Source organism: Halomonas alkalisoli (assembly GCF_021412585.1).
GTDB lineage: Bacteria > Pseudomonadota > Gammaproteobacteria > Pseudomonadales > Halomonadaceae > Halomonas > Halomonas alkalisoli.
Genome location: NZ_JAKCMI010000009.1, coordinates 1 through 57,671, shown reverse-complemented (window position 1 = coordinate 57,671; position 57,671 = coordinate 1). Strand labels below are relative to the sequence as shown.

The 57,671-nt window shown below is 61.7% G+C and carries 50 protein-coding genes and 1 riboswitch (1 of these 51 running past the window's edge); of the genes, 17 read left to right on the top strand and 33 right to left on the bottom strand.

Annotated elements, in window-relative coordinates; genetic code table 11:
- From aptA to LY622_RS01425, 3 genes are all read right to left on the bottom strand, one after another.
- Nucleotides 1-830, bottom strand: partial view of an omega-aminotransferase AptA gene (aptA, locus tag LY622_RS01435; RefSeq protein WP_305038555.1) — the 5' portion only. It extends 541 nt beyond the left edge of the window; only the first 830 of its 1,371 coding nucleotides appear in the window; it begins with the start codon at nucleotides 828-830; the stop codon falls past the left edge of the window.
- Nucleotides 831-974: 144 nt separating this feature from the next.
- Nucleotides 975-1,868 carry a 4-hydroxybenzoate octaprenyltransferase gene (ubiA, locus tag LY622_RS01430; protein WP_234289256.1) on the bottom strand — a complete coding sequence of 298 codons (894 nt, stop codon included), beginning with the start codon at nucleotides 1,866-1,868 and terminating at the stop codon, nucleotides 975-977.
- 29 nt (nucleotides 1,869-1,897) lie between these two features.
- Nucleotides 1,898-2,464: a chorismate--pyruvate lyase family protein gene (locus LY622_RS01425; protein ID WP_234289255.1), complete on the bottom strand. Its 567-nt coding sequence runs from the start codon at nucleotides 2,462-2,464 to the stop codon at nucleotides 1,898-1,900.
- A 114-nt stretch (nucleotides 2,465-2,578) separates the two neighbouring features.
- Here LY622_RS01425 and LY622_RS01420 point away from each other — a divergent pair, with 114 nt between their 5' ends.
- The 3 genes from LY622_RS01420 (at nucleotide 2,579) to LY622_RS01410 (ending at nucleotide 4,670) form a co-directional block, all read left to right on the top strand.
- Nucleotides 2,579-3,739, top strand: coding sequence for an FAD-dependent oxidoreductase (locus LY622_RS01420; protein ID WP_234289254.1), 1,161 nt, complete (start codon nucleotides 2,579-2,581; stop codon nucleotides 3,737-3,739).
- Between the two features lie 211 nt (nucleotides 3,740-3,950).
- On the top strand, nucleotides 3,951-4,229 hold the full coding sequence (locus LY622_RS01415; protein WP_010625919.1) for an HU family DNA-binding protein: 279 nt from the start codon (nucleotides 3,951-3,953) through the stop codon (nucleotides 4,227-4,229).
- An 84-nt stretch (nucleotides 4,230-4,313) separates the two neighbouring features.
- Nucleotides 4,314-4,670: a hypothetical protein gene (locus tag LY622_RS01410; protein WP_234289253.1), complete on the top strand. Its 357-nt coding sequence runs from the start codon at nucleotides 4,314-4,316 to the stop codon at nucleotides 4,668-4,670.
- Nucleotides 4,671-4,938: 268 nt separating this feature from the next.
- Here LY622_RS01410 and recG read toward each other — a convergent pair whose 3' ends face one another.
- Complete coding sequence (gene recG, locus LY622_RS01405) at nucleotides 4,939-7,020, bottom strand: ATP-dependent DNA helicase RecG (RefSeq protein ID WP_234289252.1); 2,082 nt, start codon at nucleotides 7,018-7,020, stop codon at nucleotides 4,939-4,941.
- An 8-nt stretch (nucleotides 7,021-7,028) separates the two neighbouring features.
- Complete coding sequence (locus LY622_RS01400; protein WP_234289251.1) at nucleotides 7,029-7,949, bottom strand: hydrogen peroxide-inducible genes activator; 921 nt, start codon at nucleotides 7,947-7,949, stop codon at nucleotides 7,029-7,031.
- A gap of 81 nt (nucleotides 7,950-8,030) precedes the next feature.
- Between LY622_RS01400 and LY622_RS01395 the strand changes: the two genes are divergently transcribed.
- A complete protein-coding gene (locus LY622_RS01395; protein ID WP_234289250.1) occupies nucleotides 8,031-8,903 on the top strand; it encodes an NAD-dependent epimerase/dehydratase family protein in 873 nt (290 codons plus the stop codon).
- A 25-nt stretch (nucleotides 8,904-8,928) separates the two neighbouring features.
- On the opposite strand, the gene LY622_RS01390 is transcribed toward LY622_RS01395, so the two are convergent.
- The 28 genes from LY622_RS01390 to tnpA all read right to left on the bottom strand — a co-directional run bounded on the left by LY622_RS01390 (nucleotide 8,929) and on the right by tnpA (nucleotide 40,846).
- The gene (locus LY622_RS01390; RefSeq protein WP_234279827.1) at nucleotides 8,929-9,435 is read right to left on the bottom strand and encodes an acyloxyacyl hydrolase; all 507 of its coding nucleotides are present in this window, start codon (nucleotides 9,433-9,435) and stop codon (nucleotides 8,929-8,931) included.
- A 68-nt stretch (nucleotides 9,436-9,503) separates the two neighbouring features.
- Nucleotides 9,504-10,016, bottom strand: coding sequence for an RNA 2',3'-cyclic phosphodiesterase (thpR, locus tag LY622_RS01385; RefSeq protein ID WP_234289249.1), 513 nt, complete (start codon nucleotides 10,014-10,016; stop codon nucleotides 9,504-9,506).
- Between the two features lie 152 nt (nucleotides 10,017-10,168).
- Nucleotides 10,169-10,558 (bottom strand): RidA family protein, encoded by a 390-nt coding sequence (locus LY622_RS01380; protein WP_234289248.1) that lies wholly within the window; start codon nucleotides 10,556-10,558, stop codon nucleotides 10,169-10,171.
- Nucleotides 10,559-10,653: 95 nt separating this feature from the next.
- On the bottom strand, nucleotides 10,654-12,789 hold the full coding sequence (locus tag LY622_RS01375) for a RelA/SpoT family protein (RefSeq protein WP_234289247.1): 2,136 nt from the start codon (nucleotides 12,787-12,789) through the stop codon (nucleotides 10,654-10,656).
- 22 nt (nucleotides 12,790-12,811) lie between these two features.
- A complete protein-coding gene (gene rpoZ, locus LY622_RS01370; RefSeq protein WP_043517557.1) occupies nucleotides 12,812-13,072 on the bottom strand; it encodes a DNA-directed RNA polymerase subunit omega in 261 nt (86 codons plus the stop codon).
- A 166-nt stretch (nucleotides 13,073-13,238) separates the two neighbouring features.
- A complete protein-coding gene (gmk, locus tag LY622_RS01365) occupies nucleotides 13,239-13,853 on the bottom strand; it encodes a guanylate kinase (protein WP_234279823.1) in 615 nt (204 codons plus the stop codon).
- Nucleotides 13,854-13,992: 139 nt separating this feature from the next.
- Nucleotides 13,993-14,907, bottom strand: coding sequence for a glutaminase B (gene glsB, locus LY622_RS01360; RefSeq protein ID WP_234289246.1), 915 nt, complete (start codon nucleotides 14,905-14,907; stop codon nucleotides 13,993-13,995).
- Between the two features lie 89 nt (nucleotides 14,908-14,996).
- Nucleotides 14,997-16,472 carry an alanine/glycine:cation symporter family protein gene (locus LY622_RS01355; RefSeq protein WP_234289338.1) on the bottom strand — a complete coding sequence of 492 codons (1,476 nt, stop codon included), beginning with the start codon at nucleotides 16,470-16,472 and terminating at the stop codon, nucleotides 14,997-14,999.
- Nucleotides 16,473-16,804: 332 nt separating this feature from the next.
- Nucleotides 16,805-18,223, bottom strand: coding sequence for a sigma-54-dependent transcriptional regulator (locus LY622_RS01350; RefSeq protein ID WP_234289245.1), 1,419 nt, complete (start codon nucleotides 18,221-18,223; stop codon nucleotides 16,805-16,807).
- Nucleotides 18,220-20,022, bottom strand: a complete 1,803-nt coding sequence (locus tag LY622_RS01345; protein WP_234289244.1) for a transporter substrate-binding domain-containing protein — start codon at nucleotides 20,020-20,022, stop codon at nucleotides 18,220-18,222. The genes LY622_RS01350 and LY622_RS01345 overlap by 4 nt, the downstream gene beginning before the upstream one ends.
- Nucleotides 20,023-20,178: 156 nt before the next feature.
- Nucleotides 20,179-21,801, bottom strand: a complete 1,623-nt coding sequence (locus tag LY622_RS01340) for an SLC13 family permease (RefSeq protein ID WP_234289243.1) — start codon at nucleotides 21,799-21,801, stop codon at nucleotides 20,179-20,181.
- A 45-nt stretch (nucleotides 21,802-21,846) separates the two neighbouring features.
- On the bottom strand, nucleotides 21,847-23,958 hold the full coding sequence (gene lpdA / locus LY622_RS01335) for a dihydrolipoyl dehydrogenase (RefSeq protein WP_369413704.1): 2,112 nt from the start codon (nucleotides 23,956-23,958) through the stop codon (nucleotides 21,847-21,849).
- Nucleotides 23,959-23,970: 12 nt separating this feature from the next.
- On the bottom strand, nucleotides 23,971-25,251 hold the full coding sequence (gene aceF / locus LY622_RS01325; protein ID WP_234289242.1) for a dihydrolipoyllysine-residue acetyltransferase: 1,281 nt from the start codon (nucleotides 25,249-25,251) through the stop codon (nucleotides 23,971-23,973).
- A 17-nt stretch (nucleotides 25,252-25,268) separates the two neighbouring features.
- A complete protein-coding gene (aceE, locus tag LY622_RS01320; protein ID WP_234289241.1) occupies nucleotides 25,269-27,932 on the bottom strand; it encodes a pyruvate dehydrogenase (acetyl-transferring), homodimeric type in 2,664 nt (887 codons plus the stop codon).
- A 36-nt stretch (nucleotides 27,933-27,968) separates the two neighbouring features.
- Nucleotides 27,969-30,239 carry an NADP-dependent malic enzyme gene (locus LY622_RS22605; protein WP_234289240.1) on the bottom strand — a complete coding sequence of 757 codons (2,271 nt, stop codon included), beginning with the start codon at nucleotides 30,237-30,239 and terminating at the stop codon, nucleotides 27,969-27,971.
- 391 nt (nucleotides 30,240-30,630) lie between these two features.
- The gene (locus LY622_RS01310) at nucleotides 30,631-31,110 is read right to left on the bottom strand and encodes a Csu type fimbrial protein (protein WP_234289239.1); all 480 of its coding nucleotides are present in this window, start codon (nucleotides 31,108-31,110) and stop codon (nucleotides 30,631-30,633) included.
- Nucleotides 31,107-33,362, bottom strand: coding sequence for a fimbria/pilus outer membrane usher protein (locus tag LY622_RS01305; protein ID WP_234289238.1), 2,256 nt, complete (start codon nucleotides 33,360-33,362; stop codon nucleotides 31,107-31,109). The genes LY622_RS01310 and LY622_RS01305 overlap by 4 nt, the downstream gene beginning before the upstream one ends.
- Before the next feature lie 185 nt (nucleotides 33,363-33,547).
- Nucleotides 33,548-34,294 carry a fimbrial biogenesis chaperone gene (locus tag LY622_RS01300; RefSeq protein ID WP_234289237.1) on the bottom strand — a complete coding sequence of 249 codons (747 nt, stop codon included), beginning with the start codon at nucleotides 34,292-34,294 and terminating at the stop codon, nucleotides 33,548-33,550.
- A complete protein-coding gene (locus LY622_RS01295) occupies nucleotides 34,294-34,815 on the bottom strand; it encodes a Csu type fimbrial protein (RefSeq protein ID WP_234289236.1) in 522 nt (173 codons plus the stop codon). Before LY622_RS01295 ends, LY622_RS01300 begins: the two co-directional genes overlap by 1 nt.
- Before the next feature lie 179 nt (nucleotides 34,816-34,994).
- Nucleotides 34,995-35,083: riboswitch (cyclic di-GMP riboswitch) on the bottom strand.
- An 833-nt stretch (nucleotides 35,084-35,916) separates the two neighbouring features.
- The gene (locus LY622_RS01290) at nucleotides 35,917-36,246 is read right to left on the bottom strand and encodes a YqaJ viral recombinase family protein (protein WP_234289235.1); all 330 of its coding nucleotides are present in this window, start codon (nucleotides 36,244-36,246) and stop codon (nucleotides 35,917-35,919) included.
- A gap of 57 nt (nucleotides 36,247-36,303) precedes the next feature.
- Complete coding sequence (locus LY622_RS01285; RefSeq protein ID WP_234289234.1) at nucleotides 36,304-37,059, bottom strand: ERF family protein; 756 nt, start codon at nucleotides 37,057-37,059, stop codon at nucleotides 36,304-36,306.
- A gap of 10 nt (nucleotides 37,060-37,069) precedes the next feature.
- Entirely contained in the window at nucleotides 37,070-37,255 is a 186-nt protein-coding gene (locus tag LY622_RS01280) for a hypothetical protein (protein WP_234289233.1), read from the bottom strand.
- A 112-nt stretch (nucleotides 37,256-37,367) separates the two neighbouring features.
- Complete coding sequence (locus LY622_RS01275) at nucleotides 37,368-38,207, bottom strand: DUF932 domain-containing protein (protein ID WP_234289232.1); 840 nt, start codon at nucleotides 38,205-38,207, stop codon at nucleotides 37,368-37,370.
- 197 nt (nucleotides 38,208-38,404) lie between these two features.
- Nucleotides 38,405-38,716: a hypothetical protein gene (locus LY622_RS01270; protein ID WP_234289231.1), complete on the bottom strand. Its 312-nt coding sequence runs from the start codon at nucleotides 38,714-38,716 to the stop codon at nucleotides 38,405-38,407.
- Between the two features lie 720 nt (nucleotides 38,717-39,436).
- Nucleotides 39,437-39,637 carry an IS66 family transposase gene (locus tag LY622_RS01265; RefSeq protein WP_234289336.1) on the bottom strand — a complete coding sequence of 67 codons (201 nt, stop codon included), beginning with the start codon at nucleotides 39,635-39,637 and terminating at the stop codon, nucleotides 39,437-39,439.
- Nucleotides 39,559-39,909, bottom strand: a complete 351-nt coding sequence (locus tag LY622_RS01260; protein ID WP_234289335.1) for an IS66 family transposase — start codon at nucleotides 39,907-39,909, stop codon at nucleotides 39,559-39,561. The genes LY622_RS01265 and LY622_RS01260 overlap by 79 nt, the downstream gene beginning before the upstream one ends.
- Before the next feature lie 383 nt (nucleotides 39,910-40,292).
- On the bottom strand, nucleotides 40,293-40,412 hold the full coding sequence (gene tnpB / locus LY622_RS22600) for an IS66 family insertion sequence element accessory protein TnpB (RefSeq protein WP_369413708.1): 120 nt from the start codon (nucleotides 40,410-40,412) through the stop codon (nucleotides 40,293-40,295).
- A gap of 113 nt (nucleotides 40,413-40,525) precedes the next feature.
- The gene (gene tnpA, locus LY622_RS01255; protein WP_234289230.1) at nucleotides 40,526-40,846 is read right to left on the bottom strand and encodes an IS66-like element accessory protein TnpA; all 321 of its coding nucleotides are present in this window, start codon (nucleotides 40,844-40,846) and stop codon (nucleotides 40,526-40,528) included.
- A gap of 397 nt (nucleotides 40,847-41,243) precedes the next feature.
- Between tnpA and LY622_RS01250 the strand changes: the two genes are divergently transcribed.
- The 13 genes from LY622_RS01250 to LY622_RS01190 form a co-directional block, all read left to right on the top strand.
- A complete protein-coding gene (locus LY622_RS01250; protein WP_234289229.1) occupies nucleotides 41,244-42,368 on the top strand; it encodes an acyl-CoA dehydrogenase family protein in 1,125 nt (374 codons plus the stop codon).
- Between the two features lie 9 nt (nucleotides 42,369-42,377).
- Entirely contained in the window at nucleotides 42,378-43,511 is a 1,134-nt protein-coding gene (gene gbd / locus LY622_RS01245) for a 4-hydroxybutyrate dehydrogenase (protein WP_234289228.1), read from the top strand.
- 30 nt (nucleotides 43,512-43,541) lie between these two features.
- Nucleotides 43,542-44,687, top strand: a complete 1,146-nt coding sequence (locus LY622_RS01240; RefSeq protein ID WP_234289227.1) for a CaiB/BaiF CoA transferase family protein — start codon at nucleotides 43,542-43,544, stop codon at nucleotides 44,685-44,687.
- 78 nt (nucleotides 44,688-44,765) lie between these two features.
- Nucleotides 44,766-46,361 carry an aldehyde dehydrogenase (NADP(+)) gene (locus LY622_RS01235; protein WP_234289226.1) on the top strand — a complete coding sequence of 532 codons (1,596 nt, stop codon included), beginning with the start codon at nucleotides 44,766-44,768 and terminating at the stop codon, nucleotides 46,359-46,361.
- Nucleotides 46,362-46,565: 204 nt separating this feature from the next.
- Nucleotides 46,566-47,639 carry a type 2 periplasmic-binding domain-containing protein gene (locus LY622_RS01230; RefSeq protein WP_234289225.1) on the top strand — a complete coding sequence of 358 codons (1,074 nt, stop codon included), beginning with the start codon at nucleotides 46,566-46,568 and terminating at the stop codon, nucleotides 47,637-47,639.
- A gap of 136 nt (nucleotides 47,640-47,775) precedes the next feature.
- The gene (locus tag LY622_RS01225) at nucleotides 47,776-48,288 is read left to right on the top strand and encodes a TRAP transporter small permease subunit (protein WP_234289224.1); all 513 of its coding nucleotides are present in this window, start codon (nucleotides 47,776-47,778) and stop codon (nucleotides 48,286-48,288) included.
- Nucleotides 48,285-49,616 (top strand): TRAP transporter large permease, encoded by a 1,332-nt coding sequence (locus LY622_RS01220; protein ID WP_234289223.1) that lies wholly within the window; start codon nucleotides 48,285-48,287, stop codon nucleotides 49,614-49,616. The genes LY622_RS01225 and LY622_RS01220 overlap by 4 nt, the downstream gene beginning before the upstream one ends.
- A gap of 628 nt (nucleotides 49,617-50,244) precedes the next feature.
- Nucleotides 50,245-50,871 (top strand): TetR/AcrR family transcriptional regulator, encoded by a 627-nt coding sequence (locus tag LY622_RS01215; RefSeq protein WP_234289222.1) that lies wholly within the window; start codon nucleotides 50,245-50,247, stop codon nucleotides 50,869-50,871.
- 314 nt (nucleotides 50,872-51,185) lie between these two features.
- Nucleotides 51,186-51,407 carry a hypothetical protein gene (locus LY622_RS01210; RefSeq protein ID WP_234289221.1) on the top strand — a complete coding sequence of 74 codons (222 nt, stop codon included), beginning with the start codon at nucleotides 51,186-51,188 and terminating at the stop codon, nucleotides 51,405-51,407.
- A 426-nt stretch (nucleotides 51,408-51,833) separates the two neighbouring features.
- The gene (locus LY622_RS01205; protein WP_234289220.1) at nucleotides 51,834-53,510 is read left to right on the top strand and encodes an AMP-binding protein; all 1,677 of its coding nucleotides are present in this window, start codon (nucleotides 51,834-51,836) and stop codon (nucleotides 53,508-53,510) included.
- Between the two features lie 1,223 nt (nucleotides 53,511-54,733).
- The gene (locus tag LY622_RS01200; protein WP_234289219.1) at nucleotides 54,734-55,909 is read left to right on the top strand and encodes a CaiB/BaiF CoA transferase family protein; all 1,176 of its coding nucleotides are present in this window, start codon (nucleotides 54,734-54,736) and stop codon (nucleotides 55,907-55,909) included.
- Nucleotides 55,910-55,978: 69 nt separating this feature from the next.
- Complete coding sequence (locus LY622_RS01195) at nucleotides 55,979-57,148, top strand: glycoside hydrolase family 88 protein (RefSeq protein ID WP_234289218.1); 1,170 nt, start codon at nucleotides 55,979-55,981, stop codon at nucleotides 57,146-57,148.
- Nucleotides 57,149-57,288: 140 nt separating this feature from the next.
- The coding region (locus tag LY622_RS01190) for an electron transfer flavoprotein subunit beta/FixA family protein (RefSeq protein ID WP_234289217.1) at nucleotides 57,289-57,671 on the top strand (383 nt) is incomplete at its 3' end.

Below are 57,671 nucleotides of genomic sequence, written 5' to 3'. Positions count from 1 at the left end.
CCGCTGCGGCCGAAGGCGGTAATCACCTCGTCGAAGATCAGCAGGATGTCATGGGCGCTGCAGATCTCGCGGAGTCGTTCAAGATAGCCCTTCGGCGGCACGATGACGCCGCCGGAGCCCGACATGGGCTCGACGAGGACCGCCGCGATATTGGAGGCGTCGTGCAGGGCGATCTGGTCGAGCAGGGCATCGGCGAGCTCGGCGCCGCTCTCGGCCTGGCCGCGGGTGAAGGCGAGGTGGGGCTGCAGGGTGTGGGGCAGGTGGGTCACGTCGAGCAGTTGCCCGTAGTGTTTGCGGTTGCCGCCGATCCCGCCAAGGCTGGTGCCGCCGACGTTGACGCCGTGGTAGCCCTTGGCACGGCCGATCAACCGGGTCTTCTCCGGGCGCCCCTTGAGCCGCCAGTAGGCCCTGGCCATCTTCACCGCGGTGTCGGCGGCATCGGAGCCGGAGTTGGTGAAGAAGACGTGGTCGAGGCCGGCAGGGGTCAGGCTGGCCACCTTCTCGGCGAGTTCGAAGGCCAGCGGGTGGGCGACCTGGAAGCCCGGCGCGAAGTCCAGGCTGCCCAGCTGGCGGCTCACCGCCTGCTGGATCTCCACCCGGTTGTGTCCCGCACCGCTGGTCCAGAGACCCGACAGCGAGTCGAACAGTCGCCGACCACGGTCATCGATGTAGTAGCGGCCTTCGGCACCGGTGATCATGCGCGGATTGGCGTGGAAGTCACGATTGGAGCTGAACGGCATCCACAGGTGCCGGTTGAGCCCCGGATGCCCCGCTGCCGCTTCGCGGCCGGCGGATGAGGTTGTGGCTTGTTGGGTATCGACCTTGTACATGGTCCTGTCCTCTGCTGCCTGTCGGGCGTTGTTCACCCGCGTTGTACCTACAGCATGGACCGGAGAAAAGGTTTATAAAATCAAACTATACTGTCGTTAACGTCAGCCGGGTAATACGTGATTGACGATAGCACCTTGCCTGATTCAGCCGTTCAGGGTGGGCCAGAGGCTGAGGGCGATGCCGGCGAAGACCAGCAGGCCCGACCAGTGGTTGTTCAGGAACGCCTGGAAGCAGCGATCCCGATCCCGGGTACGAATCAGGGTCTGCTGATGCACGAAGGTGGCCGCCATGGCCGCAAGACCCAGCCAGAAGAACAGACCCAGCCCCAGGCGCAGGCCGACCCAGGCCAGCAGGGCCAGGGTGGCCCCCTGCAGCAGGCCGATCATCAGCCGGTCGGCGCGGCCGAACAGCACGGCGGTGGACTTGATGCCGATGCGCAGGTCGTCGTCGCGGTCGACCATGGCGTACTCGGTATCGTAGGCCACGGTCCAGGCCACATTGGCGCAGAACAGCAGCCAGGCCTCCACCGGCACGTGGCCCAGCACGGCGCCGAAGGCCATGGGAATCGCCCAGGAGAAGGCGGCACCGAGGAAGACCTGGGGCAGGTGGGTGTAGCGCTTCATGAACGGATAGATGAAGGCCAGCACCACCCCGACCAGCGACAGCATCACCGTGAACAGGTTGGTGAACAGCACCAGTATGAAGGCGGCCATCACCAGCATCGCGAACAGCACCTGGGCCTCGCGCTCACGGATGCGACCGGTGGCCAGGGGGCGGTTCTTCGTGCGCTTGACGTGCCCATCGAAGTGACGGTCGGCGTAGTCGTTGACCACACAGCCGGCCGCCCGCATCAGGTAGACGCCGGCGATGAAGATCAGCAGCACGTTGCGCCCGGGGATGCCCTCGGCGGCCACCCACAGCGCCCAGAGGGTGGGCCACATCAGCAGCCAGGTGCCGATGGGGCGGTCCAGGCGCATCAGGTGCAGGAAGTCGGGCACGCGGGCCAGGCCGGTGGGATGCAGCAGGGATCGGTCCATCGGAGCCTCCTCAATCGATGGCGCTCATCCTAACGTGAAGGCAGCGCCAGTTCATCCGCCATGGCGTCGAGGAAGAACTCCTGCACCAGAACGGCAAAGCGATCGTGGCGAAATACCGAGCGACGGCCCCAGGGGCCGCTCTGGCAATGGAACGGGGGCGGGGAGGCCGTCACTTCGATGGGGCTGCGCTCCAGGCCCGGCTGTCGAAACAGCCAGCTCCCCAGCGAGCGTTCCCCGAGCCGGTCGAGGCGTTGCCCACGCAGCTGCGCCAGCGGCGCCACCGAGCGCGCCACCACCCAGGGGCGTTCGTCCAGGCAGAGTGCCACTTCGCGCAGCCAGGCGAGGCGACCGACGGGCAGGCCCAGGGCCCTGGCCTCGTCGGGGCGTGGCCGCCCCGGGCGCTGGTCGAGCAGGCGCACACGGAAGGCCTTCTCGCCACCGGCCTCGATCAACCGGGCGGTGAGGGAGTCCCGCGAGGCGACCCAGGCCCACCAGGCCGGGCTCATGGCCGGCTGGCCAGCCGCCAGCGGCCGCCAGCTTACGGCTTTCGGGGTCAAGCGGGTGGGGTCGTGGCGCACCGCATGTCTCCGGGTCACCTTGCTCTCCAGGTCGATCGGGGGGCGCATAGTGTAACATGCGGATCTGACTCGATTCCCTGTAGTGGGCGGCATCGAAGGCATGCCAGCCCCCGCGATACGGCAAGGAGTTTCATGACCGCTCCCCTGATCATTGTCGGCTCCGGCATGGCGGGCCTTGGCCTGGCCCGGCAGGTGCGTGCCCGGGATACGGCGCGCCCCATCACCCTGATCACCGCCGATAGTGGCGATGACTACGCCAAGCCACTGCTCTCCACCGGCTTCGCCAAGGGCCTGCCGCCCGCTCGGTTGGCCACCCGCTCGGCGCTGGAAGCGGCCGACCAGCTGGGGGTGGTGATGCGCACCCATACCCGGGTGGAGGGCATCGACATTGAGGCGCGTGCGCTGCTCATCGGTGAGGAGCGCCTGCCCTGGAGCGAACTGGTACTGGCCACCGGGGCGGCACCGGCGGTGCCCTTCAAGATTCCCGACACAGTGGCCGGGCGCGTCTTCACCATCAACGACCTCGACGACTACCGTCGATTCCATGCTGCGCTGGAAGCGTTGGGCCGCCGGGCCCGGGTGGCCATCATCGGTGCGGGCCTGGTCGGCTGCGAATTCGCCAATGACCTGATCGCCGGCGGACACGAAATCAGCCTGGTGGCGCCGGAGAGTGCACCGCTGCCGCGACTGCTGCCGGAGCCGCTGGGGCGTGCGCTGGGAGAGGCCTTCGTCGAAGCCGGCATGACGCTGGCGCTGGGACGCAGCCTGGAAGCGCTGGAAAGCGTCGGCAGCGCCATCGGAATCACGCTGAGCGACGGCAGCCGGCTTGAGGCCGACCTGGTGCTGGTGGCCACCGGGCTGCGGCCGCGAACGGAACTGGCCGCGTCGGCAGCCATCAAGGTCGGCGCGGCGGGCATCCTGGTGGATCGCCGGCTGGCGACGTCGGCACCCGCGGTATACGCCCTGGGGGACGTGGCCTGCGTCGACGGGGTCAACGCCATGTACGTACAGCCGCTTCAGGCCAGCGCCAAGGCGCTGGCGCGAACATTGACCGGCGAGCCTTCCCAGGTGGCCTTCGGGGCATGGCCGATACTGGTCAAGACCCCGCTGCTGCCTGTCGTGGCACTGCCGCCGACCCGGGCACCGGCGCGCTGGCGAATCGAAGGGGAAGGCCGTGATCTGGCGGCCTTTGCCGAGACACAAGACGAACGTTTGATCGGTTTTGCGTTGACAGGGAGCTGCGTGCGTCGGAAAGTTGAGCTGGCGCGAGCCACACCGCCGTTGCTAGGCTAGTGACGTCGGTGACACTGCGGCCAGCTGGCCCGTAGGGAACGACAGTATCACCTCGCATGGACGTTTTCCGGGGAGCAAGGGTTTCATACTTGGTACATCAGGGGCTTCATACCCGGAAGCGACAGGCGGTTCATGCTTCATGAACCGATCGCGCGGATAACAACACACCGACGCCCAGCGTCGGGATATCGCCAAAACCAGGAGGGGCTTTATGCGCAAACCAGAACTTGCTGCGGCAATTGCCGAGCGTGCGGAACTTTCGAAGGACAAGGCGAGCCAGGTGCTCAACGTCATTCTCGACGAGATCACCGGTAGCGTGGCTCAGGGGCAGGACGTCTCACTGATCGGTTTCGGGACTTTCACCGTGCGCGAGCGAGCCGCCCGCACCGGCAAGAACCCGCAGACCGGCCAACCCCTGGCCATCCCGGCCAGCAAGACCGTGGCCTTCAAGCCCGGTAAAGGGCTCAAGGATGCTGTCGGCAAGGGCTGACGCCACGCTGAATGCTTCCGTGGCGCGGCCTGCCTTCGTTGCAGGCCGCGGTTTCTTCCTGTTCCTGTTCGAAGTGGATTCGCCATGAAGCTGCGACTCATGCTGTGGCTGCTGGGCTTGTTGCTCAAGCGCGCCCTGCGCCGCAAGCCGCGCTTTCGCGAAACCCTGACCGAGATGCGTAGCCTCGACTGGGGTATCGCCACCGAGAATCTCTCCATCGCACGGCATTACCGCATGTCGCCCCGGGGCATCCACGCGGGGGCGGGCCTTCCCGTGGATCTCGACCTGGAGCTGCGTTTCGAGGACGAGGCCACCGCCATCAAGGTGCTTCGCAAGCCGACCCAGCAGGCCTTCCTCGACGGCATGATGGCCGGTAACGTGCGTCTGGTCGGTGACTCCAGCGACCTCAACAAGCTGCAGAAGCTGTTGAAGCACTTGTAGGCCGCCGCTCACCATCCTGACAATGGCACGGACATCGCGGCATTAGGCTTTGTACGAAAACTGCCTGCGCTTGGCCATGCGGCGTTAAAAAGCGGCTCATAATTCTCATTTACACCCCGTAAACTCCGCTTTTTCGCCGATTTTTGCCTTGCCTGACCTTCGCTCGCCGACTTTTCGTACATAGCCTAGCGGTGCCGCTCGTATCAGCCATTCCCCATCAGCCTTCATCACCAACATTCATCGACCAACATCCTGCGACAGACGGGCATCACACCTGCCCGTAGCGCCCCGCCTGCTCGCCCAGCCAGCGGCGAATCAACGGCTGGCTGGCCTCGGGGTGGCTGGCGAGCAGCGCATCGGCCAGCGGCGAGACTCGCTCCAGCAGGTCGGCGTCGCGCTCCAGGTCGGCGATCTTCATCTGGGCGAGCCCCGTCTGGCGGGTGCCCAGCACCTCACCGGGGCCACGCAGCTCCAGATCCTTCTCGGCGATGCGGAAGCCATCGGTGGTTTCGCGCATGACGCCCAGCCGCTCCCGGGAATGGGCCGAGAGCGGGCCGTGGTAGAGCAGGACGCAGAAGCTCTCGGTGGAGCCCCGCCCGACTCGGCCGCGCAGCTGATGAAGCTGCGATAGTCCCAGCCGCTCCGGGTTCTCGATGATCATCAGGCTGGCGTTGGGCACATCGACCCCGACCTCGATCACCGTGGTGGCCACCAGCAGGTCGAGCTCGCCGGCCTTGAAGGCGTCCATCACCGTGGCCTTCTCCGTCGCCTTCATGCGCCCGTGGACCAGGCCGATGGCTAGTTCGGGCAGCGCCTCGCCGAGCTCTGCGTGGGTCGCCTCGGCGGCCTGGCACTGCAGGGCTTCGGACTCCTCGATCAGGGTGCAGACCCAGTAGGCCTGGCGGCCTTCGGCGCAGGCGTGGCGGATGCGCGCCACCACGTCGGGCCGGCGCTCGTCGGGAACCACCACCGTCTTGACCGGGGTGCGCCCGGGGGGCAGCTCGTCGATCACGGAGACGTCCAGGTCGGCATAGGCGCTCATCGCCAGGGTGCGGGGGATCGGCGTGGCGGTCATGACCAGCTGGTGGGGGGTCAGGCCGCCGGCCTCGCCCTTCTCGCGCAGCGCCAGGCGCTGGTGCACGCCGAAGCGGTGCTGTTCGTCGACGATGGCGAGGCCCAGGCGCTGGAAGTGTACGTCGCCCTGGAACAGGGCGTGGGTACCCACCACCATGCGGGCCCGGCCATCGAGGATGGCGGCCTTGGTATCCAGCCGTGCCTTGCCCTTGAGCTTGCCGGCCAGCCAGGCCACTTCGATGCCGAGCGGCTCGAACCAGGCGCGGAAGGTCCGGTAATGCTGTTCGGCCAGGATCTCGGTGGGTGCCATCATCGCCGCCTGGCAGTCGCCGGCGATGGCCGACAGCGCGGCCATGGCCGCCACCACCGTCTTGCCCGAGCCCACGTCCCCCTGGACCAGGCGCAGCATGGGTACCTCGCGGGCCAGGTCGGTGCCGATTTCGTCGAGGACTCGACGCTGGGCGCCGGTCAGCGAGAAGGGCAGCTGGGTGAGGAAGCGCGTCTGCAGGCTGCGCCCGCTGGGCAGTGCCGGCGCGCCGTCCTGCTGGATGCGTAGGCGGACCTCGCGCAGGCTGAGGCGGTGGGCGAGCAGTTCTTCAAGGGCCAGCCGTCGGCTGGCGGGGTGCAGGCCGCTGGCCAGCTGGTCGGGGTCCGCATCCGGCGGTGGTTGATGCAGCACCTTCAGGCAGTGGTGCAGCTCGGGCAGGCCGAAGCGCTGTCGAAGCGAGTCGGGTAGCCAGTCGGGCAGCGCCTCGGGGGCGGCGTCGAGCTGTGCCAGCGCCTGCTCGATCAGCGCCCGCAGTCGCGTCTGATGCAGCCCTTCGGTGGTGGGATAGATCGGTGTCAGGTGATCCTCCACCGGCGGGGCGTCGTCGCTCAGCAGCCGATACTCGGGATGATAGATCTCGAGCCCGGTGGCACCGGCCCGGGCCTCGCCGAAGCCGCGTATTCTCGCTCCCGGGCGGAACTGCTGCTGCTGGGCCGGCGAGAAATGGAAGAAGCGCAGGCTGAGGATGCCCGAGCCGTCTCGAAGCCGCACCAGCAGGCTGCGACGCCGACCGCGCACCACCTCGCTGGCCATGACCTCCCCCTCCACCACGGCCTCGTGTCCGGCACGCAGGGTGCCGATGGGCGTGATGCGGGTACGGTCCTGGTAGCGCAGCGGCAGGTGGAAGAGCAGGTCCGCCACGCAGGCCACACGCAGCCGGGCCAGCTTCAGCACCAGCGCCTCGCCAACGCCCTTGAGAGAGGTGACCGGCGCGTCGAGTGCGTTCATGTCAGCGTTCATGCCGTCTCGGGGAGTGCCTCATGACACTGTGTGATGGCATTGGTCACGGCGTCGATGGCGCGCGGTCGGGGGAAGCTGGCACGCCAGGCGATGGCCACGGTGCGCGAGGGTGCCGGGGCGCTGAACGGTCGGCTGGTGAGCAGCCCGGTCTCGTAATGGACGGTACCGATGGCCGAGCGGGGCAGTACCGTGATGCCGAGCTTGGAGGCCACCATATGGCGGATGGTCTCCAGCGAGCCGCCCTCGGCCGTCAGGGTGTTGTGGGGGCTGTTGAGCTTGTGGCTGATGGCCGGACACGCCTCGAGTATCTGGTCGCGGAAGCAGTGCCCCTCACCCAGCAACAGCAGGCGCTCGTTGAGGAGGTCCTCCTTGTCGATGTGCTCGCGCTGCGCCCAGGCATGGTCGGCGGGGATCAGCACCTCGAATTCCTCGTCGTAGAGCGGCTTGGTGACGACATCGGTCTCGTTGAACGGCAGTGCGATGATGATGGCGTCGAGCTCACCGCTCCTCAGCTTGTGCCTCAGGCTGGCGGTAAACCCTTCCTCGATATAGAGCGACATCTGCGGTGCGCTGCGGGCCAGTGCCGGGACCAGGTGCGGGAACAGGTAGGGGCCGATGGTGTAGATGGCGCCGATGCGCAGGGGGCTCGCCAGCTGGTCCTTGCCGGCGTTGGCCAGCTCCTTGATCACGCTGCTCTGCTCCAGCACGCGCTGGGCCTGCTCGACGATCCTCTCGCCCATGGGGGTCACCTGAACGGTGGACTTGGAGCGCTCGAAGAGCGCTACCCCCAGCTCCTCCTCGAGCTTCTTGACCGCCACCGACAGGGTCGGCTGGGAGACGAAGCAGCGTTCGGCGGCGCGTCCGAAGTGGCGCTCCTGGGCCAAGGTTACGATATAGCGAAGTTCTGTTAGAGTCATGGTTGGTGCCCGCTGGGCATCCTCTCGGACGATAGATACATGGATTTCAATAGGGACTTTTTATCAGGGGGCGAGAGAAAGGTGAAGAAAACGACACTGATTCTAGGTTGTGGCGACATCGGCATGGTGCTGGGCGGCGAGCTGATCGCGGCCGGCCACCGGGTTATCGGCGCTCGACGCGGCGTAGCGGCACTGGAGGGCAGCGGTATCGAGCCCCTGGCGCTGGACCTCAGCGACGAAGCCGCCCTGGCCAAGCTGCCCAGTGCCGACTTCGTGGTCTATGTGCTCAGCGCCGACCGCTTCGAGGAGGCCGCCTATCGTGCCGCCTATCTCGATGGGCTCCAGGCGGTACTGCGCACCTACGAGGGGCGCGATAGCGCGCCGCAGCGAGTTCTGTTCGTCTCCTCCACCAGCGTCTACAGCCAGAAGGAAGGCGAGCTGGTGAACGAAGAGAGCCCTGCCGAGGCACCCGGCTTCTCCGGCGTGCTGATGCGGGAAGCGGAACAGGCTCTTCATGATAGCCCGATACCCGGCACGGCAGTGCGCTTTTCCGGCATCTATGGCCCGGGCCGTGACCGCCTGATCCGCCAGGTACTGGAAGGCCGCATCGCGCCGGCGACCCCGCCCATGTACTCCAACCGCATCCATCGCGACGACTGCGCCGGCGTGCTGAAGCACCTGATCGAACTCAGCGAGGCAGGAAAGCCGCTGGAGGCGCTCTACCTGGCCAGCGACTGCGCCCCGGACCCGCTCTATGACGTGATGGCCTGGATGGCAGGGAAACTCAAGGTGGAGCCCACCGAAGTGATCCAGGCGCCGCTGCGCAAGCGTGCCAGCAAGCGCTGCGACAACACCCGCCTGCTCGAGACGGGCTATGCCTTCCGCTACCCCAGCTACCGTGAAGGTTATGCACAGGTGATGAAGGAGGGCGGCTTCCTGCCCGAGCCGGTCTAGATCGGTTCACCGGTCGCATGTGACATCAAAGCGCCCAGCGATAGCCCAGGGCCAACACCTCGAAGCCGTCGTTGGGGCGCTTGATGCCGCCATTTGAGTAGTGGGTCAGGCTCAGAGCCAGCTCTCCGCCGCCCAGCGGCAGGCCCGCGGCGATGCGATCCTGGAATTGGAAGGCGGTGGAGAGCTCCCGCGATTCGTGTCGCGTATTGAGGAAGAGGGCGCCACCGATGCCGGCCTCTATGAATGGACTTCGCTGACCGGCGAAGGTATAGCGCAGTGCCGGGGTCAGCAGCCAGGCGGCGTTGGCGTCCTTCTCGCGACTGGAAAGCAGCAGTAGCCCGCTGGCCAGGCGCAGGTCGAGCTGCGGGTGCAGGCGTTCGAGTCCGACCATGGTGTCGAGTTCGATGCGCAGGGCCGCGGTCGATTCGCTGGTGACGCCGCCGGCAACATAGAGATCGGCCAGGCCGGCTTGACTGCCCGCCAATGCCAGGCAGGCGCAGAGTCGAGCAATTAGTGTCCTTGCGCGAAGCAACGTGTTCTCCTTTTTCTTGTGCACCAATAATTGGCGAGCCAATTGATGGCGTGCTTCCGCCTTGAGGCTCATCCTGGCGATACGGCCAGGGTGCGGTAACGAGCGCCGCGCTCATCGGTAAAGGATTGGATCAGCTCAAGCTGATTATAAGACCACGCCAGGTCGATGGGGGGAAGGTCTTGCAGCCGGCGTGTGTTGGCCCGTCGCAGCAGGGTGACATGGGGAACGAACCTGCCGGGACGGCCGGTCAGGCCGCGGGCCTCCAGGCCTTGCCAGAGTTTGTGCTGCAGCTCTGCCAGCGCCGGGGCGGATGCCTGGCTCCCGACCCAGACGATACCGGGGCGCTTGAAGTAGCCCCAGCCATCGAGGCGCCACTCGCCGGGCGCCATGGCAAGGCCCTGCACCCATTCGGCGAGCTCGAGGGCCTGCACCTCCTCCACCTCGCCGAGAAAGGCGAGCGTCAGGTGCAGGCTCTCGTCCGGCATGCGTCGCCCGCCGCAGCGGGCGTGGGCGAAGTCCGCCAGCTCGCCGAGCCGCCTGCGCAGCTCGGACGGTGGCACCAGGGCAATAAAAAGTCTCATAGTCCTGTTTCGGAAAGAGGTGGATTTGCGTTACGAGCGAAGAGAGGCTGGCCGCCGCCGGAGCGCAGCTGCCGGAGTGTAGCTCGCTACATGAGGACAGCGAGCACCGCCGGCGGCCAGGATATCGAGCGCAGTAGCAAATCCGCCCTTTCCTAGTCGCCGATGACCATAACTGCTTCCGCCTCGAACTGGGCGCCCTTGGGCAGTGCCTTGACGCCCACCGCGGCGCGGGCCGGGTAGGGCTTATCGAAGAACTCCTCCATCACCTGGTTGACGATGGCGAAGTTGCCCAGGTCGACCAGGTAGAGGTTGAGCTTGACGATTTCACCCAGCGAGCCGGCGGCCTCCTCACAGACGGCCTTGAGGTTGGTGAAGACCTGACGGGCCTGGGCCTCGAAGTCGTCGGAGACCAGCTCCATGGTGGCCGGATCGAGGGGGATCTGGCCGGAGAGGTAGACGGTATTGCCGGCCTTGATCGCCTGGGAATAGGGGCCGATGGCGGCGGGTGCCTTGTCGGTGTTGATGACGGCCTTGTTGCTCATGGAGTGGCTCCTTCAGTTTCGTTGTGGATGAAAAACGGAATCGTCGAAGTGACGCTGCTTCCCGCCCCATGGGCGGTGATCAGGTCGAAGGGAGTTCAGTTTCCGACGCGGGTGATCTTGCCGACCTGCGAGAGGTTGCGGATACGCTTGATGATGCGGGCGAGGTGTACGCGGTCACGCACCGCCAGGGTCAGGTGGACGATGGAGAGTCGCACGTCGCGCTCCTCGATGCCGATGCGCTCGATGTTGGCATCGGCGTCGGTGACCAGGCTGGCCAGCTCGGCAACCAGGCCCCGGCGACTCTCGATCTCCAGGCGCAGGGCCACGGGGAAATCCTCGTCGATATCGGCAGACCACTCCAGGGCGAGCAGCTTGTCGGGATCGCTCTTCAGCTCCTCGAGGTTACGGCACTCGGTGCGGTGTACCACGATGCCCTTGCCCACCGACAGGTGTCCGATCACCGGGTCGCCGGGCAGCGGATGACAGCAGCGGGCGAACTTGATCACCATGCCTTCGGCACCGCTGATCACGATGGGCCCGTGGGGCTGAAGGGTGCGCGGGCTGTCGTCGGCGCTGTCGCCATGGAGGGCATCGACCAGGTGCCTGGCGACCACATAGGCCACCCGTGTCCCCAAGCCGATGGATTCCAGCAGGGCATCCTCGTGCTTGAGCGACAGGTCGTCCAGTACCTGTGGCAGGGCCTGCGCCGGGAGCTCCTCCAGGCTGGTCTCGAATTCGCTCAGGGCCTTGTTGAGCAGGCGTCGGCCCAGCTGTACGGCTTCGGTATGCTGCTGGTGCTTGAGCGCGTGCCGAATCGCCGAGCGCGCCTTGGCGGTGACCACGAAATTGAGCCAGGCGAGATTGGGCTTGGCACCGGGGGCGGTGATGATTTCCAGGGTCTGGCCGCTCTCCAGGCGGGTGGAGAGCGGTGCCAGGTGGCGGTCGATGCGACAGGCGATGCAGTTGTTGCCGATGTCGGTGTGCACCGTGTAGGCGAAGTCGATGACCGTGGCGCCCTGGGGCAGTTCCATGATGTCGCCGCGGGGCGTGAAGACATAGATGTCATCGGGAAACAGGTCGTTCTTGACGTGCTCGATGAACTCCAGCGAGTCGCCGGCATGGCGCTGCATTTCGAGCAGGCCCTTGACCCACTCCCGGGCGCGGGCGTGGCTGCCCTCGGCGATGGGGTGATCGGTCTGGCCCGCCTTGTAGAGCCAGTGGGCGGCGATGCCATTGTTGGCCATGGCCTCCATCTCGCGGGTACGGATCTGTACCTCGATGGGCATGCCGCCGCTGCCGAACAGGGTGGTATGCAGGCTCTGGTAGCCGTTGGCCTTGGGAATGGCGATGTAGTCCTTGAAGCGCCCCGGCACTGGCTTGTAGAGATTGTGCACCACGCCGAGAATGCGATAACAGCTGTCGACGTCTTCGGTGATGATGCGAAAACCGAACACATCCATGATCTCGGCGAACGGCTTGCGCTGGTCGCGCATCTTCTTGTAGATCGACAGCAGGTGCTTCTGGCGGCCGATCACCGTGCCGGAGAGCTGCTCGTCGTCGAGGCTCTGCTGCAGCGTGTTCTGGATCTGGCGGATCGCCGAGCGACGATGGCCGCGGGCGCTGGAGACGGCGCGCTTGATACGCTCGGCGCGCATCGGGTGCAGCGCCTGGAACGAGAGGTCCTCGAGCTCGACCCGGATGGTATTGATGCCCAGCCGGCTGGCGATACGGGCGTAGATCTCGAGTGTCTCGCGGGCGATGCGGCGCTTCTTCTCGGGACGCAGGGCGCCCAGGGTGCGCATGTTGTGCAGGCGGTCGGCAAGCTTGACGATGATGACGCGGATGTCCCGAGACATCGCCAGCACCATCTTCTGGAAGTTCTCGGCCTGGGCGACGGCCTTGTCCTCGAAGGTGATCTGGGTCAGCTTGGAGACGCCATCGACCAGTTCCGCCACCGGCTTGCCGAACTGTTCGGCCAGTGCCTCCTTGGAGACCCCGGTATCCTCGATCACGTCGTGCAACATGGCCGACATCAGGCTCTGATGGTCCATGTGCATGTTGGCGAGGATATTGGCCACGGCCAGCGGGTGAGTCACGTAGGGCTCACCCGAACGCCGGCGCTGGCCGTCATGGGCCTGCTCGGCGTAGTAGAAGGCGCGCTTGACCTGCTGGATCTCGTCGGGAGGTAGGTAGCCGCCGAGTCGGTCGGCCAGGTCGTCGATGGTGAACATTAGCGCGCCTTGAGTGCTAGCCTTACTCCTCGATGGCGATGCCCGGCTCGCCCTCATGGCGAATTCGGACCGGCGCCTCGATCGGCTCGTCCAGTACGCTCTTGTCGACCAGGCCGGCGGCGATCTCGCGCAGGGCCATCACGGTAGGCTTGTCGTTTTCCCAGGGCAGCAGGGCGTCGCGGGAGCCGCGAGCGAGTTGACGAGCGCGCTGGGTGGAGATCATCACCAGCTTGAAGCGATTCTCGACGTTTTCCAGACAATCTTCGACGGTGACACGCGCCATGTAGGTATTCCCGAAAAGCTATGGATATTCCCGGCCGTAGCCGGAAATTCGAAATGGAACAGGACAGACTAGATTACTCGACGCCTGGCATCCCTGACAAGCGCCCGCGGCTGGGGTCAGGACAAGCGCCTGCGGCTGGGGTCAGGACAAGCGCCTGCGGCTGGGGTCAGGATAACAGCGCCGCCAGCAGCGGGCCGTGCTCCTTCTGTACACGGGCGACGCTCAAGCGCCGGCTGATCACCAGCGACTGCAGTTCGCGCAGGGCGGTGGTGAAGTCGTCGTTGACCACCAGGTAGTCGTACTCGTCGTAATGCGACATCTCGCTGACCGCATCGCGCATGCGCCGGGCGATGGTGGCATGTTCATCGGTGCCGCGGCTGGCCAGGCGGCGCTCCAGCTCGTCCCGTGAGGGCGGCAGGATGAAGATCGAGACCGCGTCCGGCATCTGCTGGCGAACCTGGCGAGCACCCTGCCAGTCGATCTCCAGGATCACGTCCTGTCCGGCATTGAGCATCGCCTCCACCGTTGGGCGCGACGAGCCGTAGTAGTTGTCGAACACCCTGGCGTATTCGAAGAATTCGCCACGCTCGATCATCGCCTCGAAGGCCGCCACGTCGACGAAGTGGTAGTTCACCCCGTCCACTTCGCCGCGGCGCTGGCTCCGGGTGGTATGGGACACCGAGACCTGGATGCCGTCGAGGCTATCGATCAGCTCGCGCACCAGCGTGGTCTTGCCGGCACCCGAGGGGGCGGAAATGATGAAAAGGGTACCTTGGGGCATATCGGGCTCCGGATCGCAAATGCCCCCGTTCGCACGAGGCGAAAGGGGGCGAGCGCCATGGCTGCGCATTCAGGCGAAACAGTATACCTGCCCGGCCAAGGGTGCGTCATCGGGCGGCGGCCGATAGTCGGGTGACGCCTTACCCACTCGGTGGCATCTGGTCGAACTCCTCGGCGAACAGCTCCAGGGCGTACTGGGCAGCCACCGAGTTACCGCTCTCGTCGAGTGCCGGCGACCAGGCACAGATCGTCATCCTGCCCGGCACCACCGCGACGATACCGCCACCCACGCCACTCTTGGCCGGCAGGCCGACGCGATAGGCGAAGTCGCCGGCGGCGTCATACAGGCCGCAGGTCGACATGATCGAGTTGATCCGCCGCGTCAGGCCCGGCGAGACGAAGCGTTCGTCCATGGCCTGGGCCTGCCCCCCGGCCGCGAGGAAGCTCAGGGCGATGGCCAGGTCCTTGCAGCTCATGGCCAGCGCACAGCAGGAGAAATAGGTGTGGAGCACCTCGTCGACCTCGTTGTCGAGGTTGCCGAACGCCTTCATCAGGTAGGCCGCGGCGGCATTGCGCGAGCGGTGCTGCCACTCCGAGGCCAGCACCCCATCGTCGATCAGGATCGCGTCGTTGCCCGACAGCCGCCTGGCGACGTCCCGCAGGTGCTTGGGCGGCGTGGCGAAGGCGCTGACCAGGCGATCCGTCACCACGATGGCGCCGGCGTTGATGAAGGGGTTGCGCGGCTTGCCCCGTTCGGCCTCGAGCTGGGCCAGGGAGTTGAACGGCATGCCCGAGGGGTTGAGGCCCACCCGCTCCCATAGCCCCTCGCCGTGGGTACGCAGGGCGAGGGTGAGCAACAGCACCTTGGCAATGCTCTGGATCGAGAAGGGGATCTCGGCGTCGCCGGCGGCGTACAGTTCGCCGGCGTTGGTGCACACGGCGATGCCGAGCCGCTCGGGATCCTGCCGGGCCAGTGCCGGAATGTAGCTGGCGACGTGTCCGCTACCGAGCCGTGTTCGGGCTCGTGCGTGGATGTCTTCGATCCAGCCCTGCATGTCCGTCCTCTCCGCCCGGGTTCGTGTGGGCTCGGCCGGCCCCGACGTCTCGAGGCCGGCCGAGGGCCGGGGCACGGTAGGTCGCACCCTTACTTCGCCGGCTGGCCGGGGGCCGTTGCGGTCTCGTACTGCTTGAGTCGCTGCAGGTCCTCGGGCTCGATCTCCCAGGCGGCCGGGTCGATATCCAGGTCGGCGAACTTGTCGGCATCGAACACGGGATGACGAATGCCGGCGCGGATCTGGTCATCGAAATCACGCAGGATGCGCAGCCCCGGCTTGAACAGCAGGAGCAGGGCGACCAGGTTGGCCAGGGCCAGGAAGCCCATGGTCACGTCGGCGAAGGCGAATACCGTGCCCAGGTCGGTCATCGCCCCCCAGCCGCACAGGGCGACGATGGCGACGCGAAAGACGTTGAACAGCGTTTGGTTGCTCTCGCTGAAGTAGTTGAGGCTGTTCTCGCCCAGATAGTAGTTATAGAGGATGGTGCTGAAGCCGAACAGCAGCAGCGCGACACTGACGAAGCTGCGACCCCATTCGCCCACGTGGTCGGCCAGGGAGGCCTGGGTCAGCGCCACACCGCCGATGTCGGCGCCGGTCGCCGGGTCGTAGGCACCGCTGAGCAGGATGATGAAGGCCGTGCAGGAGCACAGGATCAGGGTGTCGATGAACACCGAGAAGGCCTGGACGATGCCCTGGTTGGCGGGGTGCGGCACGTAGGCTACCGCGGCGACGTTGGGCGCGCTGCCGAGCCCCGCCTCGTTGGAGAACAGACCGCGCTTGACCCCCATCATGATGGCGGCACCGATGCCGCCGCCGACGGCTTGCTCGAGGCCGAAGGCGCTGTTGACGATCAGCAGGATGACCTCGGGAATGCGCGGCAGGTTCATGCCCACGACCACGATGGCGATCAGCAGGTAGCCGACGGCCATCACCGGCACCAGCACCTCGGTGACGCGAGCGATGCGCTTGATGCCGCCGAAGATGATCAGGCTGACGATCACGGCCATGCCCAGGCCGGTATAGGCGACCGGTATGCCGAAGGCATCGTCGAAGGAGGTCGCCACGGCATAGGACTGCAGGGCGGTGAAGCCGAAGCCGAAGGTGACCAGCAGCAGAACCGAGTAGATGGCGGCGAGCCACTTCCAGTGGCTGCCGAGGCCGTGGGCAATGTAGTACGCCGGGCCGCCGCGATAGGTCCCGTCCGGCTGGGCCGTCTTGTAGGTCTGGGCCAGGGTGCACTCGAGGAAGCTGGTGGCCATGCCCATCAGGCCGACCACCCACATCCAGAAGATCGCCCCGGGGCCGCCCAGGGTGATCGCCACCGCAACGCCGGCGATGTTGCCGCCGCCGACGCGGCCGGCCACGGAGAGCAGCAGGGCCTGGAAGGAGCTCAGGTGGCCGTGCTTGTCGCGCTTGAACGCCTGGCTGGCGCCGAGAATGCGAAACATGCGGGTGAAATAGCGGAACTGGACGAAGCGGGATCTCACGGTGAAACCGACACCGACCGCGAGCAGCAGGGCGATGAGCAACTTGCTCCAGAGGAAGTCGTTGATCAGGTCGAGCATCATGCGTTCCCCCGGCCGATGAAGAGCGGGGCGTTAAGCGAAGCAGGCCGTATGGTGGCCGCGGGAGTCGTTGTTCTTGGCATGGGATGAACCTCTGGCTTGCGTTTGTTGACGAGGCCCGCCATGAGCGGGCCGGATTACCAACGCAAGGTCCATGCCAGTCCGGGGCATTCCTAACTCACTGTCCTCAAAGGGTTAAATGGAATTTGGCGGGATTAAGAAGAGTTAAGCGGTATAACCTCGGGCCCATCCCGGCGAGGCGGGAGACCATAAAATTCAATAATTTCAATGGAGTACGTGGGATATAACCTCGGTTATTGCTATAACCCAGGTTATGACCCTTCGCTGCGCCGTTTCTTCAGCCGCTTGCTCAGGGCGGGCTGCGAGATGCCCAGCCAGCGTGAGGCCATGGACTGATTGCCCTCGGCGCGGTGCAGGGCTTCTTCCACCAGCAGGTCGGCGACTTCGTCCAGCGTGGGCAGCGGCTCGTCGGGCGCGAACACGGCTCGCTGGCGATGGCGCGACGGGATGTCGCCCCCGGAGGCCTGGTCGATGTCACGCCTGAAGGCGTCCATGGAGAGCGTGCGGCTGCGATGCTGGCTCATGGCGTCGAACGCCATGGCGCGGAGTTCGCGCACGTTGCCGGGAAAGGCGTAGTTGCCCAGCAGTACCGTCAGCTCGGGCGGATAGCTCGGCTTGCTCTTGCCGAGCTCCTCGGCCGCCTCGGCGAGGAAGTGATCCAGCAGCAGGGCGATATCCTGCTTGCGCTGGCGCAGCGGGGGGATGTGGACCTGATGCGTGCGCAGGCGATAGTAGAGGTCCTTGCGAAAGGTGCCCGTTCGCTGTTTCTCGCCCAGGTCGTGGTGCGTCGCCACTACCACCCGGGCCTGGAGACGCTTGGGCCGGTCGCTGCCCAGCGGGTAGTACTCGCCCTCCTGGAGCAGGCGCAGCAGCTTGACCTGAGAGGCCGGGCTGAGGTCGCCGATCTCGTCGAGCAGCAGGGTGCCGCCCGCGGCCTGCTCGATCATGCCGGCTCGGGGCTGGTCGGCGCCGGTGAAGGCGCCGCGCTGATGGCCGAACAGCGTATCGGCGAAGACGTTGTCGTCCAGGCCCGCCACGTTGACGCACACCAGCGGCCCGGAGCGGCCGCTCAAGGTGTGGGCCGCACGCGCGATCAGCTCCTTGCCCACGCCGCTCTCGCCGGTGATCAGGATCGGTTGGCGGGTCAGCGCCACCGACTCCAGGTACTGGAAGACCGAGCGCATGGCCCTGTCGGCGGTGACGATATGGGCGAAGGCCTCGGGGTGCTCCAGGGTGTCGCAGAGTACGCGCCTGCGCAGCGCCTGGTTCTCCTGGCTCAGTTCCTGCAGACGGATGGCGCGCCGGATGCCTTCGATCAGCCGGCTCTCCTCGTCGGTCTTGACGAAGTAGTCGAAGGCGCCAAGCTTGATGCAGTTGACCGCGGTTTCCACCTGGTTGAGGCCGCTGATCACGATGACGCCGACGTCGGGATACTCCTCGACAATGCGTGCCAGCAGCTCCTCTCCCGACAGGTGGGGCATGGTCAGGTCGAGGGTCACCAGGCCGATGTTCTCCCGCGCCAGGATGTCCATGACGTCGCGGCTGTCCTGGCAGCGGTGGATATGGGTGATGCCGCCGTTGCGCTCCAGGGCGATGCTCAGGCTGCGCAGGAAGGCGGGCTCGTCGTCGACCAGCAGCAGCCCGAAGGCGGGATAGAGGCTCTGGCTCATGGCGTGTCCTGCTCCTCGTGACGGCGTGTATCGCTGTCCTGACGTCCGTCGCCGGGCGGTGCCGCTGCGGCTTTCATGGCCGCCGGCAGCGCCAGGGTCACGCGGGTACCCTCGCCGGGGCGTGAGTCGAAGGCCAGGCTACCCTGGTGCTCGAGCACGATGCCGGCGGAGACGGAGAGGCCCAGCCCGGTGCCGCCACATTCACGCCGGGTGGTGAAGAAGGGGTCCGTCAGCCGGCTCATCGCGTCGGGCTCGATGCCCCGCCCCTCGTCGCGGACCTCCAGCACGACCCTGCCCGTGGCGCGATCGTGACGCGTCGCCAGCCGGATGCCCTGCGTCGTCTCCTGCAGCGCCTGGCAGGCGTTAAGCACCAGGTTGATCACCACCTGTTCGATACGCTGGGCGTTGCCCTCGAGGGGCGGCAGGTCACGGGCGTAGTGTGTCTCGAAGCGGCTGGTCGCCTGGCGGATCGAATTGTCGACCAGGCGCACGGCGGTGGCCACGGCCTCGTTGAGATCGAAGACCTCGCTCAGCGCGTCGCCGTCCTGACGGGCGAAACCCTTGAGATCGCCGACGATGCGCTTGATGCGCCGGGTACCCTCTTCCATGTCGTCGATCATGCCGGGAATCTCCTCGCGCATGCGCGAATAGGGCAGCCCGCCGAAGGGGAAGTCGCCATGGGCGCGGTAGTGGGCCTCGAGGATGGGCTCTGCGTCGGCGTAGGCGTCGCGCAGTACCGGCAGGTTCAGCAGCAGCAGGCTGCTGGGGTTGTTGATCTCATGGGCCACCCCCGAGACGAGGATGCCGAGGGAGGCCATCTTGTCGGCCTGGATCAGCTGCTGCTGATGCTGGCGCAGCTCCGCGGTGCGTGCCGCCACCTCGCGCTTGAGCATGCGGTTCCAGATCATGATGGCGCCCAGTACCAGCAGCAGCAGCGCGGAGAGCGCCGCGCCGACCTGGCCGACCTTGTGCCAGGGGAAGCCCTCGCGGCCCTCCAGCGGGCCCAGCCAGCGATCATAGATCGCCTGATGCCGGCCGGTGTTCTTGAGGATGGCCAGCCCCTCGCTGAACTTGGCCAGCAGGTTGGCATCGCCCTGCCTCACCGCGTAGCCGTAGCGCAGGGAGAAGGGCCTGGCCACCGGCACCAGGTTGGTCAGCCCCAGCTCGCGGCTGAGGTAGAGCGCCGGCAGGTTGGCGACCAGGGCGTAGTCGTGCTGGCCGGCGGCCAGCGCCCGCAGCGCGTCGGCGTGGGTGTCGACGGGGATCACCACGGCGCCGATGTCGTGCTCGATCAGGTAGTCGTGCATGATGTCGCCGCGCTGGACGATCACCTCCCTGCCGCGCAGTTCCTCGACCTCCACCACCGGATCGCCGCGGCGGGCGAAGATCGACTGATGGACGATGGCGTGGGGCGGCGCGAAATCGAAGCGCTCGGTACGCGCCTCGGAATAGGACATGCCCTGGAGGATGTCGATCTCGCCCTGCTCCAGCCCGCGGCGCACCTCGCTCCATGGCTTCAGCTCGATACGCACCTCGATGCCCATCACCTCGGCGATGGCCTGGGTCAGCTCCACGTTGTAGCCGGCCGGCTCGCCGTCCTCGTCGAGAAACTCATAGGGCGGATGGTAGTGATCGCCGCCGACGACGATGACCTCCCTGGCACCATCGGGAGCGTCCGACCCGGCCTGCCCCCAGCCCGCCGTGGGCACAGAGAGGCAGGCGGCCAATACGGCCAGCCGCACCCACCGCGAGGCGGCGGGGAGAGGCGTTCGACAGGACACCGCCCGGCTTGCCGTCATCCGTACCTCGACTCGTTATGCTGGATCTTGAAACAGGGTGGCTGGGCTTTCAATCGCCGCCGGGACTGACAGGGTGCTGCCCGGCCAGAGGACTGAGGGCATTCTACTGAAGCGGTACGGCAGTGGCTATTGACTGCCTGTACCGCCCATCCGGGATCAGAACTGCAGCCCGAGCGCGAAGCCGCCGATCAGGTAGCAGAAGAGGGTGATCAAGACGATACCGATGACGTTGAGTACGACCCCGCCACGGGCCATCTGGGCGATGGTGACCGCACCGGTGCCGAAGACAATGGCGTTCGGGGGCGTACCGACCGGCAGCATGAAGGCGCAGGTCGCGGCGAAGGCCGCCGGGATCAGCAGCGTCATCGGGTCGGCGCCGATACCGAGCGCAACGCCCCCGAGCACGGGGATGAAGGTCGCGGCGGTCGCCGTATTGCTGGTCACCTCGGTCAGGAACAGGATGATCGTGGCCACGGCGGCGACCAACAGGATGATCGGCAGCATGCCGAGGCCCGTGACCTGCTGGCCGAACCAGCTGTCGAGGCCGGACGCGGCGACGGCGCCGGCGAGGCTCAGGCCGCCACCGAACAGCAGCAGTACGCCCCAGGGCAGCCCGTCCTCGGCATCCTGCCAGGTCAGCACCATCTCGCTGCGGCCTCTCCCGGGCAGGATGAACATCGCGATGCCGGCGGCCACGGCGATGGCGGTGTCATCGAGATTGCCCAGCGGCCCCAGCCACTGGCCTACGCCCGGGATGTTGCCGAGTACGCCGGGTACGACCCAGAGGAACGCCGCCGAGAGGAACACCAACAGCACCATCTTCTCACCCTGACTGAAGGTGCCGAGCTTCTGGATCTCCCCATCGATCATCTCTTTTCCGCCGGGGATCTCCTCGACCTTGAACGGGTAGAGCACCCGGGTCATCAGCACCCAGCCCACCAGGATGAAGGTGAAGGCCAGCGGCACGCCGAGCATCATCCACTCGAGGAAGCCGATGTTGCGCCCCAGTTCGTCGGCGGCATAGCCGGCGACGATGGCGTTCGGCGGGCTGCCGAGCAGGGTACCGAGGCCGCCCATGCTCGCCGACCAGGCGATCGCCAGGAGCAGGCAGAGGCCGAACCGCTTGATGTTGTCGTCGAAGATGAAGTCCACATGACCGGGCCGGTGGTGGTCATGTTCGTGGCCTGCGGGGTCGTGCCCGGGCGTGGCCGTCTTCAGCGACTCGCCGCTACGCTCTGCGACCAGGGCCAGCACGGAGAGCCCGATCGGCAGCATCATCAGCGTCGTCGCGGTATTGGATACCCACATCGACAGGAAGCCCGTGGCGAGCATCATCCCGAGCACGATGCGCTTCGGCTCGACACCCACCCGTGCCAGCGTCAGCAGCGCAATGCGTCGGTGGAGGTTCCATTTCTCCATGGCGATGGCGATCAGGAAGCCGCCGAGGAATAGAAAGACGATGGGACTGGCGTAGGGTGCCGTGGCCTGGCCCACGGTCCGCTCCGTCACCATCGGGATCAGCACGATCGGCAACAGGGATGTGGCCGAGAGCGGGATCGCCTCGGTCATCCACCAGACCGCCATCAGGGTGGCGATCGTCGCGACCCAGCGCGCGTCCGACGACAGCCCTTCGGCCTGGCCCATGGCGAGCCAGACCAGCAGCGCCATGACCAACCCGAAGGCGCGCAGGCCCCATGTCATTTTCGCGGATCGCCCACCGGGCGCTTGCTCCCCGGAAAAGTCTTCGTATTCCCCTTGCTGGCGAGGTTGCTCGGCCATTGTGATGCCCTCCTTCCTTGTTTGCATTCAGGCATGTTCAGGCTCCTAACGCTTCTTCTGCGGCGGCAGATCGGTACAGACGCCTTCGAACAGTTCGGCGGCCATGCCGACCGACTCGCCCAGGGTCGGATGCGGGTGGATGGTCTTGCCGATGTCGACCGGGTCGCAGCCCATCTCGATGGCCAGACACAGCTCGCTGATCAGGTCCCCCGCCTGGGTGCCGACGATGGCGCCGCCGATGATGCGATGGGTCTCCTCGTCGAACAGCAGCTTGGTGAACCCTTCGTCGCGGCCGTTGGCGATCGCCCGACCGCTGGCCGCCCAGGGGAATACCGCCTTGCCGTACTTGATGCCCTCGGCCTTGCATTCGGCCTCGGTCTTGCCGGCCCAGGCCACTTCCGGGTCGGTGTAGGCCACCGAGGGAATCTGGCGGGTATCGAAGAAACTCTTCTGGCCGGCGGCGGCTTCCGCCGCGACATGGGCCTCATGCACCGCCTTGTGGGCCAGCATCGGCTGGCCGATGATGTCGCCGATGGCGAAGATGTGCCCGACGTTGGTGCGCATCTGCTTGTCGGTGGCGATGAAGCCGCGTTCGTCCACCGCCACGCCGGCGTTCTCGGCACCGATCTTGTTGCCGTTGGGGCTGCGCCCGACCGACTGCAGGATCATGTCGTACAGCTGTGGCTCGGCGGGGGCGTTGTCGCCCTCGAAGCTGACCTTGAGGCCGTTCTTCTGGGCCTTCACGGCGGTGGTCCGGGTCTTGAGCATCACCTTGTCGAAGCGCGGCGTGTTGACCTTCTCCCAGACCTTGACCAGGTCGCGGTCGGCGCCGGCCATCAGCCCGTCGAGCATCTCGACCACGTCGATGCGGGTGCCCAGGCTGGAGTAGACCGTGGCCATCTCCAGGCCGATGATGCCGCCGCCGATGACCAGCATGCGCTTGGGGATGGAGGTCAGTTCCAGGGCGCCGGTGGAGTCGACCACCCGGGGGTCGTCGGGAATGAAGGGGAGTGTCACCGACTGCGAACCGGCGGCGATGATGCACTTGTCGAACTTCACCACCTGCTTGTCGCCGGTCGGCTCCTGGCCGTCGCCGCTGGTCAGGGTGACTTCCAGGTGATGCGGGTCGAGGAATTTCCCTACCCCGCGCACCGTCTGGACCTTGCGTGCCTTGGCCATGCCGGCCAGGCCCCCGGTGAGCTTGCCGACGACCTTTTCCTTCCAGCCGCGCAGTTTGTCGAGATCGATCTTCGGCTTGCCGAAGGCGATGCCGTGATCGGCCAGGTCATTGGCCGCGTCGGTGACCGCCGCCACATGCAGCAGCGCCTTGGAGGGGATGCAGCCGACGTTCAGGCAGACCCCGCCGAGGTTGGCATAGCGTTCCACCAGCACGGTCTTCATCCCCAGGTCGGCGGACCGGAAGGCGGCCGAGTAGCCGCCCGGCCCGGCGCCGAGCACCAGCATCTCGCATTCGAGGTCGGCCCCGCCGGTATGGGTGGCCGCCTTCGGGGCGGGCGCAGCCGCTTTCTGTTCGCCTGCTCCCCCGGCGGCAGCGGGTGGGGCGGCGGGGGACTTGCCTTCCGCTTCCAGCATCAGGATCGGCGAGCCTTGCGAGACCTTGTCGCCGACCGTCACCAGCACCTCGCTGACCTTGCCGGCCTTGGGCGCGGGCACGTCCATGGAGGCCTTGTCGGACTCCACGGTGATCAGCGGGTCCTCGGCACGGATGGTATCGCCCGCGCGTACCAGCACTTCGATGATCGGAACGTCGCCGAAATCGCCGATGTCCGGCACCCGAACCTCTTCCAGGCTGCCGCCGCCATAACCACCGCCGGCATCGCCGGGCGCCGCCGAGCCAACCCCTTTGTTATGGACCGTCGGATGCGGTTCGTGGTCAGCCACCCGGGATCCGGTCTCGGCCGGCTCCAGCATCAGGATGGTCGAGCCTTCGGAGACCTTGTCCCCCTCCTTGACCTTGAGCTCTCCGACCGTGCCCGATATCGGGGACGGCACGTCCATGGAGGCCTTGTCGGTCTCCAGGGTGATCAGCGGGGTTTCGATGTCGATCGCATCGCCCGGCTTGACCAGCACTTCGATGATCTCGACGTCCTTGAAATCGCCGATATCGGGCACCTTGACTTCGATTGCATTGGCCATGTCGTCGATTCCTCACATGATGATGCGCCGCATGTCGGCGAGCAGGTTGGCGAAATGGACGTTGAAACGGGCCGCGGCGGCGCCGTCGATCACCCGGTGATCCCAGGACAGCGACAGGGGCAGCACGAACCGCCACTCCGACTGCTTGCCGTCCGGCGAGACCTGCTTCCAGTAGGAGCGACACACGCCCATGATGGCCACTTCCGGGGCGTTGATAATGGGCGTGAAATAGAGCCCGCCGATCCCGCCGAGCGAGGAGATGGTGAAACAGCCGCCCTGCATCTGGTCGGGCTTGAGCTTGCCGTCGCGGGCCAGCTTGGCCAGCGCCCCCATTTCCTGGGCGATCTCGGCCACGCCTTTCTGGTCCGCGTCGCGGATCACCGGCACCACCAGGCCGTTGGGCGTGTCGGCGGCGAAGCCGATGTGGTAGTACTGCTTGAGGATCAGGTTGTCGCCGTCCAGGGAGGCATTGAACTCGGGGAACTGCTTCAGGGAGGCGACCGCGGCCTTGATCATGAACGCCAGCATGCTGACCTTGATGCCGGCCTTCTCGTTGGCCTTGTTGAACTGCACCCGGAAGGCCTCCAGGTCGGTGATGTCGGCCTCGTCGTGGTTGGTGACGTGGGGAATCTGCACCCAGTTGCGATGCAGGTTGGCGCCGGAGATCTTCTTGATGCGCGACAGCGGCTGGGTCTCCACCGGGCCGAACTTGCTGAAGTCGACCTTGGGCCAGGGCAGCAGATCCAGGCCCCCGCCAGCGGTTGGAGCGCCAGTTGAAGCGCTAGCCGCCGCCGGGGCGCCACCCTTGGCGAAGCTGCGGATGTCCTCCTGGGTGACCCGGCCCTTGAGGCCGGTCGGCGGCACTCGGGGCAGGTCCACCTCCAGCTCGCGGGCCAGGCGGCGAGCCGAGGGGCTGGCGTGAACCCGGCTGAAATCCGCGATCTGGCCGGTCGGCGGTGCGCTGCTGGAAGGAGCCGCCGACGGTGGCGGCCTGTTCCCGGCTTCCTCGGCGGGCGAGGGCGCAGGGGCGGAGGGTGAATCCCCCTCTCCCGCTCCTTCCGCCTCCAGCATCAGAATCGTCGAACCCTCGGAGACCGTGTCACCGAGCTTGACCCTGACCTCCTTGACCGTACCCGCGGCAGGCGCAGGCACGTCCATGGAGGCCTTGTCGGACTCCACGGTGATCAGCGGGTCCTCGACCTGGATCTTGTCGCCGGCCTGGACGTGGATTTCGATGATCGGGACATCGGTGTAGTCGCCGATGTCCGGTACCTTGATGTCTTGGATAGCCACTTTTCTTCTCCTCCGGCTCAGGCGTACAGGGGGTTGGGCTTTTCGGGGTCGATGCCGTATTTCGCGATGGCGTCCCGGACCTTGCCGCTCTTGAGCTTGCCCTCGTCGACCAGGGCCTGCAGCGCGGCCAGGGTGACGTAATGACGATCCACCTCGAAATGGCGGCGCAGGGCCTCGCGGCTGTCGGAGCGGCCGAAGCCGTCGGTACCCAGTACCTCGTAACGCCGCGGCACGAAGGGGCGGATCTGTTCGGCGAACATCCGGATGTAGTCGGTGGAGGCGATGACCGGCCCTTCGGTGCCTTCCAGGCACGCCTCGACATGGCTCTTGCGCGCTTTCTTCCCGGGATGCAGCCGGTTCCAGCGCTTGACGGCGTGGCCGTCACGGGCCAGTTCATTGAAGCTCGGGCAACTCCAGACGTCGGCCGCTACGCCCCAGTCGTCACGCAGCAGGTCCACCGCGGCAATCACCTCGTTGAGGATGCTGCCACAGCCCAGCAGCTGTACCCGCGGCCCCTTGCCCTTGGCCTTGCTGAAGGAGTACATGCCCTTGATGATGCCCTCTTCGGCGCCATCGGGAAGTGCCGGATGATGGTAGTTCTCGTTCAGCGTGGTGATGTAGTAGAAGACGTTCTCCTGATCCTCGTACATGCGCTTGAGACCATCGCGCACGATCACCGCCACCTCGTAGTGGAAGGTGGGGTCATAGGCGATGCAGTTGGGGATGAACTGGGCAAACAGCTGGCTGTGCCCGTCCTGGTGCTGCAAGCCCTCGCCGTTCAGGGTGGTGCGCCCCGAGGTGCCGCCGATCAGGAAACCCCGTGCCAGCATGTCCCCGGCCGCCCAGGCCAGATCGCCGATGCGCTGGAAGCCGAACATGGAGTAGTAGACATAGAACGGGATCATGGTGACCCCGTGGTTGCTGTACGACGTGGCCACGGCGATCCACGACGACATGGCCCCGTCCTCGTTGATGCCCTCCTGCAGGATCTGGCCCTTCTGGTCCTCCCGGTAGGGCATGATCTCCTCGGCGTCCATGGGCACGTACTTCTGCCCTTCGGGGGCATAGATACCGATCTGCCGGAACATGCCCTCCATGCCGAAGGTGCGCGACTCGTCGGCGACGATCGGGGTCAGCCGCGGCCCCAGGGTCTTGTCCCGGGCCAGGGAGACCATGATGCGCACCATGGCCATGGTGGTGGACATGGTGCGCTCACCGGTGTCCGCCAGCACCTGCTTGAACATCTCCAGGGGGGGCGCCTCGAGCCGATCGCCGTTGCGCTGGCGCTGGGGCAGGTAGCCGCCCAGCGCCTTGCGCTGCCCATGCAGGAGCTGCATCTCGGCGCTCTCCTCGGGGGGCTTGAAGAACGCCGCCTTGGTGACCTGCTCGTCGCTCAAGGGCAGGTCGAAGCGCTGGTGGAAGTACCTGAGGTTATCCTCGCCCAGCTTCTTCTTCTGGTGAGTGATGTTCTGGCCCTCGCCCCCTTCGCCCATGCCGTAGCCCTTGACGGTCTTCATCAGCAGCACCGAGGGCTTGTCCCGGGTGTTGACCGCCGCGTGATAGGCCGCGTAGACCTTCTGCGGGTCGTGGCCACCGCGGATCAGCTTGTAGTAGATGTCGTCGTCCGACATATGGGCGACCATCTCCTTGAGCTCCGGATACTTGCCGAAGAAGTGCTCGCGGATGTAGCCGCCACCCTTGACCTTGAAGTTCTGATACTCGCCGTCGACGCACTCCTCCATGCGCTGGCGCAACAGCCCCTTGGTGTCCTTGGCCAGCAGCTCGTCCCAGCCCGACCCCCACAGGCACTTGATGACGTTCCAGCCCGCGCCCCGGAAGTTGCCCTCCAGTTCCTGGACGATCTTGCTGTTGCCCCGCACCGGGCCGTCCAGGCGCTGCAAATTGCAGTTGATCACGAAGATCAGGTTGTCGAGCTTTTCGCGGCTGGCCAGGGCGATGGCACCCTGGGACTGGGGCTCGTCCATCTCGCCGTCACCCAGGAACGCCCAGACCTTGCGTCCCTCGGTATCGGCCAGCCCCCGGTGGTGGAGGTACTTCATGAACCGTGCCTGATAGATAGCCATGATCGGCCCCAGGCCCATGGAGACGGTGGAGACCTGCCAGAAGTCCGGCATCAGATAGGGGTGGGGATAGGAGGAGATCCCCTTGCCATCCACCTCCAGGCGGAAGTTCTCCAGCTGCTCCTCGGTGAGCCGCCCCTCCAGGAACGCCCGTGCGTAGATGCCCGGGGCGCAGTGCCCCTGGAAATAGATGATGTCTCCCCCGTGGCCGTCGGTGGGGGCCTGCCAGAAGTGATTGAAGCCCACCTCGTACATCACCGCCGAGGACTGGTAGCTGGCGATATGCCCCCCGGGTTCGGCGGGCTTCTTGTTGGCGCGCACCACCATCGCCATGGCGTTCCAGCGCAGGTAGGCGATCAGACGCTGCAGCAAGGCCTCGTCGCCGGGCAGCTTGGCCTCCTTGTGGGGCGGTATGGTGTTCACATAGGGCGTGCGGGTGGTGTCCGGCGCCTCGGCGCCGGTCCGGTAGGCTTCTTCCACCGCCTTGTGCAGCAGGTAGGTGGCCCGCTCGGGGCCCACCCGCTCCACCACCACATCGACGGCTTCCTGCCACTCCCGGGTTTCCTGGGGATCGAAGTCGCTGTAGTTTTCGAATGCCATGGATCGTCTCCCTTGATTGGGTCGGAATTGTTCTAGTTATTGATCGGTCTGTGCCTCGACCACGGCGAAGGCGCTCATGTTGGCGATACCCCGTGCGGTGACCGTGCGGTTGAGCACATGAACCGGCTTGGCGGCCCCCAGCAGGATGGGGCCCACGGACACGCCGTTGCCCAGCACCTTCAGGGCGGTAAAGGCGATGTTCGCCGCGTCCAGGTTGGGCATGATCAACAGGTTGGCCTCGCCGTCGAGCAGCGAATCGGGCAGGATGCGCCCGCGCACGCCGGTGGACAGCGCCGAGTCGGCCTGCATCTCGCCGTCCACTATCAGGTCCGGTGCGCGCTCCCGGATCAGCGCCAGCGCCTGGCGCATCTTCTCCGCGCTGCCGAAGTCGGAGCTGCCGAAGTTCGAGTGGGAGACCAGGGCGGCCCGGGGCGTGATGCCGAAGCGGCGAATCTGCTCCGCGGCCAGCAGGGTGATCTCGGCGATCTGACCGGCATCGGGGTCGTAATTGACGAAGGGGTCGGCGATGAACAGGGTGGTCCGCTCGAGGATCAGCAGCTGCAGGGCGGCAGGCGTGCTGACGTCCTCGCGCAGGCCGATGACGTCCAGCACCTGGTCCAGGTGCTCGTGGTAGGTGCCCACCGGGCCGGCGATCATGGCGTCCACATCGCCCCGGCGCAGCAGCAGCGAGGCCAGGATGGTGGCCCGGCTGCGGACGCGCTTCTCGGCGGCCTCCGGATGGACGCCACGGCGTCCCATCAGCTGGTGGTACTCGCTGGCCAGTTCGGCATAGTCGGGATAGTCCTGGGCGTCGATCAGCTCGAAATCGACACCGGGCTTCACCGGCAGCCCCAACTCCTCGATGCGGGCCTCGATGACCGCACGGCGGCCGATCAACAGGGGCTTGGCATAGCCCTGAGTGACACAGACCTCCATGGCGCGGAGGACGCGCTCGTCCTCGCCCTCGGCGTACAGCAGGCGGAGGGGATTCTGTCGTGCTCGCTCGAACACCGGCTCCATCACGTTGCCGGAGCGGTAGACCAGGCGTGACAGCGAGCGGGTGTAGGCGTCCAGGTCCGCGATGGGGCGCGCGGCCACACCGCTGTCCATGGCGGCCTTGGCCACCGCCGGCGGGATGGTGTCGATCAGGCGCGGGTCGAAGGGTTTGGGCAGAATGTACTCCGGGCCGAAGGTCAGCGCCTGTCCGCCATAGGCCACCGCCACCGTTTCCGGCACCGTGGTGGTCGCCATGTCGGCGATGGCCTTGACGGTGGCCAGTTTCATCTCCTCGTTGATGGTGGTGGCGCCGCAGTCCAGGGCGCCGCGGAAGATGAACGGGAAGCATAGGACGTTGTTGACCTGGTTGGGGTAGTCCGAGCGCCCGGTGGCGATCACCGCATCCGGGCGTACCGCCTTGGCGTCCTCCGGCATGATTTCCGGGGTGGGGTTGGCCATGGCCAGGATCAGGGGGCGCTCGGCCATGGTCGCCACCATCTCCGCCTTGAGGGCGCCCCCGGCCGAGAGGCCGAAGAAGACGTCGGCCCCGTTGACGGCATCGGCCAGGGTGCGGGCCTCGGTCCGGGCCGCATAGCGCGCCTTGTAGGGATCCATGTCCTCGTTACGGTCGGTGTGGATCACGCCGCTGCGGTCACAGACCAGGATGTTCTCCTTGCGGACCCCCAGGGAGACCGCCAGGTCCAGGCAGGCCAGGGCAGCGGAGCCAGCGCCGTTGCAGACCAGGCGGATGTCGCCGAGCTCCTTGCCCACCACCCGCAGGCCGTTGAGCAGGGCGGCCGCCGTGACGATGGCGGTACCGTGCTGGTCGTCGTGGAACACCGGGATCTTCATCCGCTCGCGCAGGCGCCGCTCGATCTCGAAGCACTCCGGTGCCTTGATGTCTTCCAGGTTGATGCCGCCGAAGGTGGCCTCCAGGCCGGCGATGATCTCGATCAGCTTGTCCGGGTCGCGCTCCTCGATCTCGATGTCGAACACGTCCACGTCGGCAAACTTCTTGAACAGCACGGCCTTGCCTTCCATCACCGGCTTGGAGGCCAGGGCGCCGATGGCACCCAGCCCCAGCACCGCCGTGCCGTTGCTGATCACGGCCACCAGGTTACCGCGGGCGGTGTACTCGGCCGCCATCAGGGGATCACGTTCGATCTCCTCGCAGGCCGCGGCCACCCCGGGCGAATAGGCCAGCGACAGATCCCGCTGACTGGCCATGGGCTTGATCGCCTGGATCGCCAGCTTGCCGGGGCGGGGGAATCGATGGTACTTCAAGGCGCTGTCGCGTAAATCGTCTGCCATGTGCTTTTCCTCGCTCGCTTTCACTCGCGATGACAGCGGCGCCGATGACCGCTGCCCCTCGAGCTGGCTGACGGCAGGGGTCGGGATGCCGCCGGGGAGGCCAGGCTCGTCGCCTCCCAGTATGGTCACCGGTTGCGGAAGTTGCCGAGCCAGGCCGGAGTGATATCAACGCCATGACAACGCAACGGCCATGCCTTCTTAGTGCAATGCCCGGTGTTTCATGGGGTTGTGATAGAGGAGTTCGACTTTAGTCGAAGCATGCTGGGTGGGGAATGGGCCGGAATCCCGCACGGGGGAGGTGGTGTGATGTGCGGGTTTGCGCACAGAATCTCGTACTACAGCCATTACTGAATAAGCCTAAGCGCATTTATAATGCCGGTATCTCCATTGCCTAGAATTCCAGTGTCACGGTGATGGTGTCCGTGTAGTTGCCCACTCGGACATTCTGACCCGCCGGAATACGTCCATAAACGGTGTGCTCTTGCGTGCCGTCGGTGTTGCCGCTGAGACTGAACGATCCCTCGCCCCAGACCAATGAGCGGGCCGCATCCTGGTGCAACCGGTAATCGAGAGTATCGTCGCTGCTGCTCAGCAATGGCTGCTGGGGACTGCCATGGGCAGAGCTCAGTGCGAGGCTGTATCCAGTGGCTTCGCTGCAGCTTACCGTGATGGTGGCGCTGCTATCATTGTGCGTTGCAGTGAAGACGTCATAACCGGCAAAACCCAGCCCAGTGGCACTGACACTGCACTGAGCCTGAGCGGTGCCGGCGGCCAGCACCAGGGCCGCTCCGGCCAGCCAGCGCAGCGGCCGGTGGCTGGCCGCGCGACAGGTGCCCGAGGCACGGGCGCCTGAAATGGTAACAACGTTCATGGTGTGACTCCGTGGCAGATAACATCGCCTAGCTCGAGAAAGACATCTTCGATTTCCGGCACCTCCAGCGTGAATTCGCAGGCCTGCCCCAGCCAGAGCGCGCGTAGGCGGTTACTCGACTCCAGGTCGGTCACGAAGGTCTCGCCACGCAGGCCCACCGGGAAGCGCTCGCCGCGAGCATCTTCCACCACCGCCCCGGGCGGCAACGGCTCGCCGCTCTCCAGCAGGATCCGGAAGAAGGCATCGCGGCTCTGGGTCACCGGGAAGTGCAGCGTCACACCGCTACGGTAGTACGGAGATACCTGCATCTCCAGGCTCCCCACCTGAGCCCCCAGGGGCAGGTCCGCCTGCTCGATGCTGATTCGGTTATGCTCGTAAGCGCGCAGGCGTGGTACCAGCGCATCCCCGTGACGATTGGTACGCGAGACAGGCTGGTTGTCGGCGTAGACCTGGACATCGGGAAAGCCCGGCAGTTGGACCACGGCAAAGCTGCCATCGATTTGTCGGCTGGCGAAGAGGGCGCCGCCGAGCCAGGCCGCACCACCACGCACATTGGCACGGCTGGCCGTTTGATCATGGCGCTGTGAGGCCTCCAATAGATAGGTCTGGTAGTCGTTCTGCAGGCCGAGACTGGCCTCGCGGTGATCGTCATCGCCCAGGCCGGTGCTAACCCGGTAGCCGAACCCCCTGCCAATCGGCAGGCTGCGCTGTATCTGCATACTGCCCTGGCGTTGATCGTTACGCTCGCTGACGCTCAGGCTGGCACGGGTGCGCGGCATCCCCAGCGGAATGCTCAAGCCCGCCCGCAAGGCCGTTTCGCCATTTTCCATGAAGTGCAGCGCCGAGAGCGTCAGGTGGCCGATGGCGCCCAGCCCCTTGCTGTAGCCCAGGTTGACGATCTCGATGTCATCCCGGTCATCGAAGTGCTGGGCGGTATAGCTGAGGCTCAGCGAGCCCCACTGGCCGCTCGAGAGGCTGGAGAAGACTCTATGCTGCTGGCGCGGCAAGACTTGGTCCTGGTGCATGCCGAGGCGCATGAAGTCCTCGCTGGCGAACTGGCTTTCGACCCCCAGGCCCAGGGGCCACCCCTGGCGCTGCAATCCCAGGGTCTTCAGATCACCCTGCCGGCCATCGGCCTCACTGGCGGCATAGGCGGCATGCATGACGCCGCCGAACGGCAACAGCCAGCTGCCCCCCAGGCCAGCCATCTGCTGGTCCTGCAACACCTGGGCGTGCAGCTCGGTGGTCAGCCAGTCGGTCAACCCGGTGCGGTAGGTCGCCGTGCCCAGTGCCCGGCCATAGGCATTGCTCTCACGACCATAGTCCTGGCGAATGGCGCCCAGCTCCACGGAGTAATCCTTCAGGCCGGCTCGCAGCAGCCTCGCGCTGGAATAGAAGGGCTGGGTGATCAACTGCTCGCGGCCGAGAATGTCGCGTACCACCAGCTTGACCTGACCCTGGCCGGTAATCACCGGGATCTCGTCGATGGCGAAGGGGCCGGGTGGCACGTCGCGTCGCAGGCGCAGGGCATCGTTCACGTAGAGATCGACGGTGGACGGTAGCGCGGCCTCACCGGCCACGCTGACCAGGGGCAGGGTGACCATTTCCGGCCGGGTGGAGAAGTTGCTTCCCCACTGCAGGCCACCGAAGCGCACCCCACCACTCCATGCCGTGCCCAGGCTGGTGGTGTCCCCGAGCCGCAGGGTGCGCATGCTGTCGGGATTGTCGTGGCGCCACTGGGTGTCCAGGCGAACCACGGCGGGCTGATCGATGGTGGGGGTGTCTCTGGCGATCAGGCGATTGACCCCGCTGCCCCAGCCGTTGAACACACCCTGCTCCAGCAGCCCACTATGGCGGGTCTCCCCGCGGCTGTGGGTGCTCGACAGGTCATAGTTGAAGAAGGCGCCCGGAGACGAAGGCGTCAGCGGTACGCGGTCCCGGCGCAGGCCCTCGAGCCGGGTGTCCGCGAACAGGGCCGCAGGCACATCCAGGCCCAGGGTGGACCGGCGCCTGTCCAGCTCGAAGGAAATCCCGAGCGATTCAAGGTGGTAGAAGGCCTTGCCGTGATGATCGAAGGGCGCGCCAGCCGGCGAGGCGATTCGCCACTGCTCCAGGTCGCTGGCGGCCACCCAGACGTCGTGATCGCCGCGTATCAGCGCCAGCGCCGTGGTGGGCCGTCGCTGGTCATTGACCGTGGCTTCCAGCCACAGCTCCTCGAGCGCTCCGGTGTCGGGAAGTTCCCGGGGATCCACGCTGGAAGGCCCCCGCCGGCCTGCTTCCGGCGAGGGCTGAGTGGCAACGTCTGTATACCAGCCAGCGGTTATGGCGGCGTTAGCAGGCGTCGTGCCAGCATCTGCCGGGTTCGGCATCAGCAGCAACATGACAGCCAAGGCGGCACACCTCCTCCTTCTTCTGCGCCGCGCTGGCCGCTGCACCACTACTCCACCTGCAAGCGTGAGGCGGTTTCCTGACCATTGACGCTTGTTGTGATGACAAGCTCGGTGCCTGCCGCGGGTAGTGGAGAGCCTGGACCCAGGGCCCATCCTTGCTCGGCGCCCGGCAACACATAGGCGTTGCCGGAGGGCTGCAGTGTGCGCCCATCGGGCAGCCGTACGCGAAGCCGGCTCACCTGGCCATGGCCATGGCCGTGGTTGCGGGCGCTCAGGCGCCATTCGCCACGGTTGCCACGCTCGACGCGCCAGGACAGCTCCGGCGCCGCGGCGCCGGAAGCCGGTGCCACGAACACCGGCAGGCTTATGCGTAGCGCCATGCGCAAGCCCGGGTAGCCTTCCGTCGCGGGCGGCGGCAGCTCCTGCAGGAAGAGGCGATAGCTGAGCTCGGTATCCCGCTCCGGCGGGCGGCGCAACCCCACCCGCAACACCTGGGTCTGTCCCGGTGCCAGCGTGAAAATGGGGGGCGTGGCGAGCACCTCGCGGCTGGGCGTGTAGATGTCTTGCCCTCCCTGCTGGCGCCACTCCTGAAGCTCCACCTGAACCGAGGTTTCCTCGGCTCCTGTGTTGCGTACCCACAGCGCCACCACATTATCCTGGGCGGACAGGACCACCCGGGTCGGACTGACGCTGAAGCTGCCGGCCAGCGCCTGGCTCGCCAGCAGCAGCGTCAACATGAATACGGGCAGAACCAGGCCGCGATAAGCGGCCTGGCGTGAGGTCAGTGTGGGCATCAGAAAGTAACGGTGGCCACAACGGTATCGTTGTAGGCCCCCGCCGGTGCGGTGACCTGGCTGCCGGCGATCCTGCCGAAGACGGTGTGAGCCTCCGCCACGCCTGTGCCCGTCGTCGCGACATTACCCGCGGCATCGTTGGTCCATTCCGTCGTGCGCTCAGTATTGCTGAAGAGTGAATACGTCAGGAGGTTGGTGTTGTCGTCGATCAGTTGCCGCAAAGGCGTAGCATCGGTAGAGCCGTCGCCGGCGTTACCGCCCTGCCCCAGGGTGATGCCAACGGAGGCGTCCTGGGTACAGGTCACGGTCACGGTGCCGGTGCCATCCAGGTCAGCGGGATTAATGGGGTCGTAATCGCCAAACGCCAGGGCCGTGGTGCCAATGGTGCAACTCGCCACGACAGTAGTGCTGACGTCAAGGTTCGACGATTCCTGTGCCTGAGCCACTGCAGCTCCTCCGGTGACCAGGGCCGCGGCGGAAATCAGGGTCAGTTTACGTAGAGAAAATGTCTTGTTGCTCATGGAGAGCGCTCCCTAGAATGTATTATGCCGTCGCTGACGACCTAATAATCAACTGACCAAGGCACACGCTTGCTTTGTACATCGCCGACTGGTTACAGCGTAACAACTAATACACAAAGAGCTTATTATCCAGAAGGAAGAGTGCAACAGGGAGAGAATCCCAAAATGAGACTCAGTCGAGTAGCGGCCCCTCGATCCTGAGATGCGAACATCCCTTGGACAGGTAGCTTTGCGTCACCGCTTTTCAGCGGCTATGCCCTTGTCAACATATTGCCTGTTTTTTCAGGCATCAGGCCATCGCGGATATCAGCCTGATCAGCGTTACATCACCCGTGTGGCGTTGTAACCTGAACTTACATTAGTTGAGTTTCTGGCTTGGTACAAGAGTTGTTTTTTATGTTTGGAAGAGTCGGGTTCGGGAAATTATTTATCGACAATACATAAGTAACATTAGGCTTTTTGCGAAAACTGGCTGTGCTTTACCATGCGGCGTTAAAAATTAGCTCAAAGTACTCTTTTGCGTCCCGCAAACTGTTTTTATCGCTGATTTCTGCCTTTTATTTCCTTGGTTAGCAGACTTCTCGGAAAAACCTAAGTAAAGCTGTAATTGTGATGTGCGGGGTATTGGGTCAGCCACAATCGGTCCAGTTCCCGGTGCGCTCATGGGGGGATTTCAGCTGTCGCCGACACCTGCAATCAGTGCCAGTGTTGCGCTTATTGCTTGAATTCACGATTCAGGGCATCGAGCGACGACGCTGAAGAGAGGCATTACTGGCGTTTCTCAATGACATTGATAGGGCGGTGGAAGTGAATCTCGAGGTTCAACCCATCCAGGAAAAGCATGGGTCACACAGGATCGATAAGGGGGGGCATGATATAACTTGGGAGAGCGGGTATTTTTCACAATCGGTGAGAGTGGCGCAAGCACCCAATAGCGACAAAGGTTTGATTCGGCATTATTGGATGGTATAAGGCGAAAGGGCGAGGCCGTTTAAATGGTGGGGAAGTGCTGATGGGGAGTCAGCCGGCAGACTCCCCATGGTGCTTTTTGTTCTACTTTCCACCGTGCTTTCCGCTTTCCGCTTTCCGCTTGGCGCCGGCTTAAGCGGAACTTCCGTGGGCGGCCGTAGGGTTGAGGATGATGCCGACCTGCTCCAGACGAGACAGACCAGTCGCTTCCTGATAGAGCTCCCGTGCCATGGGCTCCAGCTCGTGGCCGCGCTGGGTGTGGGCGTTGCCCTGGAAGGCACCCGAGGGCTCACCGGTGATGCGTTCGCCGATCAGCTGATGCATGTAGCTCAGCGCCCCGGCACCGAAGCCTCCCGGCCCCTTGCCCTTGACCAGCAGGGTTTTCAGCTCGGACATGGTGACGATACCGAGGCGGGCGGCATGCCACTCGGGCGTGCCCTGTTTCAGTGTCAGGATCTGCATGACGATCTCCTTGGTGACATGACGGCATAGCGGCGAGGGTCACCCCTCGCCGATGGCTCAGTGACGTGGATGATTGGGCAGTGCCCGCTTCTGCAGGGAAGCGCGTAGCTTGTCGAAGTCGCAGCGTGGTACGCGCTCGACCTCGCCGTACTTGCCGACGAACCACTCCTGGGTGGTGACAGGACAGGCGGTGATCAGCTGCTTGAGCTGGCTGGCCTGGAACGGCGTGACCATCTTCACCGGTGTCGCGGTATGGCCGTTGGCGTCCTGACCGCGGGTGGTGATGTTGAGCAGCGCGCACAGCACATAGCGCTTGCCGTAGCTGGTGGAAGAACCAAAGGCCTGCACGGCGTTCTTGTTGCCGCTGACGTCCGCCGGTAGCAGCATGCTGGTCTCTTCTCGGTGCCCGTCCTGATGCATCAGCACGCCGGTGACCTGGATGCCACGCTCCTGGGTCTGGATACGGAAGCTCACCGCAAAGCCGTGACGCTGCATGATCGGCCGCACGGTGTCGACGATGTCCTCCAGGGTGGCGTAGGCGCCGTTGTTGCCCTGGCCACGTTCGGCAATGCTCGGCAGCTCCGTCTGCATGGCCGCCATGGCGGCGCTGTAGGCCATCAGCGCCTGGCGGTCGAGCACACGCTCCTGCATCTGTAGCAGGCGCTCCATCTTGTCGATGTCGACATCGGGGTTGAGAGCGGCACGCTCGATCACCTGGATGATCGCGGTGCTCTCCTGCAGCGGCTGGGCAGCGGGTTGAGTAGTTAGCTGGCCGTTGCCCTTGGCAGGCTTGGGTTGGATCGGGGTCGCCATGATGGCCTCCTTACAGATAGCGGTTGAAGACTTCATGTAGTTGGTCGGCAGGGACCGGCTCCAGGGACACGACCACGCGATAGACCTGGCCCTTGGCCAGCACGTGGGTGTGGGCATGTTGTTTACCGGCCCCCAGCAGCTCTTGAGATAGCTGGGTCAAGGCGCGGCAGATCTCGAATGTCATTGGCGATTGCATGAGAGCCTCCGAAAACAGAACGCCCGGCCTGTGAAGGACCGGGCGCTATGCCGTGAGATGGATGAGAAGGTTGATGGGGTGGAATGCGAGCGATAGGCGACGCCGGTGCCGATCAGGCCACCAGCGCCATGGCCGACGCCAGGGCCTTGTCCTTGAGGCTCGCCCCCTGGCCGAACCAGGCCGAGTCCATGCGGTAGTCATTGCTGCGGGCGCGCTTCTCGTGGTCGACGTACTCGGTGATAGCGTTGAGCAGGCCCCAGGCCGTGCTCTGGGCGGTACACAGCTGAGAGCCCCGTCCCTCGCCGTGGTAGAGCTTCTGGACGCGGTTGAGCGCCCGGACGTTGGGCAGCTTGGAGGGATCGTCCAGCGGTTCCTCAGCGTTGCAGATTACCGACTGGAAGTAGGTCTTGATCTCTGCCTGGCTGACCTTGCGCTCGGCCAGGGTCTTCATGCGGTACATGAAGTCGTCCCACTGCGAGACGGAGATGCCTAGCTGTTGCTTGACCCGCTGCGGGTTGAACTCGGTGCTGTGCGACACCTTCACGCCCTGGCTCATGCCATCCACTGCGATGGTCAGGGTGTTGTTGCACACCGCGCGGACCGAGGTGGGAGTCACCAACGTCGCCAGCGAGCCGTCACAGGAGGTCGCCAGCAGCAGGTAGGCGTTGACCTGATCCTGCCCCTTGATCGCCGTGCCCAAGCCGCTTCGGGCCAGTGCCCAGAACTTGCGACCGCCCTTGAGCACCCCGGCGGTCTCCAGCTCATACCCCGCGTACTCAGTCAGGTCCCGATAGAACTCCAGCACCTCTTCGGGCTGGACCACCTTGTAACGCTGGGAGGCCACCGACAGCGGTACCCGGGTATCCGAGCGGTAGAGCACCTTCTGCTCCGGGAAGGAGTGGATACTGCCCAGGTGCCCGGCACCATCGGCGATGAAGCGCACTGGTGACATCTTCGATGTGCCAGTCCATGCCGGCCTGCTGCCGCCAGACCTCCAGCGGTTGATGACGCGACAGTTGCTGCCCCAGGCCATGCTAGGGGGTGTCGCCGACGTAGGCCATTTGCTCGATCAGATGTGCCATGAGAAAACTCCTTGACGAAAAAAACCGACAGAACGCCGGCGGATAGGTTGAGGGAGGGTTAAGCGGGTCAATCCAGTACGCGGAAGCTGTGACCGCATCCCAGGCACAGCCAGGGGGTGCCCTCGCCGGCAGGAAACAGGTGCTGAATCATCTGATTCCCTGCGGCAGCCCCGGCGATACCACTAGTCGCTGCCGCGATTACCGCAGCGGCGATCCGGGTGAGGGGAATGGAGCTGGTCAGTAGACGACCGGGGGAATATAGCGACGTGTAGGTGCCCTTAAGGGAGCCGGCCAGCGCGCCAGCGGATATTCCTAGCTTGCGGACGGTCTCGAGGTTGGTGATGTGCTGCGAGGCACAGCGCGAACAGGGTGGGGGCATAGCAGGTCTCCTGTGCCGATGAAAAGCCCGGGGCGGGCTGAGGTCACAGGAGTGATATAGATGTCAAGATGGATGGATTATTTCTCGGCAGCATGACCTCCGAACTTCAGTCAGTCCTATCCTGACAAAATCATAGCGCCGAGCCTTCCGGTACTCGCTTTCTGTAGCGCGTCAATCTGGATGAGAAGCCAGCGACAATCAGGATGAGAACCGGGGTTTCGCGGCTCCTTCGAAGTTAACACCATCTGTGACGACAGCCGGTGGTCCTTCTCGAGGCGGTAGGCGGAAGCGGTGCTGAAAGCCGCCTTGGCAGCGGCGGCGGCGGGACTATTACTACGGCGAAATTCATGTAAAGCCTCACTTGGTGATCGGTGATGTGTCGTCCCGGCACGGGGTGGTCCTCTATGGAGAGAAGACCACTCTATGCCGGGTTGGCCGCGATCACCCGGCGGGCTTCCCTGGGAGGACCTTGCCGTTTTTGTGTCGTCGAGTCCGTGCGGGCTACGCTCTCACGACCTCGACGACACAGGTCTCGGCTTTCTCATCTTGATTGTCGCGTGACTCTAATCCTGATTGTCGCTGAACACGCTTTCGCTCCATCTCCCACATGAAGCCTGCCCCTCAACTCCCCGAGGAAGTCACGGGCATGCTGCCGCCGCGCCCTTCGGTGATTTCGTAGATCACCGCCCTCAAGCCGGCGTAGGGTGTGGTGGCATCGGGCTAGAGGTAGACCCAGTGGGTCTTCTTCTTGCCCGGGACCAGCATCGGCACCGGGGTTGCATCGGCATGCAGCACTGGCTCGCTGAGCAGCAGATCGCGTAGCGCATCGAGCGGCGCCTGGGTCAGCGTCTCGCAATCATCGCAGACCCACTTACCGCGAATATGCCGTTCGACGGTGAATACGCCCGGCGTGTAGTCCAGATTTTCGCTGACTTCCTGGCCGATTCGCCGCAGCTGGCAGCCATAGGGACAGTGTTCGCTTTCAGGGTCGTGCAGGATTTCGACGCGCGGCAGACCGGGGGCAAGGGTTTACGCTTGGGCTTCTTCTTTGCCGGCGGCGGTGCGGCGGGCGTCAATGCCTCCAGCTCAGGCTCGATGGCGGCGATGTCGGCATCGACCCCCTCGTCCAGCAGACTGTTCTGCATGACGCTGTGGTGTTCGCTGCGCTGGCCGAACGTGTACCGCCTGAGCAGTGCCAGTTCATGGGGCAGCTTCTGATTGACCTGGTCGCTGTGCCGAAGCGTCTTGTGGTTCTGGTGCAGCGCCTCCCTTGCTGCTCAGCCTGCGATATCAGCGTTGCCGCCAGGTGGCGGAGCTGATCGGAGAGAGTGGAGACAGATCGGGCGTTATGTTTATCCGAAGAGTATGCCAGCCTCCCGAGGGCAGTGGGATTAGCGCATCAGCGAATAGCCTGGCCGCTGTTTCTGTGCGGTTCATGGCGGAGGCCTTAGACCACCGAGATCACACCACCAGAGCCGAGGCGCTTCCAGGGCAGGCCTTGCACCAGTGGCGTGACCTGCTCGGGACAGAGTTCGATGCGATCGCCGTGCCAGTGGCCGGCCCAGTGGAACTTGCCCTAGTTCAGGCGCCGGGCGCACAGCCAAACGCCCAGGCCATCATGAACCAGCACCTTCATGCAATTGCCGCGCCGGTTGGTTAATAGGTAAGCGCTGTGCGGGCGAGCCGCGCCGAACACTTTCACCACCCGAGCCTGCGCGCATATCCAGCGGCTCGGTCGCCAGCCAGATCTCGTCGACGCGGATAATCTCAGCAGCCCCTTCAACCATTGCGCGCACTGGGCCACCTCGGTTACAGGCCAATGCACAGTGATCGTGCCCCAGCCGAGGGCAGCTCGATGCGGATCTCCCCGGGGATGGTGCTCGGCACTGGAAATTCACCCGCGGATGGTGGCACTGGAAGGGGCACGAAGTCGGGCACGGCCGGCAACTGGCTCTGGCGCTTGGCCTTGCGGATCCAGGTCTGGACGAGGTTAGTGTTGAGCCTGTGCTGCAGCGCGACCTGGGCAATCGAGGTATCTCCCTGCAGGCAGGCGGCGACGATCTTGGCCTTGAACGGCGGGGCGTAGCGACGACGGCGGCGAATCTCACGCTCGGAGCTTGGGGGTGTCATGAATAGGTGCCCACTTATTAATAGATAGGCACCTAATACCACCGGCTTGAGGCTTCAGCGGAAGGTGTGTTCACCGGTCGGATACTCCCGTCGGTCAAGGCCGCTCGGTTAGCTGCTACATATTCTCCTCTCCAGATGGCTACGGACTCCGTCCCGACCATCGCGGTGGGGTCAATGAATGCTTTCGATCCAGACAAGAAGAAATGAATAAGGTGCCTTCTTCGTCCGGAGGCGTGGCGGGAATTAAGCTATTGATTTAATTGAATAACAATCCCTTTTTCCATGTGGTCTTCCCCTGGTTTAGGTCCACGGTTAATAATGTTGACTACACGGGTAGTATGTGATGTACTGCCAGCATTATGAGAACACAAAGCCACCACCGAATAGGGAGGTCCCGATGCTAGAAAAGCATGAGTACGAGGAATTCCGCAGCGCCGTACGCCGCCTGGCCATCAGCAAGATCCAGCCGCATGCGAGTGCCGTAGACAAGGAGATGCGGTTCCCAGAGGAGGCACTCGAAGCCTTCAAGGAACTGCAACTGGTCGCACTTCCCTTCCCGGAAAGCATCGGTGGTCACGGAGGGGATCTTTTAGCTCAAGCGATTTCCCTAGAAGAGGTTGCAAGAGTTTGTGCTACCTCATCACTAACGCTGATGGTGATTTGGGCCGGCCTTGGACCTATTGCGCGGTATGGTTCAGACCAGCTGATCGACGAAATCATCAAGCCCGCGCTCGATGGGGATACTGTAGCCTCAATCTGCTTGACCGAAATCCACGGTGGGTCCGATGTCTGGGGTGGAAAGACAAAAGCGGAGCACCAGGGGAATGACTGGGTCCTCAATGGTCAAAAACGCTACATCACCAACGCGAACCGTTCCGAGTGGTACACGGTGCTTGCTCGCACCAGCGAAGAGGAGTTTGGCATCTTCGCAGTTCACAAGTCGGACCCGGGGCTCTCCTTCGGCAAGCTGGAATCGAAGATGGGCGTGCGGGGTAGCCCAACCGCCGATGTGATGCTAGACGACTGTCGGATCCCTGAATACCGCTGCATCGGTGATTCTGGCAAAGGTAATCATTATATGACGGAATCGCTCGCTATCGCCCGACCAATGATCGCTGCTCAGGCGCTAGGTATTGCCCAAGGCGCTTTGGATGCTGCTATCGAGTATGTTAAAGAGCGCCAAGTTTTCGGACAGCCCGTCGCCCGCTTTCAAATGACGAAAGGCACGATTGGTGACTTGGCAACCAAGATCGAAGCAGCACGCCAGCTGCTCTACCACGCATGTGAAGCCTCTAACAACAAGCAACCGGATGCACGAGTGCTTGCTTCTATGGCCAAACTGCTTTGCAGTAACGTCGCGATGGAAGTTACAACAGAGGCAGTTCAACTTCACGGCGGTGCCGGTTATCTGACTGACTTCCCGGTTGAGCGTATGATGCGTGATGCAAAAATCACACAGATATACGAGGGCACAAGCGAGATTCAGAAGCTAATCATCGCTAAATCCTTCCTTTCAAATTGAGAGCAACCTATGATTTCCCCTATTAACTATTTAACCAATATCAAGTTTGGCCAAGGTGCCATTTCGCTATTGCCGGATGAGCTCAAGGCTCTCGATGTGAAGTCTCCCATGCTGATTACCGATGCCGGTTTGGTCGAAACTGGGCTGCTCGAACATGTCAAGATAACGGCAGGGTTGACCAACGAAGTCATAGTATTCGACAAGACGCCGGCGAATCCCACCGAAGTGGCAGTCGAAGAAGCCCTTGTGCTTTTTAAGAAGGCCGGTTGTGATGGTATTGTCGCCGTCGGCGGTGGCTCGAGCATAGATCTCGCCAAGGCTGTTGCGTTGTTGGTCACACATGAGCCACCACTGCGGCAGTATGCTGCCATCGAGGGGGGGGTTGGCAAGATCAGCAAAACTGTTCCGTTGGTGGCCGTTCCTACGACAGCGGGTACTGGTAGCGAAGTGGGACGTGCCTCACTGATCACCATGAAGGACAAGCGTAAGCTGGGCTTTTTGTCTCCCAACCTTGTGCCATCCCTGGCAATTTGTGACCCTGAGCTGACCCGCTCGTTGCCGACGGGCCTGACGGCAGCGACCGGCATGGACGCTATCGCACATTGCATCGAGACCTTCCTGAGTCCCCGCATCAATCCTCCCGCCGAGGCAATCGCCCTAGATGGATTACGTCGTGCCGCTATACACCTCCCTAGGGCCGTGCGTGATGGATCCGATATGGAATCGCGCTGCGAAATGATGATGGCAGCCCTGGAAGGGGCGCTGGCATTTCAGAAGGGACTGGGCGGCGTTCATTCAATGTCACATGCACTCGGTGGACTTAAGGAACTAAAGCTCCATCATGGCACCCTGAATGCCGTTCTTTTGCCCCCTGTACTGCGCTTCAACCAAGATCATTGCGGTAACAAATATGGCCGGATCAAAGAGGCGATGGGGCTAGCCCTCGAGGCCGACCTCGCGGCCGAGTTCGAGCGACTCAATACGGCGTTGGGAATGCCGAGGAACTTGCGCGAGATGGGAGTAACCGAGGACGTCCTGGAGGAAGTGGCTCAGTGGTCGTACGAGGATCACTCCACTGCCACCAACCCGCGACCGGCAACGGCACAGGATTTCCTGAAGTTGCTTAAGGAAGCTCTGGATTAATATGTTCCGGGAAACTGAGGCGACAGATACATGAAGCACCAAAATACGATCCTTGAAGGTGTCCGTATCCTGGACCTGACTCGACTTGCTCCTGGCCCCTACGGCTCCATGCTGCTCGCCGACCTAGGAGCAGAAGTCATTGTCGTTGGCGGTGGTCGATCCGGCCTACCAATAGAATCTTTTTGTCGCGGCAAAAAATTTTTAAACTTGGATATGAAAACCGATGCTGGTGTGGATGCTTTTAAACGCTTGGCAAGGAGTGCAGACGTCGTGATGGAGGGCTTTCGGCCCGGTGTCACAGAGCGACTCGGTATCGGTTATGAAGTCCTACGAAGTGTCAATCCGCGACTGATCTACTGCTCACTGACCGGCTATGGACAAAGTGGCCCCATGGCCCAGGAAGCCGGTCACGATATCAACTATCTCGGCTATTCCGGGGCATTGGGTGCTATAGGGCCGGCCACTGACTCTCCAGCGATACCGCTCAACTTGGTGGCTGATTTTGCCGGCGGTGGACTCTACGCAGCCTATGCGATCCTGGGTGCACTCTTGGAGCGAGAACGCTCCGCTCTCGGCCAGCATATCGATGTAAGCATGGTCGATGGCTGCATTTCCTTGATGGCGATGCACTACTCTGACTGGGGTAAGCCGGTGCTGCCGTCGCGAGGCAAGGGGCTACTGACGGGCGAGGCCCCCTTCTATCGGTGCTATACCTGCGCAGATGGCAAGCAGCTAGTAGTCGGAGCACTCGAAACCGCCTTCTTCAAGAACCTGTGGCAGGGGCTCGGCTTCGAAGAGCCAGCGCCGGACCATATGAACCGCGCTACTTGGGCCGGTATGACAGCAAGGTTCGAGCAGGAGTTTGCACGGCTGTCGCGGGATGCTTGGGTGGAGCACTTTGCAGGAAAAAATGCCTGTGTCAGCCCGGCTCTGAGGCCGGATGAAGTTTTTTCTAATTCCCATATCCAGGCCCGACACCCTGAAAGCTCAGGTTATCCAGTGCCTGCTCTCCCCCGTTACTCGCGATCTACCGTAACAGCAAGAGTTAGCGAGCCGGTCGACCATTCAGTTGAAATTCTCTCTGCCTTGGGACTATCCAGTGAACAGATCGACAAAGCGGTCCCCTCCGGCCATCAAGTGAGCGGACTGGTATGGCCGCCAGCTCTCAAGGGATAAGCAAAAAGTCCGGAGACACTCGTTCGCGTGAGACAAGAGGTTTAGGCGATATCCCGAAAATAATATTTGGAGAAGTGTATGAGGTTGACCGGTCAGTTACTCATCGGAAAGAGCCCTGTCACAGGCAGCAAGGCCGTTATTAATGCCATAAATCCCGCTACCGGTGAGACTCTGGAGCCAGGCTATGCGGGCGGCGGTACTGATGAGGTAGAGCAGGCCAGCGAGCTAGCCTGGGCGGCCTTTGATACCTATCGAGAGACAGCTCTCGAGGTGCGTGCGAGCTTTCTCGAAACCATTGCCAGCGAGATCGAAGCTCTCGGCGATGAGCTTATTCAACGCTGCATGCTCGAGACCGGTCTGCCCTTGGCACGCTTGGAAGGAGAGCGCGGTCGCACTTGTGGCCAACTGCGGCTGTTTGCCCAGGTGGTACGCAGTGGCGAATGGATGGGCGTGTGTATTGATCCCGCCCAGGTGGAGCGTACGCCCATGCCTCGCAGTGACCTTCGCCAACGGCATATCGCACTGGGCCCGGTTGCCGTCTTCGGTGCCAGCAACTTCCCATTGGCTTTCTCGGTGGCCGGCGGAGATACGGCCTCGGCCTTGGCTGCAGGCTGCCCCGTGGTAGTCAAGGCGCACTCTGCTCACCCGGGTACCTCGGAACTGGTGGGCCGCGCCATTCAAGCTGCAGTCGCCAAGTGCCGGCTGCCGGAAGGGGTGTTCTCCCTGTTGTTCGGTTCCGGTCGTGAAGTGGGGGCGGCACTGGTCGCTGATCCACGAATTCAAGCGGTGGGCTTTACCGGCTCACGTTCCGGTGGAACAGCGCTGATGAAGATTGCCCAGGCACGCCCTCAGCCAATTCCGATGTATGCCGAGATGAGCAGCATCAATCCGGTATTTCTCCTGTCCGAGGCTCTGGAGGCCCGATGCACCAATATCGCTAAAGGCTTCGTGGGCTCTCTTACCATGGGCGCCGGCCAGTTTTGTACCAACCCCGGGCTGGTCATTGCGGTCAAGGGCACGGCACTGGATGCTTTCCTTGACGCCACCAAGGAGGCATTGCATGACACCACTGCCCAGACCATGCTCACGCCGGGCATCCACCAAGCCTATAAAGAGAGCGTCAACAATCTTGCTACAAGTGGCAAGGTTCGTGAATTGGCTCGGGGCCGGGCCGGTGAAAGTTCTCACCAAGGACAGGCTGGCCTCTATGTGGCGGCCGGTAGCGATTTTCTCGCCGATGAGACTCTGCAAGCAGAGGTCTTTGGCGCCACTGCGCTGGTAGTGGAGTGCGCCGATATGGCGGAAGTGCATAGCATCGCCGAAGCCCTCGAGGGCCAACTGACCGCTACCCTGCAGTTGGACGATGGCGATCTTGCGTCTGCCCGGGCCCTGTTGCCCATTCTTGAGCGCAAGGCTGGACGCATCCTGGTTAATGGCTTTCCCACCGGGGTCGAGGTATGCCACGCCATGGTTCATGGCGGACCCTTCCCGGCCACTTCCGATAGTCGCACGACCTCAGTTGGGAGTGCCGCGATTCACCGCTTCCTCCGTCCGGTGTGCTACCAGGACCTGCCGGACGCGTTACTACCCGAAGCGATCAGGGATGGGAACCCACTCAATCTCAACCGACTAATCGATGGGCGTAGACAGCCCAGTCCTGACACAAGGGGTTAGGTACTAACATACAGCTAGCATCAGTGTTTATTCTGCTTTACGTGATGGATGCACTTTACCGAGCCCTGAATGCTTTGGCTGAAAGAAACACGGGTAAGACTGCTACTTGCCCCGCCCGGTTGATGATAGAGCATAACAGTTCATGCGTTCCGTCATCGACCACAACATGCCAGCAACCTGTAACAATAATTAGAGGTAACAACCATGGCTCTAAAAAACCGATATGCGCGAACTGCAGCTATCGTGACCGGTTCTCTGCTGCTGTCTGGCGGCTTGGCGCAAGCCGATCAGGCCGAATGGCGGATGGCCACGCCTTGGAGTGGAGGACCGTGGCTTGAGCGAGATGCCCAAGGGTTTATTGAACGAGTCACTCAGTTGACGGATGGCCGAGTGAATATCACAGCCTATCCGAGTGGGACTCTTGGTAGTGCCCTGCGCGTCACCGACACTGTTAGATCCGGCGCCGCACAGATCGGCCATAACTACGTTGGCTACGATTACGGCCGTGATCCCACTACGGCATTGCTGGCGGGTCACTCTGCAGGTATGACGCCGGAGGAATACATGCTTTGGATGTACAAGGGGGGTGCGGCTGAGCTTTATGAGGAGTATCGTCTTGAGGAGTTTGATGTCGTAGCCTTCCCCTGTGCAATCCTCGGAACGGAAATATTCCTCCACTCCAATAAAAAGGTAGAAACACTGGAGGACTTTCAGGGCCTGCGCTTACGGACCTCTGGTTCATGGGCTGAAGTTGCATCCCGGTTGGGCGCTAACACCGTGGTTATGCCCGGCGGTGAAGTGTATAGTTCGTTGGAGCGTGGCGTCATCGATGCGGCGGAGTGGGGAAGCCCGGAGATTAATCGACCGACGGGCCTTCAGGACGTGGCGCAATATGTCATTGTGCCTGGCATACACCAGTCAGGCGGAGTGCTTGAGTGCGAAGTCAATCAACGAGCTTGGGATGCGTTGTCCGAACTCGATCAGGATATGCTGAGATTAGCTGGGAAGCTCACGGTATTTGAAAGCTGGCTGAACAGTTCCTTTGCAGATCTTGAGGCCTATCAAGAACTTCTCGATGGCCCCAATGAGATCGTTCAACTGAGCGATGAGTTCCTAGCGGCTGTAGCTGAAGAAACAGAAAAATGGGAGGATGAAAAAGCTGCAGAAAATGAGTGGTTCAAGCGTATTCTCGATTCACAGCGACAGTTCAAGAATTCAATAAGTGTATGGCCAGAATACCGTCTGTCAATTGGCGAAACTCTTGGAGGGAGTCGTTGATACCCAAAAACTAGGGAGAGGATAGGGCGGCTGCTACCGCTCTATCCAACACAATGACCAGCAGCATCCACATAGCCGATATGGGGAAGCTTGGCCCTTCAAACACCCCCAGTACAAACGTTAGCAGGAACCACATATGTTTTGGGTAAGCAAAATCGAATGGATGACAAGGTTTTCAGGAGCCTTGGCTGCCATCTTGGTATTACCATTGATTGGCGCTCTTATCATAGAGGTTGTCAGCCGGCATGCTTTTGGCTCCCCAACTGCCTGGGCATATGAGGTCAGCTATATGGTGATGGGTGCCATCTTCATGCTTGGGATGGCCGAGGCACTCCGGGTTCGCCAGCATGTCAGCGTCGATATCATTAGTGGTGCGCTGAGCGCTCGGACGAATGCGATTATCCAAGTGCTTGGCTATTTGTTACTGCTTCCGATACTCGTATGGCTTGTTTGGGAGTTGTCGAATTATGCATACACTGCCTTCCAGACCAAGGAGTCCTCCGGCCGTTCGGCCTGGAGTCCTGTCGTTTGGCCGCTGTTCAGCATTTGGTGCCTAGGTTTCTTCATGTTAGCTTTGCAAATATCTGCTGAGCTTTTGAAAGCTATAAGCATTATTTATGGAAATATGGGAAGGAGTGACAAGACATGAGTTCATACATGGCACTCCTTATGTTTCCGGTGCTAATGGTATTTGTATTTGCCGGGTTCCCTATCGCCTTCTCGATGATTACGGTTGCGGCATTATTTGGCTTGAATATATTTGGCGATGCGGCAGCATACCAGCTTATGACAAAAATTGAGGACACTGCTTCCAACTCAATCTTGGCTGCGGTCCCGTTATTCATTTTCATGGGGGCCATACTCGAAAGGTCCGGCATCGCCGAGCGGCTGTTTGAGGCCATTCATATGTGGACAAAGCGACTACCCGGTGGGTTGGCAGTTGGAGCTATTTTGCTCGGTGCTATTTTTGCTGCATCGAGCGGAGTTGTCGGAGCGACAGAAGCCGTGATCGGGATGCTGGCTATACCTGTAATGATGAAATACGGTTATAGTAAAGGATTGATTTCTGGAACTATTTGCGGCAGTGGCTCCTTGGGTACTGCCATTCCTCCGTCAATTACCGTGGTGATCCTGGGGCCAGTGGCTGGTGTATCCGTCGGCAACCTGTTTGCTGGTCTCCTTTTCCCTGGACTCATCATGGCGGCCTTGTTCATCTTGTATGTGATTGGCATCGCTTATTTCAACCCACTTGTGGCCCCGCGAGTCGACGTCGAAAATGAGGATAATGAATTCGGGCTAGGCAAGAAATTGAGAATTACGCTGCTTGCGTTTGTGCCTACCATGCTGCTGATATTTACTGTGCTGGGTACTATACTAATGGGAGTTGCCACTCCCACAGAGGCGGCTGCATGTGGTGCGCTTGGTGCCCTAATACTGTCAATTGCGTACAGAAACCTATCGCTCAAAATACTCACGAATGCTCTGACCAAAACTGTCACTATTACCGCCATGATATTATTGATTGTCTTGGGAGGCAGTATGTTTGCGGGTGTGTTCTTCGCTTCTGGTGGGATGATGACAGTGCAAGGATTGCTGACTGGAACAGGGCTATCGGGCTGGACCGTTATTGCCGTTATACTGCTGCTAGCATTTATTGCTGGCTTTGTGTTGGACATGATATCGGTGGTCCTGATACTCATTCCTGTGGCCATGCCGATTGTGCGCATGTTGGGGTTTGACGAGATTTGGTTTTGTGTAGCGTTCCTCGTCGTGCTTCAGACAAGTTACCTGACACCACCTTTGGCACCAGCGATTTTTTATCTGCGCTCAATTACTCCGCCTTCGATAACATTGAAGCATATGTATCTTGGTGTGATCCCTTTTATCATTGCGCAGTTGGCCGTGCTATTGCTACTTGTTTTTTTCCCAAGCATTGCGTTATGGCTTCCTGAAATAATGGGCGGACCTGCTTGGTGATAAAGCCGCGTAGACTTGCGTGTATTTGATGAGGTGATAAGTCTTGTGCTAGAGGAATATGCATCCTTGATTACCTATAGGGTAGCGGGTCCTCGTACTCGGCACCATGCCCGCGCTTTCTCGGCTTTCGCCGCCCAAGTAGGAGCCATTGATCTCGATGCGCCCGGCCAGCGTCTCCCCCTTGGTTACGCTTGCTGCCGCATGTGCTTGAGCTTCTAGGCGGCGGTGTAGCTGGCACCGAGATCACGGGCTAGCAGTTGCAGCGCCGAGAGGCTATTCTTGCTCTGGGTCAGCAGGTAGATGGCCAGAGACTGGATGCTTAGTGCTAGATGGGTGATATGGAAGATAGGGGCGACGGTGAGCGAGGACTGATGATAACATTGATATATCCTGCGGGCGAGCTGGTAGCCGGTGGTGTTGACTCAGTTGGGGCAAACGAACCATTGGGCCAGCGAACCTGAATGATGGCCGTCATGGGCTATGCTTTCGTGCCTTACTGCTTGAGAAACACCGGCTGCGGCTGATGGACAGACTGATCAGTCGTTATGCTTTATAATTATGACTGTTGAGTTCACTAGTTGCTCTGTATAAACTGATATTCTAAACGATTTTTTATGAGTATTTTTCGATGAAGAAAGGGATGAATAAGAAGGAGCTGTCACGTGAGCTTAGTACCTCACGGTTGACAGCAGCAGCTTTCGAACTCTTTGTGGTTAGGGGGTATCATGCCACTAGTTTGGAGGCGATTTCTTCCAAAGCAGGGCTTACCAAAGGTGCTGTTTATTTTTATTTTGGCAGCAAAGAAAATCTCATTCTGCATATGTTTGAAGCTTTGGAGGAAAATATTGTTATCCCTCTTGTTCAAGCTGTTCAGGAGGGGGATGGTTATGAAGATAGTATCATTCGCTATATCCATCGTGGTGCTAATTTCGGAGCGGAACGCCCTCACGAATTATTATTTATGATAAAACTAGCGATTGAGTTTACGCATCAAGAAGGCCCAATATCCATTGGCATCAAAACGCTGTATGATAAGGTCTATGCAGCTTTAGAAGAGGCCTTGAATAAGGCGCAAGAGCAAGGGTCTCTGTCCCAAGAGATTGAGCCTAGGGCTTTTGCCTCAATGATTGTCGCAGTACATGATGGGATGATGCTGGAGTGGCACTTACGAGCAACGGAGATCAGCGGTCCTCGGCTTGTGAAATATGTTCGCCATATGTTGCTCCATGGAATAAAAGGTTCTGGTATGGATTGACCTGTCGAGGGTTTGGTTGTCTCCAGTGCAAGCAGTTGTCCTCAATGCCTATGGGGGCAGGAAGCGAGGGCTAAGTGCCCCATCTGAAGTTTTAGCGGAATATACAATCCAGGATCTCTGACACGGACGGAACCACGGCAAGGCACTTCGTAGCCCCTCTCATGGCGCAGCATGCCCGCGACATCCTCTGGGCTCTTCATCGGTTCCCCTCGTACCAGTGTGTTGGGAACCTTTCATCCGGGCTGCTGCATGAATGGACCCTGTTGGTGAGATCACGGGTGGCAATTCTCCGTGTCGCCAGGGATCAGTTTTCCATGTCGCTTGACACGAAGGATCCGCCACCACTGGCGCGTCGAGAACCAAGCGCATTGCTCTTGGATGCCACCTTTGCTGATGATCAGATGCGGGCCCATACGCCCATTGACAGGTATATCCTGGCCATCCTCAAGCAATTGACATTGAACCTAATCCGTCTGAAGTCCTATGCGCCGCAGGGGCAGACCCAAAACCAAGCGGATCATCGCCGCGAAATCTGATGTTTGCCGAGCTCACTTGCTTGGTATGATATGAGAATCAGACTACATGTGCGATCACCCTGTCCCTGCAAGGTGATCGAGCTTTTCTTCCAGCTCCTAGGCGCCTGGAGCACGGTTGCGTTGCCCACCCTCATTGGGGATATACTCGGAACTATAGAATAGAGAAAAAAGAATACAATCCTTCACAAATCAGCCTGAATCAGTGAATCATAGCTTTCGTTGTAGGAGGACAGCTTTGTTGCACGAGCGACGCAGACAGGTGCCCAGCTTTGCCACCTAGGTCTAGTGGCGTTGCGGGGGCCTCAGCCTCCAGTCGCGAGACAGAGTATGCCTGATACAACTTCCCTGCTGGCGATTCACGTCAAGCTGCTAATTGTCAAAATTCGGCGGCAAAAGCTCTGTCGCCATCCACCGTGAGGAGCTCCGATGTCTCAGCACAAGGCTCAACTATCATCAATTTCAACTGAAGATGTAGGCCAGTGGACCGTGCCTCAGATTGCTTCGAAGAGAATCGCGATGTCACCTGATAAGATTTTCGTGGAAGAGGTGAACGGGCCATCAGAAAGTTATGCTCAATTCTGGAAGCATGCTCAAGCTTTCGCTTACTACCTGAGTGAGCTTGGTATTCAGCCTGGGGACCATGTCGTAATCTTCGCCTCCAACAGTATTCCAGCACTACATGCATGGATGGCCGCTGGCTTACTGGGAGCGGTCGATGTCTCTGTGAACACGGGGTTTCGAAGTGGCAGCTTGCAGCACGTGTTATCTATTTCACAACCTAAGGTGATCATCAGCGATGTTGGACTGCTAGCCTCATTGGCAGAACTGCCGGATAAGCCATCCACCCTTGAACACATTATTGTGATAGGAAGTGCTGTACCAAGAGGCCTGTCATCGACTTGGGTTGGTCGAGTAGCTATACATTTTTACAAGGATGTCCTAGCGGTCGAATGTCAACAGAGTGATGGATTTCCAGAGGCAAAGCCTGCCGATTTGGCTACCATAGTTTTTACGTCGGGCACAACCGGCCCAGCAAAGGGTGTCATGATGCCCCATGCCCAAGTTTGCTTGATCGCTCATCAAACCATACAAGAAACCGAAATGCATGAGAGGGATGTATTCTATAATGCACACCCTCTATTCCACATTGCAGGGAAGTTCATGGGTGTCCTAGCAACTCTCGCGGCAGGAGGAACCCTTATTCTTGGTCGTAAGTTTGATGCAAAATTCTGGCTGAACAATATACAGAAATATGCAGCTACAATCGGAATTGCTCATGGACCGATGATCGAGATGATTTATGCCGAAAATTCTCGACCCGATGACAAAAAACATACGCTAAGAAGGTTAATGTGCTGCCCTCTCCCCAAGGGAATCGGTACAGAATTTCAAGAACGTTTTGGTCTCAAAGCCATCGAAATGTGGGGGATGAGCGAGATTGGGTGTCCTGTGTGGACCTCCCGCCAGTCAGTGCCTGTTCTTGGTTCATGTGGTAAGATCCTGACTGAATGGTATGATGTCAATATAGTAGACCCCGAGACTGATAAACCACTGCCAGACGGGGAGCCTGGTGAGATCGTTGTTAGGCCAAAACATCCATGGACGACCATGCTTGGCTATCTTGGAATGCCGGAGGAAACCGTCAGCTCATGGCGCAATCTTTGGTTTCACTCTGGAGATATGGCGTATCGCGATAGCGTAGGAAACATGTTCTTTATGGACCGTATTGGAGACCGTATCCGACGACGAGCGGAAAATATCTCTTCCTACGATATTGAGGCCGCAGCGATGGAGCATGCAGGAGTGAAAGAGAGCGCAGCGGTTGGTATACCCTCCGGTTATGAGTTTGATGATGACATCGTTATTTATGTCATTCCTAGTGAAAAATCGATGCTTAACCCGCTGGAGTTGTTAAATTTTCTCTCACAGCGACTTCCGCACTTTATGGTGCCTCGCTACATTGAAATCCTAGAGGAGTTTCCTCGTACGCCGACAAACAAGGTGAAGAAAAAGGAGTTGCGTAGTCGAGGATTAGGACCAAAGTGCTGGGATAGAAAAGCCGAGGGTGTTTCACTAATATCGCTTCACTCAAATAATGAATAAGTAATTAATATAAACGACAAAATGCTGAGCATGCAATATGTTCAGCATTTTGTTGGCGAATTGAAATTAGCTTAATGTGCTTTAATTCGGCTTCTAGTCGTTGGGCGTGGAGTTCTCCCCCGGCGTTGGGCCACGATAGAGCCTGCCTGACGACAGGAGGTATGGCATGGGCAGCCCCCCGAGTTCGACAGATATAAGGTTAATTGACTGTTTTACAGAAAACACGTTTCTTAAATTGGCAAACACACTCGGCTGAAGTCGTCCACGATGTTCAGCACACGAAACCGACGCCTGGAGGCCAGCTGGTCCGACACGAAGTCCATCGACCAGCGCTGGTTGGGCCGGTCCGGCAGTGCCATCGGTGTCCTCGGCCGGATCAGCCGCTTACGTCGCCGGTTCGGACCTGAAGGCCATGCCCGCCAGCCGGTAAGTTCGCTTGCGATTGATCACCAGGCCCCTCTGACGCAACAGGGTATGCAGTAGCAAGTAGCCGTAGCGGGGGTAGCAGGTCGCCAAGTCTTGGAGACGTGCCCGAAGCGGCTCATCGTCACGAGGCATCACCTGGTACCGAGCCAACGATCTTGCCAGGCCTAGCAATCGGCAGGTGCTTTACCGCACTCCGCTTCGCTTCGGGCGTCACCACTTTCCCGAGACAATCTCCTTGAGCGCGGTATTGTAGAGGGCGTTTTCCGCTAGCAGCTTCTTGAGAGGGGGGCGGTCTCCAGCTCACGCAGGCGCTTGGCCTTTGAGATCTCCATGCCGCTGTATTTGGCCTTTCAGCGGTAAATGGTCTGTTCGGTCACGCCATTCTGCCGGGCCGTTCGGCGACCGATACGCCGCGCTCGTTGTCTTTACGCTTCATCGCAAGATCTCCTGCCATCAGGGTAAACGTAGCGGGAGTCTCACATTGGCGGTGGATCGGTTTCTGGAGGAAAGATCAAAAGAGGCCAGACCCCCTGACCGGTCAACTAGGTGTCGGTGAAGTCGATGTCGTCCGAAATGGGATGAGGCGCTCCCTTGGGTATCGCCGCGCATGTCGGGTAAATGTTGTGACAATTCTGAGCGTTTTCAAAGACATCTGACTGCTCTTTTTCGTTCAAGTCCTTGGCTGACACTGCTCCTTATCCGGGGGTTGGGCATTGCCCTGCTTGCACGGACTTGCGAAAGCACATAACATACTATACAGTCAGTATGTTTCTTGCTTGATGTAATAGGAGTCACTTATGAAGCCACTATCGGGCATTACCGTGCTGGAGCTGGGGATGGTCATGCAAGTGCCTTTAGCAGGCCAGATGCTAGGAGATTACGGGGCGAACGTGATAAAAGTGGAGCGCCCTCCCCGTGGCGACATCATGCGCGACCTCGATGAAGTGGGCACTGAGCGACAGGAACTGAGCTGTTACTATGCGGCAGTAGGTCGCAACAAGCGCTCCTTGTGCCTGGATCTCAAGCAGGACGAAGGGCGCGAGATTTTGGGCAAGCTGATCGACCAGGCTGACGTCCTTATCCATAATTTCCGGCCGGGTGCCATGGAGCGTCTTGGCTTTGGGTATGAGAAGGTGACTGAACGCAATCCTCGCCTTGTCTATGCCGCTGGTTATGCATTCGGTGAAAACGGTCCGCTAGCTGGGATGGCTGGGCAAGACATGCTAGCACAATCTCTTAGTGGCTTCGCGCTCAATGGGGTGGAAGATGGTGGCCGGCCCCGCCTGACTTCGACGCCAACGGTAGATTACGCTGCAGCTGTCTCCCTTACCCAAGGTATCTTAGCGGCGTTATTTGCTCGTGAACGTACCGGCCGCGGTGATCTTGTTACTACCTCGTTATTCGATGTCGCGATTGCCATGCAGCTTCTTGAAGTGTCCAGCCGTTCCCTCTACGACTATCGGACAGACTGGCTGCAGTACGCCATGCTATTTGCCACAAAAGACGGGTGGATCACCGTACTGACACTGTTTCGTGAAAATCCATTGCAACTGCTTTGTCAGGCGTTTGGTGAAGAGGATATGAGTCAAGACCCAAGTCTTAGTCACGCCAGCCTTCAGAGAAAAAATATCACCAAGGTGCATGAGAAATTTGATCCAGTGATCAAGCGATTTACTACTGAGGAATGTATGGCGAGGTTGTCTGGTACGGACATCTTGTGTGCCCCGGTACTGAATTTGGATGACGCCCTCGTGCATCCACAGACCAAGGAGAATGGAATGATTTTGGATGTGCCAATTCCTAGTGGAAAGAGTGTGCAGCTTGCAGGAAACCCCGTTAAGCTGTCGAGCTATCCTACCGAGGTTGACATCCCCCCCGCCATGCTGGGGGAGAATTCAGCTGAGATCCTCTCCGAGTTTGGTTATACCGATGATGTTATATCAATTTTCCTCGCTAAGGGCGTCATCAACTAGGCAGATTAAAGACTTGTGATGTCAATCTAGGTTGCCTCCTTCAACGATAAAGTAAAGGCTCGATAAATAATGAAAAATGTCGATAGCATGAAGAATTTGGACGATATCCTATTTGATGATGCAATAGAAAAGATGCTGTTGCGAGCTCGTCAGACTGCTGAAAGTCACCTTCAGGGCTTCCCTCATTATGCAGATGTCGAGACTGGCAACTGGACCACTACCAATGATGGTTTCTGGACAGGAGGTTTCTGGCCAGGCACCCTCTGGCTAGCAGGCTATTACTCCGGGGACACTACTTTCTGGCAAGAGGCCGCACAATGGAACGATAGCCTTGAGTCTCGGGTTGAGTCCGACTCAGTGTTTCGTGGCTTCCTGTTCTATTTCGGTAGCGCGGTTGGTGCGGACCTTGCGGCCAATGAGCGTGCAGCTGAGCTGGCAGTTCGTGCTGCCCAAAGTCTCTGTTCTACCTTCAGGCCACATACCGGCCTCATGCCTTTAGGCTCTTCGGCCGAAGAGGCCCATACGGTAGGTGAAAACGAGACCAACATTGATAGTCTTTCTGCCAGCCTCGTCCTTGCTTGGGCTTCTGAGCGGACAGGAAATCCAGAGCTTAAGCGAGTTGCCATTGAGCATGCTTTGACGAATGCAGATTTTTGTGTGCGGGAAGATGGGTCCGTCTGCCAGTCCGCCAGTTTTGACAGTGAAAGCGGTAAGCTATTACGTACCTACACTCATAAAGGCTATGCGCTAGACTCGACTTGGGCCCGTGCTCAAGCTTGGGCCATGGTGGGCTATGCTTATCTTGCGACCAAGATGCCGGAAGAACCACGTTTTCTTTGCCTCGCCGATCGTGTATGCCGCTGGTGGATGGATAATGTCCCGCAGGACTTGGTGGCGTATTGGGATTTCGACGCACCGCAGGAGGATGGGACCAAGCGTGATACCTCGGCGACGGCCATCGCCGCCTACGCCATGCTGAAGTTGGCATCCGTCCATGAAGACCGGCGCTCAGCTCGTGACTACCAGCGCTTGGCCCGCGAGACGGTAAGGGTTCTATGTCGTGATTATTTGACACCGACCGCGGATGATGATCAGAGGCCTGTGGGTATACTTACCCAAGGATGCTTCGACCATACTCGGGGCGTGGCGACCGAGAATGAATTGATTTGGGGAGACTACTTCCTTTTAAAAGCGCTTGGTGTTCTTACCGGTGCCTTGCCGGTCGACCGGCCCCGGTAGCATCTGACTGCTAATCGAAGTCGCCAGAGTCATGCCGCTGGCATGAATACCTTGGAGAAAAAGGGCATTCATGCCAGTTTCCTCGAGCGGTACTTGCTATTTGTCAAATAACTCCCACACTGTGTCATAGAGGTTTTACTGTGAAAGTACTCGTCGCGGTCAAACGCGTCATCGACTACAACGTCAAGATTCGCGTCAAGGCGGATCATTCCGACGTCGACCTCACCAATGTCAAGATGGCCATGAACCCCTTCTGCGAGATCGCCGTGGAAGAGGCGGTGCGGCTGAAGGAAAAAGGCGTGGCCACTGAGGTTGTGGCCGTGACCGTCGGCCCCAAGGCCGCCCAGGAGCAGCTGCGTACCGCCCTGGCGCTGGGCGCCGACCGTGCCATTCATGTCGAAACCGACGAGCGCGTCGAGTCGCTGGCTGTGGCCAAGCTGCTGGCCAAGGTGGTCGAGGAGGAGCAGCCGGGTCTCACGATCCTCGGCAAGCAGGCCATCGACACCGATAACAACCAGACCGG

Coding starts and splice junctions, on each gene's coding strand:
- ubiA (WP_234289256.1), bottom strand. CDS start 1,868: ATGGACCGATCCCTGCTGCATCCCACCGGCCTGGCCCGCGTGCCCGAC.
- LY622_RS01420 (WP_234289254.1), top strand. CDS start 2,579: ATGACCGCTCCCCTGATCATTGTCGGCTCCGGCATGGCGGGCCTTGGC.
- LY622_RS01415 (WP_010625919.1), top strand. CDS start 3,951: ATGCGCAAACCAGAACTTGCTGCGGCAATTGCCGAGCGTGCGGAACTT.
- LY622_RS01410 (WP_234289253.1), top strand. CDS start 4,314: ATGAAGCTGCGACTCATGCTGTGGCTGCTGGGCTTGTTGCTCAAGCGC.
- recG (WP_234289252.1), bottom strand. CDS start 7,020: ATGAACGCACTCGACGCGCCGGTCACCTCTCTCAAGGGCGTTGGCGAG.
- LY622_RS01400 (WP_234289251.1), bottom strand. CDS start 7,949: ATGACTCTAACAGAACTTCGCTATATCGTAACCTTGGCCCAGGAGCGC.
- thpR (WP_234289249.1), bottom strand. CDS start 10,016: ATGAGACTTTTTATTGCCCTGGTGCCACCGTCCGAGCTGCGCAGGCGG.
- LY622_RS01380 (WP_234289248.1), bottom strand. CDS start 10,558: ATGAGCAACAAGGCCGTCATCAACACCGACAAGGCACCCGCCGCCATC.
- LY622_RS01375 (WP_234289247.1), bottom strand. CDS start 12,789: ATGTTCACCATCGACGACCTGGCCGACCGACTCGGCGGCTACCTACCT.
- rpoZ (WP_043517557.1), bottom strand. CDS start 13,072: ATGGCGCGTGTCACCGTCGAAGATTGTCTGGAAAACGTCGAGAATCGC.
- gmk (WP_234279823.1), bottom strand. CDS start 13,853: ATGCCCCAAGGTACCCTTTTCATCATTTCCGCCCCCTCGGGTGCCGGC.
- glsB (WP_234289246.1), bottom strand. CDS start 14,907: ATGCAGGGCTGGATCGAAGACATCCACGCACGAGCCCGAACACGGCTC.
- LY622_RS01355 (WP_234289338.1), bottom strand. CDS start 16,472: ATGCTCGACCTGATCAACGACTTCCTCTGGAGCAAGTTGCTCATCGCC.
- LY622_RS01350 (WP_234289245.1), bottom strand. CDS start 18,223: ATGAGCCAGAGCCTCTATCCCGCCTTCGGGCTGCTGCTGGTCGACGAC.
- LY622_RS01345 (WP_234289244.1), bottom strand. CDS start 20,022: ATGACGGCAAGCCGGGCGGTGTCCTGTCGAACGCCTCTCCCCGCCGCC.
- LY622_RS01340 (WP_234289243.1), bottom strand. CDS start 21,801: ATGGCCGAGCAACCTCGCCAGCAAGGGGAATACGAAGACTTTTCCGGG.
- lpdA (WP_369413704.1), bottom strand. CDS start 23,958: ATGGCCAATGCAATCGAAGTCAAGGTGCCCGATATCGGCGATTTCAAG.
- aceE (WP_234289241.1), bottom strand. CDS start 27,932: ATGGCATTCGAAAACTACAGCGACTTCGATCCCCAGGAAACCCGGGAG.
- LY622_RS22605 (WP_234289240.1), bottom strand. CDS start 30,239: ATGGCAGACGATTTACGCGACAGCGCCTTGAAGTACCATCGATTCCCC.
- LY622_RS01310 (WP_234289239.1), bottom strand. CDS start 31,110: ATGAACGTTGTTACCATTTCAGGCGCCCGTGCCTCGGGCACCTGTCGC.
- LY622_RS01300 (WP_234289237.1), bottom strand. CDS start 34,294: ATGCCCACACTGACCTCACGCCAGGCCGCTTATCGCGGCCTGGTTCTG.
- LY622_RS01295 (WP_234289236.1), bottom strand. CDS start 34,815: ATGAGCAACAAGACATTTTCTCTACGTAAACTGACCCTGATTTCCGCC.
- LY622_RS01290 (WP_234289235.1), bottom strand. CDS start 36,246: ATGCAGATCCTGACACTGAAACAGGGCACGCCCGAGTGGCATGCCGCC.
- LY622_RS01285 (WP_234289234.1), bottom strand. CDS start 37,059: ATGGCGACCCCGATCCAACCCAAGCCTGCCAAGGGCAACGGCCAGCTA.
- LY622_RS01280 (WP_234289233.1), bottom strand. CDS start 37,255: ATGCAATCGCCAATGACATTCGAGATCTGCCGCGCCTTGACCCAGCTA.
- LY622_RS01275 (WP_234289232.1), bottom strand. CDS start 38,207: ATGTCACCAGTGCGCTTCATCGCCGATGGTGCCGGGCACCTGGGCAGT.
- LY622_RS01270 (WP_234289231.1), bottom strand. CDS start 38,716: ATGCCCCCACCCTGTTCGCGCTGTGCCTCGCAGCACATCACCAACCTC.
- tnpA (WP_234289230.1), bottom strand. CDS start 40,846: ATGACACCCCCAAGCTCCGAGCGTGAGATTCGCCGCCGTCGTCGCTAC.
- LY622_RS01250 (WP_234289229.1), top strand. CDS start 41,244: ATGCTAGAAAAGCATGAGTACGAGGAATTCCGCAGCGCCGTACGCCGC.
- gbd (WP_234289228.1), top strand. CDS start 42,378: ATGATTTCCCCTATTAACTATTTAACCAATATCAAGTTTGGCCAAGGT.
- LY622_RS01240 (WP_234289227.1), top strand. CDS start 43,542: ATGAAGCACCAAAATACGATCCTTGAAGGTGTCCGTATCCTGGACCTG.
- LY622_RS01235 (WP_234289226.1), top strand. CDS start 44,766: ATGAGGTTGACCGGTCAGTTACTCATCGGAAAGAGCCCTGTCACAGGC.
- LY622_RS01230 (WP_234289225.1), top strand. CDS start 46,566: ATGGCTCTAAAAAACCGATATGCGCGAACTGCAGCTATCGTGACCGGT.
- LY622_RS01225 (WP_234289224.1), top strand. CDS start 47,776: ATGTTTTGGGTAAGCAAAATCGAATGGATGACAAGGTTTTCAGGAGCC.
- LY622_RS01220 (WP_234289223.1), top strand. CDS start 48,285: ATGAGTTCATACATGGCACTCCTTATGTTTCCGGTGCTAATGGTATTT.
- LY622_RS01215 (WP_234289222.1), top strand. CDS start 50,245: ATGAAGAAAGGGATGAATAAGAAGGAGCTGTCACGTGAGCTTAGTACC.
- LY622_RS01210 (WP_234289221.1), top strand. CDS start 51,186: ATGTCGCTTGACACGAAGGATCCGCCACCACTGGCGCGTCGAGAACCA.
- LY622_RS01205 (WP_234289220.1), top strand. CDS start 51,834: ATGTCTCAGCACAAGGCTCAACTATCATCAATTTCAACTGAAGATGTA.
- LY622_RS01200 (WP_234289219.1), top strand. CDS start 54,734: ATGAAGCCACTATCGGGCATTACCGTGCTGGAGCTGGGGATGGTCATG.
- LY622_RS01195 (WP_234289218.1), top strand. CDS start 55,979: ATGAAAAATGTCGATAGCATGAAGAATTTGGACGATATCCTATTTGAT.